The sequence below is a fragment of the Nioella sp. genome, assembly GCF_964229645.1.
Taxonomy (GTDB): domain Bacteria; phylum Pseudomonadota; class Alphaproteobacteria; order Rhodobacterales; family Rhodobacteraceae; genus Nioella.
This window is the reverse complement of sequence record NZ_CAXREX010000026.1, coordinates 1-42,844: the sequence shown is the minus strand read 5'-3', so window position 1 is coordinate 42,844 and position 42,844 is coordinate 1. Positions and strand designations below refer to the sequence as shown.

Sequence of the window (42,844 nt, the reverse complement as noted above, 5' to 3'; positions counted from 1 at the left end):
CGCGAATATGGCGGCGCTGACGCCATTCTGGGCATTCCGCAGTGGAACTTCACGAAAGTCGGGGAAACCTGACCTAACGGAGACTTGGCGGGGCAAGTCAAACCGGGTAAGTCTTGCTCAACAGGCAGGACGGGCCTTTTCATGAGCGCAGACCACAGGTTCCTGATCGAGCAGATCGCGCAGGGCGACAAGCAAGCCTTGGCGGCGCTTTACCGTGCGCTCGAACGACCCGTCTACAAATTTATCGTCTCCAGATTGAACGATCCCCACGAGGCAGGCGACATACTCCATGACGTGTTCATGGAAGTCTGGCGTTCCGCCGGCCGCTTTGAAGGGAGATCGAAAGTGCAGACGTGGATTTTCGGCATAGCCTACAGAAAGAGCATCGACTCGATGCGCAAACGCGGCCGCATGGACCTGACCGATGAAACACCGGACATGGCAGATGACGGCCCCGATCAGGAGACCTGCCTTGCAGCCGGCCAGGAGGCCGAGCATGTGAGGCACTGCCTGGAGACGCTGAAGGACGATCACCGCTCGGCGATCACCCTGGCGTTCTACCAGGACATGACCTACGGCGAGATCGCCGAGGTCGCGGGGGTGCCCGAGGGCACGGTCAAGACCCGCATCTTCCATGCCAAGAAACTGTTGATGCGCTGCCTGTCGGGCCGCGTGGAAAGGGGCATGGCATGACCAACGAGCATATTCACGAACTCCTGGCTTTCCGGGCCAATGGCACCCTCGAAGGCGAGGACCTGGCCACGGTCGAGGCCGCGCTGGACGCGGATGCCGACCTGCGCGCCGAACTGGCCGCGCTGACGGCCATCCGCTCCACGATGCAGGCCGAAGAGGTGCAAAGCCCCGGCGATTTCGGGCTGGCCCGGCTGATGCGCGATGTCGAGGCCGAGCGCAGCGCCGCCCCGGCCCCCGCCGCCGCCAATGACAACGTGGTGCCGCTGATGCGCCTGCGCATCTGGCAGGTCGCCGCCGCCGTGGTGCTGGCCGTGGGGATCGGGTTCAACCTGCCCCAGTTCGGCCCCGCCACCGCGCCGATGGACAGCGCCGAAGCGCCGATGGCCGCGCCCACCGGCTTCACGCTGGCCAGCGGCGATACGGCCCAGGCCGATTTCACCGTCTCCTTCGCCCCTGACGCCACCGAGGCCGAGATCCGCGGCCTGCTGCTGGATGCGGGGCTTGAAATCGTGTCCGGTCCCTCGGCGCTTGGCCTCTACGGCCTTGCCGCGATGGATGACGCGGCAACCGATGCCGCATTTGAAATGCTGTCCGGTTCGGCTATTGTCGAGGACGTTCAATAAAGTCGATTACCGAAGGCCACTTGCCATGCTCCGCGCCCTGCAGATTGTTGTCGCCCTTGTCGTTGTGCTGATGCAGGCGCCCGCTGCCGTGGCGCAGATCACGGATCCGAGCGATCCGAACTACCCGGGCACGATTTGCAGCATCCAGTGCGACTTTGCCAATGGCTACGATCCGCATCACGACGACGGGCCGAACATGGAGGAACCGAACCGCAACCCGGGGCCACGCTTCGTGACGCGTGGCTTTTTCGGGCGTCCGGAACTGATCATTTCCGGCCCGGTGTCGGAATTCCCGGCGGCACGTGCTGCGCTCGAAGCAATCGGTGCGCAGCTGCTGCGCTACCGCAATCTGCCGATCCTTGGCGTGCGCTTCGCCGTGTTCGACCTGCGCGGGGCCGACCACCTGGCCCGCGCAGAGCTGGCACTGCTGGATGCGGCCCCCAATACCGTCATCGGCCTGCATCACATCTACGATCTCGCGCAGGCCCGCCCGCGCATCTACGCCGCCGAGATGATCGGCGATGCCGCCCCGGGCGCCTGCCCGCTGGGGCGCAACCTTGCTATCGGGTTGATTGATGGGCCGGTCGACGCCAGTCACCCGGCGCTAGCCGGTGCAACGGTGGTGTCGCGCGATTTCCTGCAGGATGGGGAACGCCCGCCCTCCGGCACGCATGGAACCGCCGTGGCGGCCCTGCTGGTGGGCCAGGACCCCGAAGGCGCGCTGGGCGGCTTTGCCCCCGGTGCCCGGCTCTATGCGGCCTCGGCCTTCACCAATGGCAGCGGTGATCCCGGCGCGGATGTCGAGCGGATTGCCACCGCCATTGAATGGCTGCTGCAACAGGATGTGCGGCTGATCAACATGTCCTTCGCGGGGCCGGCCAACCCGGTTCTGGAGGCAGTGCTGAGCAGCGCCGAGGATCGCGGGGCGATCATGGTGGCCGCTGCCGGCAATGACGGGCGCGAACGGGCGGTCTATCCGGCAGCCCATGCAGACGTAATTGCCGTGACCGCCGTCGATGCCGCCTTCCGCCGCTACCGGGCGGCCAATTTCGGCACCCATATTGAATTTGCCGCCCCCGGCGTGGATCTCTACGTCGCCACGCGCCGTGGCGGCAACTATGCCTCGGGCACGTCCTACGCGGCCCCGATCGTGACCGCGCTGGCGGCCCGGCTGGGTGCGGGCGGAGGGCTCTCGGTCGAAAGGGTGCGAGAGCTTCTGCGCGGCTCTGCCGTCGATCTCGGCCCCGATGGGTTCGATGCCGAGTTCGGCTGGGGCCTGGTGCGCGGCGGCTGCTGAACGCTCATTTGCCCCCAATTTCCCTTGAAAGCCCCGGCGCTGACATCCTGCCGGGGCTTTTTTCGCCCCGCCTATAGGTCAACCCCCTGACGGGGCGAAAAAAAGTTTGAACCGGGCCCTTGCGCCGCACGACTGACATTCGTGGGGGTTCTGATAATCAAGGAACCATTATGTTCAGCAAGCTTTCTTCCGCGGCAATTCTGGCCGCTTCCGTTTTCGCCATGACCCAATCCGCCGCAGCCAGCGGCGCCGTCGAAGCCCGCCTTGCCTGCCAGGCCCAGATGCAGAGCTCGTGCCAGGCGGCCTCGTCCTATCCCGATGCCTGCACCGTTGCAGGTTTCGACGCCTGCGGCGCGGTCAACAGCCAGGCCGATCTCGATGCCCTGTTGCAGAACGGCCGCCTTGTGCTGGTGCGCGGGAGTAATGGCGCCGAGCCGCGCTACCGGTTCGAAATGGCTGGAATGGGCCCCCAGTCCCATGGCTCCAGCGCCGATGACAATGACGACCGCCCCGTGGCGGACCGGCCCTCCTTCACCCCGCCCGAAGGTTTCGGGCGTGGCTTCGACCTGCTCGATCCGTCGGATTTCGGCATTCGTCCCTGAGCCGCAGTCGACGGTTCCACACAGAAACCGGTCCCCCTGGGGCCGGTTTTTTCCTGCGTGCGGGATTTCTTTGAACCGTCGCGGGGGCCGGAACGACCCATGATTACCAAGGCGGATTTGCCGCCCAACGCCATAGCCCCGAGGACACCTGCCATGACCCGCTTCTTCTTCGCTACCGCCCCGGCTGCCACCACCGCCCCGAAAGGCAGCCATCATGCCCGCGTGCGCAGCACGGTCGCGGCGGCCCGAAGCGACGTGATGTGCGACGTGGCCCGTTCCGCCCCCACCCGCGCCCGGCTGACCAATTTCCGCCGCGCGGTCCTCGCCTGACCCGATCGGCGCCCGCGGCCGCCGTGACCCGCCGCTCTTGTCTCCCTGTCCACCGGTCGACCTCGTCCCACGTCACCGGCCCCTCATCCGGCCCCTCGCGGGCCGGTTTTTTTGTCCGCTTCAGGGTCAGGATCGGCAGCGGCGACGCGGGCAGCAAAAAGATGAAAAAACTTTGAACCCCGGCGAGCGCCCACGCGACCCATTCTCGTACCGCGTCGTTAGACGCTGAAAGGTGAGGAGCACAGATCGACATGTCCCGTTTGATCCGGTCCACGTTGGCGTTCGCGACGTTCAGCCTGACCAATGCCTCCTCTTCGTTTGCCTTGGATTTCTGGCAACCTCAGTCCGTCTGTTATGGCCAGACGGTCGGTGGCGATGACGAAACACTTTTTCATTACGACAGCCGCTCTTTTTCCGTCCAACAGGCTGTTTAAACGGTTCCGGCCCCGTCCCCCCTATCCCGTCCAGGGGTCTGAACCTCGATGCCCGGTCCTGGCCAAGGTCCGGGCATCAACCATTTCAGGGGCCCGTCAAGCGCTCTCGCTGGCCGTTGCGCAGCGCGCAACGCGCGTCGCGGGCCCTTTGCGCCCGTGCATCACAGACGTAACACTCGGGCCATGAAACCCGTCCTGCCTCCTGATCCGGCCACGGTCCTGAGCACCCTCGCGCTTGGCGCGGCGGGGGCGGGCGTGGCCTATGGGTTGGGGGTGCCTGCGCCCTTCCTGACCGGTCCGGCGGCGCTGGTGTCGGCGGCCAGCGTGACGGGGCTGGTGACGCGGGTGCCGCTGGCCCTGCGAGACGGTTGCTTCCTCGTTATTGGCCTGTCGATGGGCACCGGCATCAACCCCGAGGTCCTGGCCGCCGCCGCAAGCTGGCCGGCGAGCCTGGTGGCGCTGGCACTGGCGCTGCTGGTGATCTTCCTTGGCGGGGCTGGTGCGCTGCGCCGCTGGATCGGCTTCGACCTTGTGACCGCGCGGCTGGCCGCCGCACCGGGGCATCTGAGTTACGTGCTGTCGCTTTCGACCGAGACCCGCGCCGATATCGCGACCGTGTCGGTGGTGCAGACGCTGCGGGTGCTGACGCTGACGCTTCTGGTGCCGCTGGTGGTGGCGCTCATGACCGACGCGGACCTGACCATGACTGCGCGGCCGGGCGCGCCGATGGCGCTGTGGCACCTGGTGGGGCTGACCCTTCTGGCCGCCGGGACCGGGGCAGTTCTGAAACGGCGCAACGTGCCTGCGGCCTTCCTCCTGGGGGGCATGCTGGTGTCTTCGGTCAGCCACGGAACCGGCGTCACGCCTGGCATCGTGCCGGACTGGGCGGCGATCCCCAGCTTCACCATCATGGGCACGCTGATCGGCACGCGGTTTTCCGGCGTGACGGCGGGGATGATCGCACGCGCCCTGGGCGCCGCCCTGATCCTGAGCGCGCTGGCTTTGCTGGCCACCGTCGCGGCGGCGCTGGCGATGCATGCGGTTCTGATCCTGCCGATGACCACGCTGCTCATCGCCTATGCCCCCGGCGGGCTGGAAACGATGGCAGCGATTTCGGTGATGCTGGAGGCCGATCCGGCCTTCGTGGCCTTCCACCACGCCTTTCGGCTGTTCCTGCTGACCTTCCTTGTTCCCGCCTTCCTGCCCAGAACGGAGCCCGAGACATGACCGCCCCCAAGCCCCTTGCCGGTATCCGTGTGCTGGACCTGACCAATGTACTGGCCGGCCCCTTCGCCTGTCACCAACTGGCCCACCTGGGGGCCGAGGTGATCAAGGTCGAGGCATCGGGGCGGGGCGACCTCGCGCGGCAACTGGGGGCCGATCCGGACCTGAACCGGGCCAATATGGGCGTGTCCTTCCTGGCGCAGAACGCGGGCAAGAAATCGGTCACGCTGAACCTCAAGCACCCGCGCGGCAAGGAGATCCTGAAGGCGCTGGTGAAGACGGCGGATGTGCTGGTGGAAAATTTCCGCCCCGGCGTGATGGACCGGCTAGAACTGGGGCCCGAGGTGTTGCGCGCCGAAAATCCCCGGCTGATCTATTGCGCGATCTCGGGCTTCGGGCAGGACGGGCCATGGGTCGACCGGCCCGCCTATGACCAGATCGTGCAGGGCGTGTCTGGGGTAATGTCGATCACCGGCGACGCGGCCAGCGCCCCCCTGCGGGTGGGCTATCCGATTGCCGACACGATCGGCGGGCTGACGGCGGCGATGGCCATTGCCTCGGCGCTGAATGCGCCCGAGCGCGGCTGCGTCATCGACGTGTCGATGCTGGAAGCGGTGCTGGCCACGATGGGATGGGCGGTGTCGAATTACCTGATCGCGGGGGTGGCGCCGGGCGCCCATGGCAACGAGAACACCACCTCGGCCCCCTCGGGCGCGTTCCGCTGCAAGGGGGGGCTCGTGAACATCGCCGCCAACAAGGACGAGCAGTGGGACGCGCTCGCGCGCCACCTGGGGCTGGAGGCGCTGCTGGGCGATCCCGATTACGCCACGCGCGAGGACCGCAAGCGCAACCGCTACGCGCTGCGCGCGCTGATCGAGGCGCGGCTGGAGGGCAAACCGGCGCGGGACTGGGCGCGGGAACTCAATGCGCTTGGCGTGCCCGCAGGCGCGGTCATGAGCGTGCCCGAAGCGCTGGCCCATCCCCAGGTGGCGGATCGCGGCCTGTTGGCGGAGTTCGAGGAGGTGCCGGGGGTGGATCGCCCGGTCAAGGTGCTGCGCCCCGGGGTGAAACTGGACGGGGCGGCCCCGGCGGTGGCGGACCCGCCACCCGTGCTCGGGGCCGATGCCGCAGAAATCTATGGTGCGGTCGGACTGGATGACACCGCGATCGCGCGGCTGAGAGAGGAAGGCGTGATATGAGCGACGTTTCAGACTGGTGGCGCACGGCGATCATCGACATGGAGCCGGGACGCATCGCGATCCGGGGGCACGAGATCCAGGACCTGATCGGGCAGGTGAGCTTCCCGCAGATGATCTGGCTGATGCTGCGGGGCGATCTGCCCACTGAAGGACAAGCGCGATTGCTGGAGGCGGCGCTTGTTTCGGCCGTGGACCACGGTCCGCAGGCGCCCTCGATTGCCGCCGGGCGCATGGCGGTCACCTGCGGGCTGCCCCTCAACGGGGCGCTGGCCAGTGCCGTCAACATGCTGGATGACGTGCATGGCGGCGCAGGCGAACAGGCGGTGGAGCTTTACACTCGCATCGACGCGGCGGGGCTCGCGGCCTTGCCCGATGTCGTGGCGGCCTGGCGCGCGGAACGGGGGAAATACGTGCCGGGCTTTGGCCACCGCTTTCACAACCCCGTGGACCCACGTGCGCCCGCGCTGATGGGCGAGGTGGCCAAGGCCGCAGGGTCGGGCGTCTGCGACGGGCGCTTTGCCGCGATCGGACAGGCGGTGGAGGCGCATCTGGGCGCGTTGCGCGGCGGGGCGGTGCCGATGACCATCGATGGGGCCACGGCGGTCATCTACGCCGAACTGGGTTTCGCGCCACCGCTCGCGCGGGGGCTATTCCTGCTGTCACGCTCGGTGGGCATTCTCGCCCATGCCTGGGAGCAGATGGGCCAGGGTGGCCGCAACAAGGGGCCGACGCCGCCGCAGTACCGCTGGACCTACACCGGGGGCTGAGTGGCGGGGGAGCGGCCCTCCTCAGACCCCCTTCGGGAGCCTTCGTCGGTCCGCGTTGCCACGGACAGGCGGAGCCGGCGTCGCATCACGTCGTGGGTTGTGCGGGTTGCCCGGGCGGGATGCCTCCGGCGGGGGTATTTGGGACAAAGAAGAAGTGGCAGGCCGCGTCAGCCGGCCTCTGTGTCGATCCAGATCGTGACGGGCCCGTCATTGACGAGCGAGACCTTCATGTCTGCCCCGAAGCGCCCGGTTTCGGTTGCGATGCCCAGGGCGGCCAGTTCCCTGGCGAAATGGGTGTAGAGGCGCTCGCCCTCGGCCGGGGGCGCGGCAGTGGAGAAGCCGGGTCGGTTGCCGCGCGACGTGTCGGCGGCGAGCGTAAACTGGCTGACCACGAGGGCGGAGCCGCCGATGTCGAGGATCGACCGGTTCATCTTGCCTGCGTCGTCCTGGAAGATGCGCAGCCTGGAAATCTTGCCCGCCAGCGCGTCGGCCTGGGCCTCGGCATCGCCCTGCATGGCGCAGACCAGGACCAGAAGCCCGGGGCCGGTCTGGCCGATGACCTGGCCATCGACGCGGACCGCAGCCTCGCTGACACGTTGGATGAGGGCACGCATGGGGGATCTCCTTTCGTTGACAGGCGCGACAGTGCGGAAATCTTGACGCAAATCAAGGCGAATCCGGGCGCGTGGACAGAAGATGAGGCCCCTGTCGGGGGGATGCCCCCGAGGGCTGAGAAAGGAGAAGCGCAATGGTTGAGACAACGCATACATCGGGCGGATGGCCGTCGGTCTTCGAGCCTTTCCGCACCATGGGCCGACAGGTTGCCGACTGGTTTGCCCCGGCTTCCGAGGCATCGGTCGATGCGGCAAGCTACCGGGTGGTGCTGGAGCTTCCCGGCGTCGAGGACAAGGATATCGAGGTAAGCGTGCATGACGGCGTGCTGACCGTGAAGGGTGAGAAGACATCCAGCCGCGAGAAAACGGGCGAGACCTGGTATTTCAGCGAGCGGCAATACGGGGCCTTCTCGCGCAGCTTCCGCCTGCCGCCCGATGCGGATGCGGGCAAGGTGGGGGCGGACCTGAAGGATGGGGTCCTGACGATCACGGTGGCCAAGAGCGCGCCGGAGGCCCCCGCGGCGCGCAAGATCGCCGTGAAGAAGGGATAGGGCCGGGCGCGGGGCCCGGGATCCGGCGCGGATCCCGTCAAAATTCCGTGTGGGAATTTTGGCTGCGCCCTAGCCCTGCCAACGCAGGACCTCACCCATCTCTGCGCGCTCGGTGCGGAAGCTGTTGGCGGGATGCGCCTCATCGGCGCGTCCCAAGCTGACGACGCAGACGACCGTGCGTTCCTGGGGCAACTCGAAGAAGCGGTGCAGGAAGGGCGCGTGGCTGGCCAGTGCGGCCTGCGGGATCGTGGCGACCCCGCGCGCGGCGGCGGCCAGCGTCAGCGCGCTGAGGAAGCCGCCGCAATCGACGAGACCATAGGGGCCAAGCTCGGCCGCGCTGGTCAGGACCGCCACATGCGGAGCCCCGAAAAAGCGGAAATTCTCCATCATCTGCCGGTGCGAGCCGTCGCGGTCGCCCTTTTCAACCCCAACCGCATCGTAGAGCTGCCAGCCGCAGGTCGACCGGCGCGCCTTGTAGATGCCGCTATAGCGCTCGGGGAAGGGGATGTCGGGGGTGTGGCTGGCGCGGGTCATTTCCTGGGCCAGTTCGCTGCGCAGGCGATCGGTCTCGGGCGCGCTCGTCACCACCAGCTGCCAGGGCTGGGCGTTGCACCAGCTTGGCACTTTCCGGGCCTCGGCCACGATCTCTTCGATGAGGGCCATGGGCAGCGGGTCGGGTCGGAAGGCGCGGCAGGAATAGCGCGCCGCAAGGATCCGCGAGAGGGCCTCGGCGTCGCTCATTTCTGGGCCATCGAGTAGAGATAGGCCGCGCCTGCCGCCAGCGCGAGACCGATGATGACGGCGATGGCGATCTTGACCGCCGACCAGGGCCGTTCGCCCTGCACCCGGCCGGTCTGGCCGTTCACGACGAAGCGATAGCTCTTGCCCTTGTAGCGATAGGCCGCCATCCACACCGGCAGCAGAACATGCTTGAAAGTGATCTCGGACACGTTGGTGTTGACATGGCTGATGCGCTGGCGGTCGCCGCCGATATCGGCATTGATGTCGCGGCGGATCTGCGCGTCCATCACCTCGCGCGCCTCGTCAAAACCTTCCTCGACATCGACGGTGTAGCCCTCAGCCCGGAACCCCGCCAGGTAATGCGGCTGGTAGGGTTGCAGCGCGCCCAGGTCCCAGGGCGCCAGCCCGTCGGTGTAACGCTTGGGCAAAGAGCGCGAGCCCAGGATCAGGATGTCGTCGAAGAAGCGGGCCACGCGGCCCGAGACATTGGTCCAGCGGATGCGCTGTTCGCGCACGGTGGTAGGCTTGCCGTCGCGGGTCACGGTGCGGGTGACGTAATAGACCGTGCCGCGCTGGCCCTGGTAGGTCGAGCGCGTCTGCGCGTCATAGGTCCAGTAGGGCACGTAAATCCCGTCGAGCCGGCGGCCCTGGCGGGCGTATTCCTTAAGACCGCTCGGCGCGAACCACAGCCGCCCCAGCCAGTCGGTCATCGCCTTGTGCGCGGCGCGTTCTTCCAGCTGGAAGGGCAATACGCCCTTGGGCTTGATATGGCGATGCGTGCCGGTGTCGGTCACCACGGGCGTGGCGCAGAAGGGGCATTCGGTGGAATGGATATCGGAACTGACTTCGACTTGCGCGCCGCAATTGGGGCAGGCCGTGACGCGCGTTTCTTCCATCTCGGCGGCATCGAGCCCCGAGCGCAGCGCCGCTTCGAAATCCATCTCGCGGATCTCGGGCAGGTCGACGTCCTCGTAATCCTTCTCGTTGCCGCAATGGTCGCAGATGAGCTTGCCCGCCTCGGGGTCGAAGCGGAAATCGGCGCCGCACTGGTCGCAGGGGAAACGGTGCTCCTCGCTGGCGGCGGGGGGCGGTGTTTCGGGCCGGTCCGGGTCGGGGCTGGACCCGGATCCGGGCGGGGCAGGGGGCAAATCGCTCATGTTGGTCTGAAATCGCTTGGGAATCCTTGCCCCATCTTCCGACGCGGCAAGGCGGTTTTCAAGCGCAATGGGCGGCCCGGGGCGATCAGGCCCCCGGGCGCGTCATCCGCGTCATGGTTCCATCCTTCAGCAGCAGCTGGTGAACAATGGCCACGACCGCGTGCCCAAGGGCCACGATCATCAGCGCATTGCCCAGAAGCTCATGCCCTTCGCCAAGCGCCTCGATCCCGCCGAACCAGGTGACCGCCCCTCCGATCGGGGTCAGCACCATCAGTGCGTAGAGCAGCCGGTGCCCCCAATGCGCGGCGGCGGCGGCAAGGGGAGAGGACCCGGGCACCGGGCCCGGTGCGCCTTGGCGATGGCGCACCACGATGCGGATCAGGACCAGGACAAAGACCGCAAGGCCAAGGATGGCATGCGGGTTGGGTGAAAGGATTCCGGTTTCCAGGCGGGTTTCGAAGGCTTGCTCCATCGCGTCATGGGTGACCCAGGCGGCGACGATCAGCAGGGCGATGAGCCAGTGAAGAGCGATCTGGAGGCGGGAATAACCGGAGCTTTGTGACATGAGATGTCCCTCTGAAATGAAAACGTCCGGCCCTTTCACGGGGCCGGACGGGAATTCCGTCGCGCCTTACACGCCCGGGGGCGGTGGCGGCGGCATGACGGTAAAGAGCTGTGCCAGTTCGGCCACGTCCTCGGCCTTCTTCCAGCCGTCCTGCCCCTGGGTCCAGACATAGGTTTCGCGCTTCAGCTCGCCCGCCGAGGCCATGCGGCCGAGGTCAGCCTTGGAGAAGGGGCCCTTGGTCTGGCCGTTTTCGGCGGTGTGCCAGACATGTTCCACCGGCGGCGGCGGCGGAACGGCGGCCGCTTGCGGTTGCGCCTGCGCGGCGCCCCAGGGACCGGGGTTCATCGCGTTGGCCATCTGGTTGGCCATGGCCATGCCCATGCCGAGCCCCATGCCAGCGGCGGCTTCTCCCCCACCGGGGTTCGAAGCGGCGGCGGTCATCGCTTCGGCCGCCGAGAACTGGGTATACTTGTTCAGATCGCCCACGACGCCCATCGAGGTGCGCTTGTCGAGCGCGGCTTCCACTGCGGGCGGCAGGCTGATGTTCTCGATGTAAAGCTCGGGCAGCTCCAGCCCATACTGGTCGATGGTGGCCGAAATGCGCTCGGCCATGATCTGGCCCAGGTCGTGGGTATTGCCCGCCATGTCCAGCACCGGGATGCCCGAGCCGCCGATCACGCGGGAAAACTCCTGCACGATGATGTTGCGGATCTGCGAGGTGACCTCGTCGGTGGTGAATTCGCCATCGGTGCCCACGATCTCGGTCATGAAGCGGCCTGCGTCCTTCACCTTGACGGTATAGGTGCCATAGGCGCGGATGCGGGTCGGCCCGAATTCCGGGTCGCGCAGCATGATCGGGTTCTTGGTGCCCCACTTGAGGTCGGTGAAGCGGTTGGTCGAGACGAAGTAGATTTCGGACTTGAAGGGCGACTGGAAGCCGTGGGACCAGTGCTGAAGGCTGGTCATGATCGGCATGTTGTTGGTTTCGAGCATGTAGAGGCCGGGGGTGAACACGTCGGCCAGCTGGCCCTCGTGGATGAACACCGCGGTCTGGCCCTCACGCACCGTCAGCTTGGCGCCGTACTTGATCTCGTGGCCATGGCGTTCGAAGCGCCAGACCATCGTGTCGCGGGTGTCGTCGGTCCAGTGGATGACATCAATGAACTGGCCGGAGAGGAAATCGAAAATGGACATGTGGTCCTCCTTTGAAAATCAGACCGCTGCGGTCAGCTTGGCCCACCGAGCAGCCCGTCTGCAAGCACTTGCAGCGTCGGACGGGCCTCGTCGGGGGTCATGCCGGGGCGGAGCCGGGAATCGTAGAGCATGCGCAGCAGCATCTCGTCATGGGTGGTCAGCAGGGCGAACTCTTCGTCGTCGTTGAAGATCGAGGGGCGCGCCACCGGGCTGTCATTGGGCAGGCCAAGCCCCTGGGCCACTTCCTCGTGCACGCAGGAGCGGCGCAGAAGGTCGGGATGCTCGGTGCGCACGAAGGCGATGGCCGAGACATAGACATTCGGGGCGTCGGCATTGGAAATCGAGTAGACCGCGCAGAACTCGTGCCGGGGCAGGCTGGTGATCTCGCGGATCGTGCCCTCGGAAATATTGGGCATGATCCGGCGCAGCAGGGGGCCTGCGGCGCGCTGCTCGTCCCGGTTGAGATAGAGCACGTGGAAATTGCCACCCGAGCCCACGGCGCGGATGGAATGCCCGGTCGCGCCCGACAGCCGGTCGGCATAGCGCGCCAGTTCCGCCCGATCCCTGTCCCGCGTGTCCTCTGGCACCGACGCGCCGAAATGCGCTTGCAAGCGCACGGGGCGTTCCCACCGGCGCAGCGTCGCGGGCGTCTGCTGCGCCACGAAGCGCCCGCCCGACAGGGTGTATTCGTTGTAAAGCGCGATGCGCTCGAAATTGGCCACCAGGTTGCGCGCGATGATCGGCGTGTCGGGCCCGCCGCCATCGGTGCGCAGGAGCCCCTGGGTCAAAAGCCGCTGCTGCACGCCTGCGTAGTAGCGCGCATAGGCCAGGCTCTCGGCAGATGGCTCGACCGAAGGCGGCGCCACGACAGGCCCGCCGCCGCCCGTGGACGGGGGCGGAGAAACCTGTTCGCAGGCCGACAGGGCCGCCAGGGCGGCCACTGCCAGGGATGCGATGTGGGCCTTGCGCATGGGCGCGCGTGCCTCCTGTCCTGTCAGCCTTGCGGCGGCACCGCGGTGCCCACGTTGTCGCCAACCCCGTCGCGGCGCGCCGTGGCCGAAGCCAGCGTGTCGCGCAGCTCGTGTTCCATCTTGATCATCTCCGCCTCGGCCTCGGCGCGGCGGCGCTTGCCTTCGTCGGCGATCGCAAGGCTTTCCTCGATGGTGGCGATGAGATCGGCATTGGCCTGCTTTACGGCTTCGATGTCGAAGACACCACGTTCCATTTCCTCGCGCACCATCTTGTTGGATTCGCGCAGGTTTGCGGCATTCGACTTGAGCAGTTCATTGGTCAGGTCATTGGCCTCGCGCACCGCCTGCGCGGCCTGCGTCGAGCGCTGGATGGTCAGCGCCTGCGCCAGTTGGGTTTCCCACAGTGGCACGGTGTTGACGAGGGTGGAGTTGATCTTGGTGACCAGCGACTTGTCGTTTTCCTGCACCAGCCGGATCGAGGGCAGTGACTGCATCGTCACCTGCCGGGTGAGCTTGAGGTCATGGACCCGGCGTTCCAGGTCGTCGCGCGCAGCGCGCAGGTCGCGCAGTTCCTGCGCCTTCATCACCTGCTCGTTTTCCGGCGCAGCGGCCACCTCGGCCTCTTTCGCCGGGATGGTTTCCTCGTCCAGCTCCTTCAGCTTCTCTTCGCCTGCCGCGATGTAAAGCGCCAGTTCGTCGTAGAAGTTCAGGGTCTTGTCATACAGCTGATCGAGCGACTTGATGTCCTTCATCAGCGTGTGTTCATGAGCCAGCAGTTCGTCGGTAATCCGGTCGATCTGGCCCTGCACATCCTCGTAGCGCGCGATGAAGTCATGCACCGGCTTGGCTTTGCGGAAGAGCCGCTCCCACCAGCTGCGCTTGCGGCCCGGATCAAGCTCGTCGACGGAAAAGCCCCGGATCGTGCCCACGATTTCGCGCAAGGAGTTGCCCGCCGGGCCCACATCCTTGTTCTTCACACCATCGAGCATGGCCTGGCTGATCGTCTGCAATTCGGCCTGTGCGTTCGAGCCGAAGGTGACGATGGAATTGGTGTCGGTCATGTCGAGTTCGGCCATCCGGGTGCGGATTTCCTCGGCCGTGGGGGCCGAAGCCTCGGCCAGCGGCACAAGCTCGGTCGACGGCTCGGGCAGCACGACGGCATTGATTTCATCGACCAGCTGCGCGGCGGCTTCGGCCTGTTGACGGATCGTATCGCTCATGGGTGATGGTCCTTATGTCTCAATATGCAGATTATCACGGTTCAGCCGGTCGCGAAGCACCTCGATCTCGACATCGAGATCGCTGCGGTCTGTCACCAGAAGGCGCTTGGTGCGAGCGGCGAAATTGGTTTCAAGGTCGTCCAGAAGGGCGACGTAATCGGTGCGCACGGCCGGGTCGCGGTCGCGCGCGTAAAGATCGGCGAACTTGACCGTCGCGTCGCGGGCTCCCTTGAGATAGACGGTCAGGTACTTGCGGGCCTGGGTCAGGTCGCGCGGGTCTTCCTCGACGGTGCGGAACATCTCGCGTGCGGTGGCCTGAAAGCTTTCGACGCGGGTTTCCAGCTGCCGGTCGCCCGCCCTCAGGATGGCATCCGACATTGCCGACAGCATGGCCTCGGCCTCTTCGATCTTGCGCGCCACGCGGTCGGTCTGGAAATGGTCGACACCCTCCAGCCCCTTGTCGCGCAAAGGGTCGATCCCGAAGGCGAAGGCGTGAAGCGCTGCCGCCAGCACGCCCACGAGGCTCGCGTTCAACACCGTCCACTGGCCGCCGAAGATCAGCAGGCCCACGCCTACCCCGGTCAGCACCGAGGAAAAGATCTTGCGCGGGATCGCCGGGCGGCGGGCCACCTTGCGTTCGTTATATGCGTCCTCGGCCCGAACCCCGTCGCGCAGAAGCCACGCCGCCAGCAACAGAACGGCCCCCCCCGCGATATCGGTGATCATCTCGGTGACAGGCTGGAAAAAGACCGTGGCCATCACCAGCAGCGGCAGGATGAAAAGGATGTTGATGCGCGCGCCGTAGCGCGCGGGCGCGCGGCCCCGAAAGCTGGCCTCGACCGTGGGGGCCTCGGGGGCTGTCACCTCGGTGCTGGCCGGGTCCGGGCTGAACTTTCCGCCATATCTCTTGCCCATCTCAGACCGCCCCGAAACCACCGAAGATGGCCATCACGATAATGACCACGAGCGCAACGAAGGCGACTCCCTGCAAACCATTGGAACTCATGCACAACCCCTTTCGACAGCAAGAGGATAAGCACGCCGGGGCGCAAAAACCAGATGTCAGTGACGGGAATCGTGCACCGGGACGGTTTCCGCCTGCGCGCCGCGCGCGCGCTCGGCGTCCAGCTTGCGCTTGTAGCCGGTTTGCAGGAATTCCACGGCAAAGAGCACGACGACCGCGAAGTAGAAAGTGGTCTTGGACATCGGGATCAGCGCGTAGCCGAAGATGTGGATGGCCATGGCCGGATCGTGGGTGGCATGTTCGGCAGCCACACCCGCCTCGCCAAGCAGCACGACGCCCACGATCAGCAGGATGAAGAGACCCAGAACCTCGTACATCCGGTTCTTTTCGATGAAGGCGGTCACGCCGTCTGCCAGCAACAGCATCGCCCCACCCGAAATCAGGATCGCGGCGGCGAGAACCGGGAACACATCGGTGATGGCCAGTGCAGACAGGACCGAGTCGAAGCTGAAGATCAGGTTCATCAGTACGATCAGCGTCACCACCTGAACGGCGGATTTTCCGGACTTTTCAGCCCCTTCATGGTCGAAATCATGCATCGACAGAAGGTGTCCGATTTCCTTGACGGCCGTGTACATGATGAAGACGCCCCCGAAGACGAACACGCAGGTCGCGAAGTTCACCCCGCCTTCCAGCACCCCGGTCCAGTCGAAGACGAAGAAGGGTTCGGACAGCCGCTCGATCAGCTGGATCATGGTAAAGAGCAGCACGACCCGCAGCGCCACGGCGATGATGATGCCCCAGAAACGCACCGATTTCTGTTGGGCCGCGGGTGCGCGCTGGCTCTCGATCGAGATGGAGAGAAGGTTGTCGAAGCCCAGGACCGCCTGCAAAAAGCACAGCATGACGAGGTTGCCGAGGTTCTCGATGGTAAAAAGGTCTGCCATGTGAAATCGCCTTGATCTGTCATCCTTGACCGGGCCTCAGCCCGGATCGTCGGGGATGTGCATAATCGGTCCGGGTCGGGCTTGTCACGCCTTTCGCAACGCCACCTGCGCCGGCCCGGCGATGTCGAAAGCCCTTGCCAGCCGGGCCGGGCTGGCGTATCGGGTGCCCATCGTGGCGATTTGTTCACCGGATTGCGGGCCACGTTAAACAAGCCGCTAAAGAGGTCGAGCAGCGCCAGTATCGGCTCTTGCCCCCGACCGTTGACCGGTTCGGGGTTTTTTCTTGCCCCGGGCCACCAGGAGACGAGAGAGACAGAATGAGTTTGGGCCCCAAACAGCTTCCCGCCGACGCCAAGCCCCGCACCCGCGCCGTTCATGGCGGCACCCGCCGCAGCCAGTACGGAGAGGTGAGCGAGGCGATCTTCCTCACCCAGGGCTTCGTCTACGAGACCGCCGAGCAGGCCGAGGCGCGGTTCATCGAATCCGGCGATGACGAGTTCATCTATGCCCGCTACGGCAACCCCACCGTGCGCATGTTCGAGGAACGCATCGCGGCGCTGGAGGGCACAGAAGACGCCTTCGCCACCGCCAGCGGCATGGCCGCCGTGAATGGCGCGCTGACCTCCATGCTGCGCGCGGGCGATCACGTCGTCTCGGCACGCGCGCTCTTCGGGTCCTGCCTCTACATCCTCGAAGAGGTGCTGACCCGCTACGGAGTCGAGGTCACCTTCGTCGATGGGACCGATCTGGACCAGTGGCGCGCGGCGATCCGGCCCGACACCAAGGCCGTCTTCTTCGAGTCGATGTCGACCCCGACGCTGGAAGTGATCGACATCCGCGCGGTCAGCGATCTCGCCCATGCCGTGGGCGCGCTTGTCGTGGTCGATAACGTCTTTGCCACGCCGGTTCTGCAACGCTCGGGCGATCTGGGTGCCGATGTCATCGTCTATTCCGCAACCAAGCATATCGACGGGCAGGGGCGCTGCCTGGGCGGCGTCATCTGCGGCACCCGCCAGTTCATCCGCAAGGTGGTGGAGCCTTACATGAAGCACACCGGCGGATCGCTTTCGCCCTTCAATGCCTGGGTCATGCTGAAGTCGCTGGAAACGATGGACCTGCGCGTGCGCGCCCAGGCCCACAGCGCGCTGAAGGTGGCCACCGCGCTGCAAGGCCAGCCCGGGCTGGCCCGCGTCATCCACCCGTTCCTGTCCGATCACCCGCAACACGGGCTGGCCCGTGCCCAGATGGAGGCCGGCGGCACGATGGTCGCGCTGGAGCTTGAAGGCGGCAAGGCCGCCGCGTTCAAGCTGCTCAATGCCCTTCGGATCATCGTGATTTCCAACAATCTCGGCGATGCCAAGTCGATCATCACCCATCCTGCAACCACGACGCACCAACGCCTGACGCCGGAGCAGCGCGCAGGCCTTGGCATCTCCGACGGTCTCTTGCGGCTGTCCATCGGGCTGGAAGATGCAGATGATCTCATCGCGGACCTGGGCCAGGCGCTGGCCGCTGCGCGATGAGCGAGATCACGATCCGCCGCTTCCGGGCAGGCGAGGGCGATCTGCTGGGGCAGGTCCTCCACCGTGCGGTGCACGAGGGCACGGTTGGGGCCTATGATGAAGCGCAACGTGTGGCCTGGAGCCCTGCGCCCCTGCGGGGGCCGGACTGGGACGCGCGGCTGACCAGGACCGTGACGCTGGTGGCCTGGGCGGGCAGGGACCCCGCCGGGTTCATGACGCTACTGCCCGGAACAGGCTATCTCGACCTCGCCTATGTTTCGCCCGACTGGCAGGGGCAGGGGGTCGCGGCGATGCTCTGTGGCCTTTTGGAACGCTGCGCCCTGCGGCAGGGGCTCGACCGGCTCAGCACCGATGCCAGTGTGCTTGCCCGCCGGTTCTTCCTGAAACAGGGCTGGCAGGACGGTCCAAGGCAGGACGTCACGCGCCACGGCGTGACCTTGCACAATTACCGCATGGCGAAGGACCTGAAACCTGCGTTAGAACGGGCAGCATGAAACCCTTTCTGATCCTGCAACTGCGCCCCGAGGACGAGGCCGCCGACGAGGAATTCAACAGCTTCCTCGCCAAGGGCGGGCTGTCGCCGGACGAGGTGCATCGCATCCGGCTCGACCAGCGTGACCTTCCCGGCGGTCTGGTGCTGGCTGATTATTCGGGCGTCATCGTTGGGGGCGGGCCCGGCTGCGTGTCGGACGCGCCCGAGGACAAGACCCCGCAGGAAGCCAAGATCGAGGCGGAAATCCTCGGCCTGATGCCACGCATCACCGAGGGCGACGTGCCCTTCATGGGCTGCTGTTACGGGCTTGGCATCCTGGCCCATCACCTGGGCGGCGAGGTCAGCAAGGCGCGCTATGGCGAGGCCATCGGCGGGGTGGATTGCACCTTGTCTGACGAAGGCGCTGCCGATCCGCTGTTCGACGGGTTGCCCCGGACCTTCCGCGCCCTGGTGGGCCACAAGGAGGCTGTGCAGGCCCTGCCCCCCGGCGCGGTGCATCTTGCGGCGGCCGAAAGCTGCCCCTTCCAGATGATCCGCTACGGGCAGAACGTCTACGCCACCCAGTTCCACCCCGAGGCGGACGGGCAAAGCTTTGCCACCCGGATCCGCATTTACAGCGGCAAGGGCTATTTCCACCCCGACGAGGCCGACAGCCTGACCGCCGCCTGCCTTGCCGAAGAGATCACCGTGCCCGAACGGGTGCTGCGCAACTTCGTCAGCCGCTACCGCGCGGGCTGAGCGGGGGGCAAATCCCGTGGACGGGATTTGTCAATTTTCTTTGCAAGAAAATTGCAACCGCCCGTGAGGGCCGCCCGGAAAGACGCAGCCGGGCGCAATCGTGCCGTTTTGAAATGATCCGTCTGACGCCCGCCTGCGTATCTGATATGTTGGAACAACTTGGAAAGCGGGTGGGGCTGGCCCATATTGGCAGTCTCGACCCCCGGGGAAGGCAGCGACATGAACCTGCGCATCAAGGATAACGGCATCGCGCCGGACAGCGAGGAAGCGGCACAGGCGCTCAAGGTGCTGAAGGCCTGGGCGCGCTCGGCCTCCGAAGCGGAGCTTGCCGCGCTCGACCCCGAGGCCCGCCGCCTGCTGCGCAATACGCCAGATTACCCGGTCTTTCGCCGCGACTACCCGCATGATTTCACCGCCGATGCCGATTACAAGGCGGGCCTGCCCGACCTTCAGAACGGCCCCGCGTCGCTGATCAAGGGGCAAAAGCGGGTGATCCAGCACGTTGGCATTTCCAATTTCCGTCTGCCCATCCGCTACCACACCCGCGACAATGGCGACCTCACGCTCGAAACCTCGGTCACCGGCACGGTGAGCCTGGAGGCCGAGAAGAAGGGCATCAACATGTCGCGCATCATGCGCAGCTTCTACCAGCATGCCGAACGCACCTTCAGCTTCGAGGTGATGGAGGCCGCGCTCGATGCCTACAAGTCCGACCTCGAAAGCTTCGACGCGCGCATCCAGATGCGTTTTTCCTTCCCCATGAAGATCGAAAGCCTGCGCTCGGGCCTGTCGGGCTACCAGTATTACGACATCGCGCTTGAATTGATCGAGCAGGGTGGCACCCGCCGCAAGATCATGCATCTCGACTATGTCTACAGTTCGACCTGCCCCTGTTCGCTGGAGCTGAGCGAGCACGCCCGCGAAACGCGGGGCCAGCTGGCCACGCCGCATTCGCAGCGCTCGGTCGCGCGCATCTCGGTCGAACTGGCCGAAGGCGGTGCCTGCCTGTGGTTCGAGGACCTGGTGGAACTGGCCCGCAAGGCGGTGCCCACGGAGACCCAGGTGATGGTCAAGCGCGAGGACGAGCAGGCCTTTGCAGAACTCAACGCCGCCAACCCGATCTTCGTGGAAGACGCCGCGCGGCTCTTTGCGCAGGCCCTGCATGACGAGCCACGAGTGGGTGATTTCCGCGTCGTGGCCAGCCACCAGGAAAGCCTGCACAGCCACGATGCCGTCAGCGTGCTGACCGAGGGCGAGACCTTCGCGGCGCAGAGCCTTGATCCCAAGCTCTTCCAGACGCTCTTCCACGTGGGCTGAGCCCTGCGCCCCGTGCAAGGCGGGGCTTCCAGATCGGCATTTGGCTTATAGGTCAGCAGGGTCTACCTTTTTCGGCAAGGGAGGAAGCCAACCTTCTACCGAAAGGACAGCACATGGCTTCTGTTGAGTTTTCGCACGCACCTGCCGGCCTCTTTTCCGGCCTCTTTTCCGCCCTGCGCGCCGGTCTGGCCCGGATCGGATCCAGCTTTGCTCGTGGCATGACCGCCTATACCGTGGCCCGGTCGCGCATGGGCGAGATCGAGCGCCTGGAGGCGAAATCCGATGCCGAACTGGCCGAGATGGGGCTGATGCGCGACGATATCTATCGCCACGTCTTCCGCGACATCCTCTATATCTGAGACCGGCTTGACCGGGTGCGCCGCCCGGCGCATCCGTCCTGCCGCCCGCATTATGGGCGGTTGACAGGGGCAGCGGTGCAGGCCAACGGTTCGCCCCATGTATGACATCAGGCCCGTCGGATATGTGACCGGACTCCTCGTCCTCGTGCTTGGGCTGACCATGCTGGTGCCCATGGCGGTCGATATCTATTACGACAACGGTCATTGGCCCGCCTTCTTCGAAAGCGCGATCATCACCGCGCTGACCGGAGGCCTCGTGGCGCTGGCCTGCGCCAACGGGGTGGGTCAGAGGCTCAGCATCCAGCAGACCTTTCTTCTGACCACCGGCGTGTGGACGGCGCTGCCGCTGTTCGGCGCGCTGCCCTTCATGTTCGGCGAAGGGGGCGAGCTTTTCGTCGATGCGCTGTTCGAGGCGATGTCGGGCATGACAACCACGGGCTCGACCGTGCTGACCGGGCTCGACACGCGGCCCGAGGGCATCCTGATGTGGCGCGGCATGCTGCAATGGTTCGGCGGCGTCGGGATCATTGTCGTGGCGATGGTCTTCCTGCCCGAACTGCGCGTGGGCGGCATGCAGATCTTCAAATCGGAAGCCTTCGACACGATGGGCAAGATCCTGCCCCGGGCAGGTGAGATCGCGCAGCAGATTTCGGTGATCTACCTGGGCCTGACGGTGATCTGCGCCATTACCTACGCCGCGCTTGGCATGTCGGCCTTCGAGGCCATCGTGCATTCCATGACCACCGTGTCGACCGGCGGGTTTTCGACGACCGACCAGTCCTTCGGCGCGTTCCAGGGGCCGATGGAATACGCGGCTTCGATCTTCATGATCCTGGCCAGCCTGCCCTTCGTGCGTTTCGTGCAGCTTCTGGCGGGCAGCGCGCGGCCGATCTTCGTCGATACCCAGGTGCGCGCCTATCTCGCGACGATCCTGACCCTTGTCGTGTTCTTCTCGATCTATCGCCTGGTGGTCAATGGCGACCACCTCGAACACGGGTTCCGAGAGGCGATCTTCAACGTCACCTCGATCATCTCGGGCACCGGCTATGCCAGTGTCGATTACCAGGAATGGGGGGCCATCGCGGTGGTGGTCTTCTTCTTCATCGGCCTCATCGGCGGCTGCGCGGGCTCGACCGCCTGCTCCATCAAGGTCTTCCGCTACCAGTTGCTGCTAGCGTCGATCTCGACGCAGTTGCGCAGGCTTTACGCCCCGCACGGCGTGTTCGAACCGCGCTACGAGGGCCGCAAGGTCAGCGAGGAAGTGTTGTCCTCGGTCATGGCCTTCTTCGTGATGTTCTTCGTCAGCTTCGGCGTTGTCTCGATCCTGCTGGCGCTGACCGGGCTCGATTTCGTGACCTCGGTGTCGGGGGCAGCGACGGCGCTGGCCAATATCGGCCCGGGCCTCGGGCCCGAGATCGGGCCTGCGGGGACCTTCACCAATCTCAACGATACCGCCAAGTGGATCCTGACCGTGTCGATGCTAATCGGCCGGCTGGAGTTGATGGCGGTCTTCGTGCTCTTCACCACCCAGTTCTGGCGCGGCTGACCCCGGCAGTCCCGGCGCATGAAAAAGGGCGGCCCGAAACCGGACCGCCCCCTGTTCAGCTATGGCCCCGGCTCAGTTCCAGCAGGTCACCAGAACCGCCAGGTCGCTGCCGTAGCGGGCCAGCGCGTTGCGCGTCAGTGGCTCGGCGGTCACCGGGGCGCTGGTCAGCCCCACGCCCGCCTGGCCCAGGAACTCGGCCATGCGGTCGCCGCGCAGGGCGAAGGTCACGCCGTCGGGCAGGGCGCGGCCCATGTCGGGTTCGGGCAGGATCATGCCCACGACGGCACCGGTGGCATCCAGCACGGGCGCACCCGCCTCGGACGGCTCCACATCCAGTTCCAGCCGCGCCAGCGTATCCTCGCCGTTCAGCCCCTGAAGATCGGCGAGCGTGCCGAAGTTCAGAGAAGCCGCGCCAAGCGTCCCGTCATAGGGGAAGCCTGCCACGGCAACGCCGGTGCGCAGACGGGCCGGGGTCGACAGGAAGCCCGCATAGGTCGACGGCGCAAGCGCCTGCGTCGGGCGCAGCACGGCGAGGCCAAGGGCCGCGTCGGAATGGATCACTTCCATCTCGTAACGGTCATTGACCAGAACCCGCGTGCAGGCCTGGACCGCCTCGGCGGTGGTCAGCACCGCGCCGGTTCCGTCGATGTAGAACCCGGTGCGCGCCCGGTCGGGCTGGCGCACCTCAAGACCGGCCATCAGGTTCACGCCCTGCTCCATGCCGGGGTCGACCGCGCCAGGGTCCAACGTGCCGCCATAGGTCGAGAAGCTGTCTTCCATCATCTCCAGCACCCGGGCCATCTGCGCGTCACGCTCGGGCGTCCAGACCAGGGTGAAGCCCTTGATCTGGCCGTCCTCCAGCCGCGCCACGGTGTGACTGCGCAGGCTGTCGGACTGTCCCGTCAGAACGAAGCTGGAGGACCGGCGGTTGCGCTCGCCTTCCAGCGGCACGATTTCGAGCGTCTGCATGATCTCGTAAAGCCCGCCAAGCGTGGCTTCGCTGCCTTCCTGGCTGATCAGCAGCACCTGCACCCCGGACCCGTCAACGGGGTCGAACTGGGCGAAGGGGAACTCGTAGCGGGCGAATTCGACCATCGCCAGCGGCAGGTCGATCTCGATGCCCGCCCGCTCGTCGCGCACGGTCCGCATGCCAAGCGCGTCAAGCTCGCCCTGGTAGCTGTCCATCAGCAGCGCCCGCTGCCGGGTGGTCAGAACCCCGGTTTCCTCGAAACCCCGTGCCGCCTGCCAGGCCGACATTGCGCCACGGGTGCCGGGGCCGAACGCCCCGTCGATGCCGGAGTTGTAGAAGCCGAACCATTGCAGCGCGATTTGCAGCGCCTCGCGGCCCGGGCGGTCAAGCTGTGCCTCGCTGGCGCGCGCCTCGGCTACGGTTTCCTCGGGGATCGCGGGGGCGGCCGGTTCCGCGGTCTCGGTGATGGCGGGGGCCTGCGGCACCGTCACCTCCAGCGAGTTCGAGCCGATGGGGAAGAACTGCTGCTGGTAGATTTCGGCTTCGGCCAGGTAGCTGTCACCCGGGATCGCGCCCTGCGCGCGCAGCTGGTTGAGGAACCTTTCCCCGTCAGCGGGGTTATACGGCCCAAGCGCGATGGCATACCAGCCCGTGCGCAGGCGATACCCGTTCACCCCGTCGAGGATTTGCGCATAGGCGCGCACGCGGCCCTCAGCGGTGGCCAGATCGGGATGCGCCTCCATCTGGATCCAGACCCGGTCCTGCGCCTGTGCAGCGGTGCCCGTAAACAGGGCCAGACCAAGTACGAGGAAAAGTGACAAAAAAATTCGGCTTGCGGCCAATTGCATTCCTTCAACCCCATGTTTCCTGCGGGCTTCGCCCGTTCCTTATCGGCGGCAAACTATCAGACAGAACAGCCGATGCACCATAAATATCCGCCTTCGGCCAATTGACCATCACCGGGGGGGCTACTATTGAACCCCTGCCTTGCATGACCCGGGGAAGAACCATGGCCCAGACCAGCACGCAACCGCGCAGTTTTCAGGAGATCATCCTGCGGCTCCAGGCCTATTGGGCTGGCAAGGGCTGTGCGATCATGCAGCCCTATGACATGGAAGTGGGCGCAGGCACCTTCCACCCGGCCACGACGCTGCGCAGCCTCGGCTCTCAGCCCTGGGCCGCAGCCTATGTGCAGCCCTCGCGCCGCCCCACGGACGGGCGCTACGGCGAGAACCCGAACCGGCTGCAGCACTATTACCAGTACCAGGTGTTGATCAAGCCGAGCCCGCCCGATCTTCAGGCGCTTTATCTCGGCTCGCTCGAAGCGATCGGGATCGACATGGCCCTGCACGACATCCGCTTCGTCGAGGATGACTGGGAAAGCCCCACACTCGGCGCCTGGGGCCTGGGCTGGGAGGTCTGGTGCGACGGCATGGAAGTCAGCCAGTTCACCTATTTCCAGCAGGTGGGTGGCCATGACTGCCGGCCGGTCTCGGGCGAGCTGACCTACGGGCTGGAACGGCTGGCGATGTATGTGCTGGGCGTCGATCACGTGATGGACATGCCCTTCAACGACCCCGACGCGCCCATTGCGCTGACCTATGGCGACGTGTTCCGCCAGACCGAGGAAGAATACAGCCGTTTCAACTTCGACACCGCCGAGACGGATATCCTTCTGCGCCACTTCGAGGATGCCGAAGCCGAATGCGAAGCGATCCTGGCCCATCCGCACGAAGACCCCAAGACCGGCAAGCGCATCATCATGGCGCACCCGGCCTATGACCAGTGCATCAAGGCCAGCCACCTCTTCAACCTGCTGGACGCGCGCGGCGTGATCTCGGTCACCGAGCGCCAGGCCTATATCGGTCGCGTCCGGGCGCTGGCCAAGAAATGTGCCGATGCCTTCGTGCAGACCGGGGCTGGGGGCTTTGCCCCGGAAAACGGCGGCGCGTCATGAACAAGGGCAAGATCGTGGCTTCTCTCATCGTTCTGTCGGGCGTTGTTGCCGGCGGTCTGCTGTGGTGGACCGAGAACTATGCCTATTACGAACCCGTCTCGGCCGGGGCGCTGACGATCCGCGCCACCACCTTCGATGGCGTGGCCGATCCGCTGCCGGTCGCGGACCTTCAGGCCATCGACGCCGACACCTCGCCCCTGCGCTTTCGCGCCTGTTTCACCACGCCGCTCAGCCTCGCGATGATGAGCGAGACCTACGAGCCCTATGAGGGGGCGACCCCGCTCAACACCCCGGGCTGGTTCGACTGCTACGACGCGGGCGCGCTGACGCAGGCGATGGAGGACGGCCGCGCGATGGCCTTCCTTGGCGAAGAAAACTTCGTCTTTGGCTTCGACCGCATCGTGCTGGTCACCGAGGATGGCCGGGGCTTTGCCTGGCACCAGATCAACCATTGCGGGGAAGCGGTCTATGACGGCGACCCTGCCCCGGCAGGCTGCCCGCCCGCGCCCGAGAGGAACTGATATGCCCGATCTTCTGCTGGAACTGTTCAGTGAGGAAATCCCCGCGCGGATGCAGGCCCGCGCTGCCGAGGACCTGAAGAAACTGGTCACCGACGGGCTGGTCGAGGCGGGCCTGACATATGCAGGTGCCGGTGCCTTTTCCACGCCGCGCCGCCTGGTGCTGGCGCTGGAAGGCCTGTCGGCTGAAAGCCCCACGCTCAGCGAAGAACGCAAGGGGCCGCGCGCCGATGCGCCGGAAAAAGCACTGGAAGGCTTCCTGCGCGCGACCGGCCTGACCAAGGACCAGCTGGAGCTTCGCGACGACAAGAAGGGCCAGACCTATTTCGCCACCATCGTGAAGCCGGGCCGGCCCGCCGAAGACATCCTGGCCGAGGTCATTCCCGCCACGATCCGCAACTTCCCCTGGCCCAAGTCCATGCGCTGGGGGGCAGGGCCGCTGCGCTGGGTGCGCCCGCTGCACTCGATCCTGTGCATCCTGTCGGATGAGGCCGGCGCGCGCATGGTGCCCTTCGACGTCGATGGCCTTGCCACCGGCGACACCACCGAAGGTCACCGCTTCATGGCACCGGGCCGCTTTTCCGTGTCCGGCTTCGACGACTACGCCGCCAAGCTCAAGAAGGCCCATGTTGTGCTTTCAGCAGAAGAACGGGCCGATCATATCTGGCACGACGCCACCAACATGGCTTTTGCCGCCGGGCTGGAAGTGGTCGAGGACAAGGGCCTTCTGGCCGAGGTCGCGGGGCTGGTCGAATGGCCCGTGGTGCTGATGGGCGAGATCGGGGCCGATTTCCTCGCCCTGCCGCCCGAGGTGCTGCAGACCTCGATGCGCGAGCACCAGAAGTTCTTCTCGGTCCGCAATCCCGCGACGGGGCGCATCGAGCGTTTCATCACGGTGGCCAACCGCGAAACCGCCGATCACGGCGCCACGATCCTTGCGGGCAATGGCAAGGTTCTGGCCGCCCGCCTGTCAGATGCCAAGTTCTTCTGGGAAAACGACCTGCGCGTGGCCAGGGCCGATATCGCGCAATGGACGCGGAGCCTTGAAAACGTGACCTTCCACAACCGGCTTGGCACCCAGGCCGCCCGGATTGACCGCATCGCGGCCCTGGCCCGCGACCTGGCGCCCGCCCTGGGGGCCGATCCCGACCAGGCCGAAACCGCCGCCAGGATCGCCAAGGCCGATCTCAGCTCGGAGATGGTTTACGAATTCCCCGAGCTTCAGGGCCTGATGGGCCGCTACTATGCCTCTGCCGCGGGCTATCCCGCCGAAGTGGCCGCCGCCGCGCAGGACCATTACTCGCCGCTCGGGCCCTCGGACGATGTGCCGACCGCGCCCCTGTCGGTCGCCGTGGCCCTTGCCGACAAGCTCGACACGTTGGCGGGCTTCTGGGCCATTGACGAAAAGCCCACCGGTTCCAAGGACCCTTATGCGCTCCGCCGCGCGGCCCTTGGCGTCATCCGCCTGGTGCTTACGAACGGGCTGAGCTTGCCGCTCGACCGCTTCATCGACGCGCAGCTCGTGCGTATCGAGGCGGCGGTGAACGCGGCACTGGATGAGGACACGCTCGAAGCGCTCCTGGGCGAAATCGCGGAACATGGCGTCTTCGGCGGGGCCTTCCATGCGTTGAAGGATCGTCTCGATGACCTGCACGAAGACGTGCTGGCGCTGGAAAACAAGGTGCCCGACGCCTCAGACGACCTGCTGCGCTTCATCCATGACCGGCTCAAGGTGCATCTCAAGGGCGAAGGCATCCGCCACGACGTGATCGACGCCTGCCTGGCCCTGCCCGGCGCCGATGACCTCGCACGCCTCGTGCGCCGGGCCGAGGCGCTGTCGGCCTTCCTGGGGTCCGAAGATGGCGCGAACCTGCTGCAAGGCTACAAGCGCGCGGCCAATATCCTTGCCCAGGCCGAAGCCAAGGACGGGGTCGAGTACCGCTTCGGCGCGGACGTGAAATTCGCCGAGACGACCGAGGAGAAAGCGCTTTTCGCTGCCCTGTCCGAGGCAGGTCAGGCTATCGCCCCCGCACTGGAATCCGATGATTTCCCGGCCGCTATGGCGGTGATGGCGGGCCTGCGCGCTCCGATCGACGCATTCTTCGAGGCGGTGCAGGTCAATGACGAGAACGAGATCCTGCGCCGCAATCGCCTCAACCTGCTGCACGAGATCACCGCAAGCTGCGCCCGGATCGCCGACCTCTCGCGGATCGAAGGCTGACCCCGCCCTCATTGTTCCAAAAATATCCCGGGGGTCCGGGGGCAGCGCCCCCGGGCATTTTCCGCCGCGGAAAATGACCCGCGATCCGGCACGGATCGCGCGGGTCGCCGCGGGCGACAGCACGCGGCGAAAGAGGGCTGACCCTCATACTGCACTGGACCCGCGCAAATTCCGCTGTATGGTCCCCGCATCCGTTTTTCTGCGAGCGCGAAAAGATGCCCCAGCACCCCGATATCGTCCAGATCACGCCCACAGCGCCGATCACGAAGGACATGCACGGCAATCGCGCCAAGTGCCTGCAGCGACTTGTGCGGCTCGACCTGCCGGTGCCGCTCTCGGTTGCGCTTTCCTTCGACACCGTGCGCGGACTGGCCCAGGGGCGCGTGCCCGATGTCCAGAAACTCACCCACATTTTCGCCGACGGCGACCTGCTCTCGGTGCGCTCTTCCAGCCAGGCGGCCGACTGGGGCGGGCCCGGCACGATCCTCAATATCGGCATGAATGACGCGGTGGCCGCCCGTATCGCCTCCGAGCATGGGCAATCCGCCGCCGACCAGCTTTACCTGTCCTTCATCCGCTCCTACGCGGTCGACGTGCTGCGCCTCGACGAGGATCTCTTTTCCGACCCGATCACGCCGCGCATTGCGCTGGCGCATTTCGAGGACGAGATGGATGAACCCTTCCCGCAGGACGTGGGCACGCAGCTGACCGAGGTGCTGCGCTCCATGGCGCGGGCCTGGGAAGGCACGTCTGCCCGGCTTCTGCGCCAGGCGCAAGGCGCGCCCGCCGATGCGGGGCTTGGCCTGATCGTGCAGCGCATGGCGCTTTCTATCGGCAAGGAAGAAACCGGGGCGGGGGTCGTGCAATTCGTGTCCTCGGAAACCGGGCTGGCGCAGATCACCGGGCGCTACCTGCCGCAAAGCCAGGGGCGCGCGGCGCTCAGTGAAGCGGATGCCCAGTTCATCGAGACCGACAGCCGCGGCACCGCGCTCGAAGATCGCTGCCCCGATCAGGTGGCCGAACTGCGCGCGGCGGGGCATCTCATCCGCACCCGCCTGCGTGAGGAAATGCAGATCGAGTTCACCCTGATGGAGGGCCGGCTGGCCATTCTCGATGCGGTCAAGGTGCCCCGCACGGCTCGCGCCGAAGTGCAGATCGCCGTCGATCTGGCCGAAGAGGGCGTGATCCCGCGCGAAGAGGCGCTGATGCGGATCGCCCCCTTCACGCTCAACCAGCTGATGCACCGGCAGGTGAACCCCTCCGCCGCGCGCGACGTGCTGACCCGCGGCATCGCCGCCGCGCCCGGTGCGGCCACCGGCAAGATCGTCTTCACCGCGGCCGCCGCCCAGGCCGCTGCCGCCCAGAACGAGCCCTGCATCCTGGTGCGCCGGGAAACCAGCCCCGAGGACATCCGCGGCATGCACGCCGCCGAAGGCATCCTGACTGAACGCGGCGGCATGACCAGCCACGCCGCCGTGATTGCCCGGGGCCTGGGTGTGCCTTGCGTGTCGGGGGCCACCGATCTGCAACTCGATCACCGCAAGAAGACGCTCACCGTTCCGGGCCGCAAGGTCTTTCACGAGGGCGACATCATCACCATCGACGGCAGTTCGGGCGAAGTGCTGGTGGGCGCGGCCCGGATGATCGAACCGGCCATGGGCGGGGCCTTCGCCACGCTGCTGGAATGGGCCGATACCGCGCGAGACATCGGCATTCGCGCCAATGCCGACACACCCGAGGATGCGCGCCTTGCGCAGCGCTTCGGCGTGGACGGGATCGGGCTGTGCCGCACCGAGCACATGTTCTTCGACCCGATCCGCCTGACGGTGATGCGAGAGATGATCTTCGCCGAGGATGCCGAGGACCGGCGCGCGGCGCTGGAACGGCTCCTGCCCATGCAGCGCGGCGACTTCATCGAGCTGTTCAAGCTGATGGAAGGTCATCCCGTCTGCATCCGCCTGTTCGACCCGCCACTGCACGAATTCCTGCCCGGCGACCGCGATGGTATCCGCGCGCTGGCAGAGGCGCTGGACCTGCCCGTCAGCCGCGTGGCCGCGCGCATCGAGAACCTTCAGGAATTCAACCCGATGCTGGGGATGCGCGGGGTGCGGCTCGGCATCACCGTGCCGGGCATCTACGAGATGCAGGCCCGCGCCATCTTCGAAGCCACGGTCGCAGCTTCCGAGGGCAAGGAACCGGTGGTGCCCGAGATCATGATCCCGCTGGTCAGCGCCAAGCGCGAGGTGGAACTGATCAAGGATCGCGTCGATGCGGTCGCGGCTGCCGTGCGCAACGAGACCGGGGTGAACTTCACCTATCGGCTCGGGGTCATGGTGGAAACGCCGCGCGCGGCGCTGCGCGCGGGCGAGATTGCCGAGCACGCCGCCTTCCTGTCCTTCGGCACCAACGACCTGACGCAGATGACCTATGGGCTCAGCCGCGACGATGCGGGTCGTTTCATGTCGGCCTATGTCAACCAGGGTGTCTACGTGGAAGACCCGTTCCAGCGCATGGACCGAGACGGCGTGGGCGAGCTTCTGCTGCTTGGGGCCGAGCGCGGACGGGCACAGCGCCCGGGCGTGACCCTGTCGATTTGCGGCGAACATGGTGGCGACCCCGATTCGATTGCCTTCAGCCGCGCGGCCGGATTCGACTACGTGTCCTGCTCTCCGTTCCGGGTGCCCGTTGCCAAACTTGCAGCCGCACAATTGACGATTGCAGACACATAAACGTCGGGATTCCAGGTTATTACACCCCGAAGTTAAACGATTCTCAGCAAGGCCCCGACTAGCTGTTGGGGTCCTGTTAAGACGGAATCACTAGATTCGGGGTGGATTTTGCCGATCATGGCTCGGTCCGCTATGTACGAAAGGTCGAAGCAGTGCCGGAGCAACCGGCCAATTGGGGATGTCCAGAATGGGACAGTTGAACATCATGCGCGCCCTCAGGGCCGCGCTGGCTGCCATGATTTTGATGCCGGGTCTCGCGCAGGCCGATGTCGTGGCGTCCACCTCCACCGATCCGACCCATTCTCTCGGTTCGCTCTTCACCTCTGTCATGGGCCAGGAACATAGCGCCATGCGCTCGGTCAGTCCGCTGCGCCTGTCGGCGCTTGGCTCGCCCTATACCGGGCAGGGCCTGCAAGGGGGCGAAGCACCCTATACCGCGGCTGAGCTTGACGCCATGGGGCGCGCCCGCGGGGGCCGCCAGTGGCAATGCCTGACCGAAGCCCTCTATTTCGAAGCGCGCGGTGAAAGCGTGGCAGGCCAGTTCGCCGTGGCGGAAGTCATTCTCAACCGCGTCGATCACGCCAATTACCCCGACACGATCTGCGGCGTCGTCAACCAGGGCACGGGCCGGCGCTTTGCCTGCCAGTTCACCTATACCTGTGACGGGCGTCCCGAAAACGTCACCGATCACGCGATCCACGAGCGCCTTGGTCGCATCGCCCGCATCATGATCGACGGTGGCCCGCGCAACCTGACCGGCGGGGCAACCCACTATCACGCGAACTGGGTCAACCCGTCCTGGGCACGCGAATTCCCGCAAACGGCGGAAATCGGCGTGCATCTCTTCTATCTCGGGCGCTGAGCCTGTCGCATTCCGTCGCCATGCTGCCGCATGACCCGGGTGCATCCCGCGCGCCTGCCTGCTAGAAGGGCGCGACAGCTATCGACCGGCCCCGGGAGGCCAAGCCCCATGTCCGACGAAACCCGTCTTGCCTTTGCGCATCCCTCCGAGCGGGCCAAGGCCACCGCCGGTGACGATCCGCTGGACCGGATCAGCCTGTCGGATCACGAACGCTCGGTCGAGATCGGCGCGTTCCAGCAGGAACGCGGCAAGATGCAGAGGGTGCGTTTCAACGTGGTGGTCGAGGTGCGCTCTGCCGCCGATCCCGATGCCGATGATGTCGATCGTATCCTGTCCTACGACACCATCGTCGAAGCCATCGACCACGAATTGCAGGCCGAGCGGCTGAACCTCCTGGAAACGCTTGCCGCCCGTATCGCCGAACGCATCCTGGCCCACCCGCTGGCGGCCCGTTGCTTCGTGCGCATCGAGAAGCTCGACCGAGGTCCCTTCGCGCTCGGGGTGGAAATCGTGCGCACCGCGCCCGAACGCCCGCACCTGTCGCTGCTCAAGGACGGTGCACCGCACCCGCTGGTGGTCTACCTGTCGAACGCCGCCATCGCGCGCGACGATTTCTCGGCGCTGCTTGACCGCCTGGAAACCCAGGGTGCGCCCGTGATCCTGTGCGTGGGCCGCCCAGATGGCCCGGTGCCCGAGGCCCGGCATGCCATGCCGCAGCGCCGGATCGACCTTCTGGCGATCGAACAGAACGCCTGGATCCTGGCCAGCCGGGACGACCGTTGCGTGGTGGTCGACAGCCGCACCGAACTGGACTGGGCGATGAAGCATGGCCGCATTTCGGTCTGGGCTCCCTCCAAGCTGGTGCTCGACAGCGTCGATGGTCCGCAGACCTCGGCCCGGTCGGGCGAGGCGCTGGCGCTGTGGCTTGCGGAAAGCTTCGAGGCGCAGGGGATGCTGTTCCTGGGCGGCGATGCGCCCAAGGCCGATATCGCGCTGACCCTTCTGCCGCCCGAGGCGATGCCCGCGCTCTGAGCCTTGCCCGGCCCGGCCCGGCCCGCTATCGGGGTGCGCCAAGACCAAGAGACCCAGATGACGCTTTACTACCGACCCATTGCCCAGACCGACCCCGCACGCCCCGACGGGGCGTTGACGCTTGCGGGCACCTGGGCCTGGTTCACCCATGTCGAGGAACTGGCCCGGGGACGCGCCCCGCGCGTCATCCCGGCCGATGCCGTTCCTTCCGACGCCCTGGCGCGCCTGACGGCGCCACGTGCGCCCATTGCCGGGCTGACGCTGGACCAGCCGCGGATCATGGGCATTCTCAACCTTACGCCCGACAGCTTTTCCGACGGGGGCCGCTTCAACAACCCCGAGGCGGCGATGGCCCAGGTCACACGCATGCTCGACGAGGGCGCGCATATCCTCGACCTGGGGGGCGAGAGCACCCGCCCCGGAGCCGCCGAGGTGCCGGTGGACGAGGAAATCGCCCGCACGGCCCCCGTCATCGAGGCGATCCGCGCGGCGGGCATCGCAACGCCCATCTCCATCGACACCCGCAAGGCGGCCGTGGCGCGGGCCGCGCTTGCCGCCGGGGCAGAGCTGATCAACGATGTGTCGGCCTTCGCCTTCGACCCTGCCATGCGGGACGTGGCCGCCGAAACCGGGGCGCCGGTCTGCCTGATGCATGCGCAGGGCCTGCCCGAGACCATGCAGGACAACCCCGATTACGCTGACGTTCTGCTCGACGTGTATGACAGCCTTGAAACATCCGTTCGCGCGGCGGAAGCGGCGGGTATCCCGCATGACAGGATCCTCGTCGATCCCGGCATCGGCTTTGGCAAGCGCGAGGGCCATAACCTTGCACTTATCGGGCGGATTTCGCTCTTTCACGCGCTAGGCTGCCCGGTGCTTCTGGGGGTATCGCGCAAGGCCACGATCGGGCGCATCGGCAATATCCCCGACGCTCACGCGCGCGGGGCCGCATCGGCGGCAATCGGCCTATGGGCGCTCGGGCAGGGGGTCCAGATGCTGCGCGTCCATGATACAGAGGTCCACAGGCAGATGATCGCGCTCTGGCGCGCGGCAGAAAAGGGACAGGCATGACACGCAAACTGTTCGGGACAGACGGCGTTCGGGGCCGGGCCAACACCTACCCGATGACGGCGGAACTGGCGCTCAGACTGGGGGCGGCGGCCGGGCGCTATTTCCGGCGCGATGCCAGCCCCGGCCACCGGGTGGTGATCGGCAAGGATACGCGCCTGTCGGGCTACATGATCGAGACCGCGCTGACCGCGGGGCTGACCTCGACGGGGATGAACGTGCTGCTTCTGGGTCCGGTGCCGACACCGGCCGTGGGCCTCCTGACCACCTCGATGCGGGCCGACCTGGGTGTCATGATTTCGGCAAGCCACAACCCCGCCCATGACAATGGCATCAAGTTCTTCGGCCCCGACGGCTTCAAACTGTCGGACGAGGCCGAGAAAGAGATCGAAGCGCTGGTCTTTTCCGAGATCCAGCCTGCCCAGGCCGAGAATATCGGCCGCGCCAAGCGGATCGACGACGGGCGTTTCCGCTACGTGGAGCGGGTCAAGGGCACCTTCCCCCAGGGGCTGACGCTGGAGGGGTTGAGGGTGGTGGTCGACTGCGCCAACGGGGCCGCCTACAAGGCCGCGCCCGAGGTGCTGTGGGAACTGGGCGCCGAGGTGATCCCCCTGGGTGTCACCCCCAACGGGCACAACATCAACGATGGCGTCGGCTCGACCAAGCCACAGGCCGCGCAGGCGCTGATCCGTGAAAGAGGGGCCGATGTGGGGATCTGCCTCGATGGCGATGCCGATCGGGTGGCGATCCTCGATGAAACCGGGGCAATTGCCGATGGCGACCAGATCATGGCGCTCTTCGCTAACCGGTGGGCCGAGGAAGGTCGACTGATGGGCCGGACCCTGGCCGCGACCGTGATGTCCAATCTCGGGCTCGAACGCTTCCTGTCCGAACGCGATATCGGGCTGCACCGCACGCCCGTGGGCGACCGTTACGTGGTCGAGGCAATGCGCCGCTACGGGATGAACCTCGGGGGCGAGCAGTCGGGCCATATCGTGATGACCGACTATGCCACCACCGGCGACGGGCTGATCGCGGGCTTGCAGTTCCTGGCCGAGATGGTGCGCACGGGCCGGCGTGCAAGCGAATTGGCCCATAGTTTCGAGCGGGTGCCGCAGCTTTTGCAGAACGTGCGCTTTTCTGCCGGGCAGACGCCGCTGGAGGTCTCTGACGTGAAGGCGGCCATTGCCGAGGCCGAAGCGCGCCTGGCGGGGTCGGGGCGGCTTCTTATCCGAAAGTCAGGCACCGAACCGCTGATCCGGGTCATGGCCGAATGCGAGGACGAGGCTCTTTTGAAACGTGTCGTGGGTGACGTGGTCTCCGCGGTTGAAGCCGCCGTCTGAGAGAGGTCCGGGTCGCGTCGCATCCGCGGCGCGCCCCCCCCGTTTTCCGTCGCGGAAAACGGACGAAATCCGCGTCGGATTTCGCCCCGCGCCCGGGGCAAGGGTTCAGCGCCAGAAGAGCCGTCGCAACGCCCCCCACTGGCTCAGGAACACACCGGCGAGGATCAGCGCCAGCGCCCAGAGCAGCGACGGCGGTAGCGGTTCCGACAGGATCCAGGCCCCCAGCACAACCGACCAGACCGGCACGATGTAGTTGGTCAGGCTCATGAAGGTGGGGCCTGCCGTGCGGATCACCACCACCCGCAGGATATTGGCCCCCGCCGTGGGCACCAGCCCAAGCAGCGCCAGCACTGCCAGCGTCTGCCCGTCCACGCTTGGCGGCGGCCCCTCCACGATCCAGGCCGCCGGCAACACCATCACCGCCCCGATGATCAGCAGAACGGTCGCAAGCCCGATCGGGTCCACCGGCGGCAGGCGGCGCATCTGCACGGAGCTCACGGCATAACAGCCTGCCGCTGCAAGGCAGGCGGCGCGCCCGAAGGGCTCCAGCGCCGCCCCGGTCGAGGAAAAGGCCTGCCCGCCGATCAGCACCACGACGCCCACGAATCCGATTGCGAAGCCCGCCGTTCGGCGCAGCGTCATCCGCTCGCCCGGCACCAGGACATGGGCCAGCGGCAGGACCATCAGCGCGACGGCGGCCATCGAGACGCCAGCGAAGCCCGAGGTCACGTATTGCTGGCCCCAGCTGAGCAGCATGAAGGGAACGGCAGAGCTCAGCGCCCCGACAACGATCATGTCCCCCCACCGGCGCTCCGCACCAAGGAAGAGCCGCCCGCCACGGGCCAGCCACACCGCCGTCATCAGCGCCGCCGCGAAACCGATCCGCGCGGCAGCCAGCCAGAAAGGCGTGATGCCGCGCAGCGCGATCTCGATGACCATGAAGGTCGCGCCCCAGGTCAGCCCGAGGGCGAGGATCATGAGCCAGCTGGCACGGGTGATATTGGGGGTCATGGCGGCTCCTGCGCAATCCGCGCACATGACCCCGGCGCAGCGGTGGCGTCAAGGTCGGGCGGCGCACCGACGCGCTGCCCGACCTGATGGTCAGACGAAATCCACGAAGCGGTTGAAGGGCATCTCGCGCAGGCGCTGGCCCGTGGCGGCGAAGATCGCATTGGCCAGCGCCGGGGCAGCCGGGGGCACGGGCGGCTCCCCGATGCCGCGCACCTGCCCGCCCAGTTCCACGCCCCGGACCGTGATGCGCGGGGCCTGCCAGATGCGCATGCCGTCGTGCCAGTCGAAATTCGACTGCTCCGCCATGCCGTCCGCGAAGGTGATCTCGCAGTTGATCGCGTGGCCAAGGCCCCAGATCACGCCGCCCTGCACCTGGTTTTCAAAGGCCACGGGATCGACGACCGTGCCGACCTCTGCCGCGACCCAGACGTCGTGGATACGGATGCCGCCCGCGGTGTCTTCGACCTCGATCACCTCGGCCACCGGCACGCCGAAGCTTTCCACCATGGCCACGCCGAGCCCCCGGTTCGCGCCCAGGGATCGGCCCCATCCAGACATCTCGCCCACGGCCTCCAGCACCGCCACGGCGCGCGGGTCACTGGCCAGCCGCAAGCGTTCAGAAAGCGGGTCGGCCCCTGCCGCGTGGATCAACTCATCAAGGAAGCTTTCCCCGAAGAACCCGCCCGAGGACGCGCCCACAGATCGCCAGCTGGAGCTCGGCGCGAGTTCGGGCACCGCGTAGGCGCGCACCCGGTAGGACGGGATCGCGTAAGGCGCGTTCCACACGCCTGCCGGGATCTGGCTGTCAGGGCCGGGCACGCTCTGCCCGATCCGGCCCATCTGACTGCGCGAGGAGGACACGGTCGCGATCTGGATATCCGCGGCCTCCACCCGGCCGCCCGCCACTGCCCCGCGTCCGCGCGCCATGCCGATCTGGCGCGGGAAATCCTGCGCGAAATCCTCTTCGCGCTGCAGGGTCAGCTTGACCGGCACGCCGGGCATCTGCATCGCGATTTCGGCTGCAAGGGTGACATGCTGGAATTCCAGCCGGTGACCGAAACTGCCGCCCGAAAACTGGTTGTGGAAGGTGACCTGTTCCGCCTCGTGCCCGGTCACGCCCGCCACCATCTGTTGCAGGAAACGGGGCATCTGGTGGCCGGTCCAGACCTCCACACCGGTTTGGGTGACGCGCACGATGGCGTTGAGGGGTTCGAGCGGCTGATGCGCAACATAGGGCGCGCGGTATTCGGCCTCGATGACATCGCCGGTCAGCGCGGCCTCCACGTCGCCGTCATGGCGCCACTCCCGGTCCAGCCGGTCCTCGGTGAAGCTTGCCGCCACCTCGGCCCAATGCCCGTCCTGCTCGGCGGGGTAGGGGGCAGGGCCCCAGTCGCAGTCCACCGCGTTCACCGCCTGAAAGGCGCGCCACGTGTTATCGGCCACCACGGCCACGCCATTGGTGACCTCAACCACCGCCTGCACCCCGCGCATGGCCTGCGCGGTGCTGGCGTCATAGCCGTTCAGCCCCCCGCGTCGCGGGTTCAGGCGCACGGCGGCATGGACCATGCCCGGCAGCGACAGGTCGATGCCATAGGCCTGCTGCCCGGTGGACTTTGCCACGATGTCGAGCCGCTCGGTCTCCTGCCCGATGAGCCGCCATTCGGCTCGCGGGGTCAGCGGCGCGTCCTCGACCGGGGCGATCGTCGCGGCCTGGCTGGCCAGTTCCGTGTAGGGAATGCGGGTACCGTCGGGCAGCACGACCGCGCCGGACTCGCAGCTGAGCTGATCCATGGGGATCGAGCTTCGGATCTCGCCCGCCCGGCGCAGCGTTTCGCGCGCCATCGCGCCCGCCTGCCTGAGCTTGTCGAAACTGTCGGGCGTCGAGGAGGACCCGCCGGTCACCTGCATCCCCAGAAGCTTGAGCGCCGCGCCCATCACGGTTCGGGTCGTGCGTGCGGCCAGCCCCTGGTCGGAGGACAGGAAGGGGGCGGCTTCGCCCGCCATCGCGGTGTTCCAGTAGGCAGGCGACGGATCCCCGAAGCTGATTTCGAACTGTCCCGGCTCCAGCCGCATTTCCTCGGCCAGAAGCAGCGCCTGCATATGCGCCACGCCCTGTCCCACATCCGCATGCGGGGTGATCAGCGTGATCCGTTCGGGTCCCACCAGGACCCAGGGGTTGAAGGTCACTTCGCCCTCGGCAAGCCCCGCTTCCAGCGGGTTGTCATGCGGGCGGCGCACCATGTAGGCGCCGAAGGCCACCCCGCCCGCGAGGGCGGCCGAGCCGATCAGGAAAGAGCGGCGTGCAATCGTGCGAAGTCGTCCCATGGCTCAGCCATCCCTCAGCCGCGTGGCCGCGTCATGGATCGCGGCGCGGATGCGCGGATAGGTGCCGCAGCGGCACAGGTTGCCGCCCATGAAGGCGTCGATGTCCTCGTTCGTTGGCTCGGGCACGGCGGCCAGAAGGTCTGCGGCCTGCATGATCTGGCCTGCCTGGCAATATCCGCATTGCGCCACCTGGTGCGCGATCCAGGCCGCCTGCACCGCGTGCAGCGCCCCGTTCGTGCCAAGCCCCTCGATGGTGGTGATCTGGGCCCCCTCCAGTTCAGAGGCGGGCACTTGGCAGGATCGCACCGCCGTGCCGTCGAGATGCACCGTGCAGGCCCCGCATTGCGAGATGCCGCAACCGTATTTCGGCCCCGTGATCCCCAACTCGTCCCTCAGCACCCACAGCAGGGGCATGTCATCCTCGACATCCACCTCGTGGAGCACACCATTAACCGTGAACCGCATGTTACTTCTCCGCTGCCGGGTCGTGACCAAGAAATAGGCCGGCACCCCCTTGTTGAAAACTGGCAGATCGCGCCATTCTGGTGGCATATCGCGCCAATCGACGTGATATCCATGGTGCCCGCGCGGCAGGGCGGGGCAGAATGAGACACCCCACAACGCGAGGACGTGATGCCAGCCCGTTGCCCGATCGGAGATTACCTGACCCTCTGCGCCGAGGCGCTGAACCTGTCCCCCGACCGGGTGCTGCGACGCGCGGGCCTGTCGGGCGAGGTTCTGTCCGAGGCAGATGTGCATGTGCCCCCGCAGACCTATTTCGCGCTGTGGCAGGCCATGCTGGACGAGGCCGACCGCCCCGACGCGGAACTGACCCTCGCGCTGTCGGCCACCCGTGGCCCGGTTCCGCCACCGGTCTTTGCCTTCTCCTGCGCCGATACGCTGGCACTTGGCCTTGTTCGTCTTGGCATGTTCAAGTCGCTGCTTGGGCCGCTGACGCTGATGGTGCGCCAGGCATCCGAGGGGGTGGAAATCTGCCCCGCCAGCGCCGATCGTTTGGTGCCGCTGCCGGCACGTCTGGGGCTCTTTGAACTGCTCTACATCACCGACTGCGCGCGCCGCTTTACCGGGACCCATGTCGTGCCCGCAGAGGTCACCTTGCCCGCTGACCTGCCCGTCGTGGAAGGCGTGGCTGATTTCCTCGGGTGTGCCCCCAGGGCGGGGCCAGAGGTGGCGCTGGTCTTCTCGGCAGAAGATGCCGCGCGCCCGCTGATCTCGCGCAGCCCGGCGCTGTGGCAATCGCTGGAACCCACGCTGGCCGCGCAACTGGTTCAGGCACAGCCGCCCGAAACCGTGGCAGACCAGGTGCGCGCGGCCCTGCGGGACAGCCTCGCGGGTGGGGCGAGCTCGGTCGAAGCCATCGCGCGGCGGCTGGCCCTGTCCAAGCGCAGCCTGCAACGGCGCCTGGCCGAGGAAGGCACCAGCTTTCAAGGTCTGCTCGCCGAAACCCGCCAGCAGCTTGCCGGGCATTACCTGCGTCAGCCCGATCTCAGCTTGCCTGAAATCGCCTATCTCCTTGGGTTCGGGGACAGCTCTTCGTTCTTCCGGGCCTTCCAGGGCTGGACCGGGCAGACCCCCGGCAGCATCCGGTCGCAAAGCGCCAAGCGGGCCAGCTGACGACGGGCGCGCGCACAAGCGCTGTGCATCCCCTGTCGTTGCGCCCCGATCTCAGGGCGCTAGGCTGGAAGCCGCGACAGGGAGGACTATCATGGGCCTGATGATCGACGGCATCTACCACGCCGAGGACCCCGCCCCCGACACAACCCAGGACGGGCGGTTCCAGCGACAGAAGGCGACCATCCGGAACTGGATCACCCGAGAGGGCCCTTTCACCCCCGATCCGGGGCGCTATCACCTCTATGCCGCGTGGAATTGCCCCTGGGCACATCGCGCCCTTCTGATCCGGGTCCTGAAGGGACTGGAGGACACGATCACCGTGGCCTATGCCCGCCCCCGCCGCACAGCCGATGGCTGGGTCTATGATGCCGAGGGCGCGTTTGCGGATCCGGAACTTGGCGTCACCGCCCTGCATCAGGTCTATGCCAAAGCGCCTGCGCCCTTCACGGGCCGCATCACCGTGCCGCTCCTGTGGGACCGGCACACGCGCCAGCCGGTGTCCAACGAAAGCGCCGACATCGTTCGGATGTTGAACGACGCCTTCCCCGGCCCGGATTTCGCGCCGGGGCCGCTGCGCGAAAGTATCGACGCCTGGAATGCGCGCATCTACCGCGACGTGAACAACGGCGTCTACCGGGCAGGCTTTGCCCGCACGCAGGCCGCCTATGACGTTGCGGTGGCCGAGCTCTTTGACGCGCTGGACGAGATCGAGGCGCATCTGGCGGACAACCGCTACCTGGTGGGAGATGTTTTTACCGAGGCCGATATCCGCCTCTTTCCCACGCTCGCCCGCTTTGACGTGGCCTATCACTACGCCTTCAAATGCAATATCCGGCGTCTGGTCGATTATCCCAATCTCTGGGCCTATGCGCGCGAGATCCACGCCATGCCGGGCGTGGCCGAAACCGTGCGTTTCGACATCTACAAGCAGGGCTACTTTTCGCCGTCAGAGCTGCGAAACCCGCTCGGCATCGTGCCGGCGGGCCCCCTGATCGACTGGAGCGCGCCACATGGGCGGGGTCAGAGCGCCGCCTGAAACGCCGCGCGCAGGGTGTCGGTGTAGTAGATCATCGTGGGGCGGCTGTCGGCAGCGGCTTGTGTCAGGACGCCGGGCAACGCGTCCGGATCGGCCACCTGGGCCACGGCCCACCCGCTGGCCGCCGCCTGCGCCCTGAGGTCGGGGGTGTAGAGGTCGACGCCCACGGTCCCTATCTGCTTGGCGATCATGTAATTCTTGATCTCGCCATAGCCGGAATTGTCGTAGAGCATCACGATCACGGGGGTCTGGGCCTCGACCGCGCTGGCCATCTCGGGCGAGGAGAACTGGAACCCGCCATCGCCCGCCAGCACCACCACGGGCCCGCCCGAGGCAAGCTGTGCCCCGATCCCGGCAGGCAGGCCATAGCCAAGCGTGCCGAACCCGGTGGTGGAGCTGTGGTAATGGCCCGGACGGGCGCTGGCAAAGCCGAGATTGCCCGCATAGGTCGCCTGGCTGCTGTCGCCCACGAAGGTGACGCCGGGCAGGGTGTCCCGGATCATGTCGAGCATCGCGAGATCGCCCCGCATGGCCGGATCAAGTGCCTCGCGCCCGGCATTGGCCGCGCCAGCCCGTGCCGCGCCCTGCCGGTCCGTGCCGGGCTTGGCCAGGGCCAGCAGGGCCGCCGTCGTGGCGGCGGCATCGGCAACGATCCCGATCTCGGGCGCGGCGCTGCGCGCCATCTGCACCGGGTCCAGATCGACGCGGATCATGCGCCCGCCGACCTGGAATCCGCCATCTTCATACATGTCGTAATCGGTGCGCCCCATCTCGGTGCCAAGCGCCAGCACGATGTCCGCCCCGGCCACAAGGGCCCGCGTTTCAGGCTGCGAGGCCGACAGAGAGACACCAAGCGGGTGATCCGGGGCAAGCAGACCGCGCGCGTTCGCGGTCATCACCACGGGCGCGTCCAGCGCCTCGGCCAGCGCGCGCAGCGCCACTGCATTCCGCGCGCCGCCCCCTGCCAGAATGACCGGCGCTTCGGCCCTGTTCAGTAGCTCCGCCGCCTCGGCCAGTGCGCCCGCATCCGGGGCCGCCCGCGCAACGCGCATGGGCGCTTTCGGCAGGGCCAGGTGGTCGGCCGCTGCGGTCATGATGTTGATGGGAATTTCCAGGTGCACGGGCCGGGGCCGCGCGCCCTCGAACACCGTGAAGGCCTGCGCCAGCGCCGGGGCCAGTTCCTCGACCGTGTGGATCGTGCGGCTGAAGGCCGACACGCCCGAGATCAGCGCCTGCTGGTTGGGAAGCTCGTGCAGCCAGCCCTCGCCTGACCCCATGCGGCCGTGGGAGTTGACCGCCGAAATGACCAGCATCGGGATGGAATCGCCATAGGCCTGGCCCATTGCTGTGGCGATATTGGTCATACCGGGGCCGGAGATGATGAAGCACACGCCCGGCTTGCCGCTGACGCGCGCATAGCCATCGGCCATGAAGCCCGCCCCCTGCTCGTGGCGCGGTGTGACATGGCGGATGCCCGAGCCGGGCAGGCCCCGGTAAAGTTCGACCGTGTGCACGCCGGGGATGCCGAAGACGGTATCGACCCCGTAAAGCGCCAGCAGCCGTGTCAGGTACATGCCTGCGGTCAGTCCGGTCACATCGGTCATGGGGCGCTCCTTCTTGTCGTTGCGGCGACTGTTCCAGAGCCTGCGGCCGGGCACAAGGGGATCGCGCCCCGCAGGGGCGCCCCTCCGGGGCGCGATCCTTCAGGCCCGCAGCCGGTGATGCAGGAGGATGGGGATCACCAGATCCTCTTCATCGCTCAGGTGCCGGTGCAGGAACCCGTTCAGCCGCTCGGCCAGGTCGCGCACCGGCCCCGCGTCGCCTGCCATCTGCGCAGGCTCCAGCGTGGCCAGCTGCACCACCCGGTTCGCCCCTCGCGTGAAGTGCTCCAGAAGGCCGTCGAGCTCCACATGGTCGCCTTCCAGCATCTCCAGGCCATCCGCAAAGCGCGGGTCGGCGGCCTGAAGCTCGGGGAAGTAGGTCCGGTCTTCCCATGTGTGGTGGCCGTGCAGGTTGCGCACCAAGAGGTTGCCGTAATGCGCCAGCCGCCCGGCATAGCGGTCGGCCT

The 42,844-nt window shown here is 66.6% G+C and carries 41 protein-coding genes and 1 riboswitch; of the genes, 26 read left to right on the top strand and 15 right to left on the bottom strand.

The features are described 5' to 3' along the window. Positions 1 to 141: 141 nt before the first annotated feature. The 9 genes from ACEQXV_RS01770 to ACEQXV_RS01730 all read left to right on the top strand — a co-directional run bounded on the left by ACEQXV_RS01770 (position 142) and on the right by ACEQXV_RS01730 (position 7,169). Positions 142 to 693, top strand: a complete 552-nt coding sequence (locus tag ACEQXV_RS01770) for an RNA polymerase sigma factor (protein ID WP_370252862.1) — start codon at positions 142 to 144, stop codon at positions 691 to 693. Then, positions 690 to 1,316 (top strand): hypothetical protein, encoded by a 627-nt coding sequence (locus tag ACEQXV_RS01765; RefSeq protein WP_370267606.1) that lies wholly within the window; start codon positions 690 to 692, stop codon positions 1,314 to 1,316. The genes ACEQXV_RS01770 and ACEQXV_RS01765 overlap by 4 nt, the downstream gene beginning before the upstream one ends. 25 nt (positions 1,317 to 1,341) lie before the next feature. Next, the gene (locus ACEQXV_RS01760) at positions 1,342 to 2,613 is read left to right on the top strand and encodes a S8 family serine peptidase (protein WP_370267605.1); all 1,272 of its coding nucleotides are present in this window, start codon (positions 1,342 to 1,344) and stop codon (positions 2,611 to 2,613) included. A gap of 170 nt (positions 2,614 to 2,783) precedes the next feature. After that, positions 2,784 to 3,215 carry a hypothetical protein gene (locus tag ACEQXV_RS01755; RefSeq protein WP_370267604.1) on the top strand — a complete coding sequence of 144 codons (432 nt, stop codon included), beginning with the start codon at positions 2,784 to 2,786 and terminating at the stop codon, positions 3,213 to 3,215. A gap of 153 nt (positions 3,216 to 3,368) precedes the next feature. Further along, on the top strand, positions 3,369 to 3,545 hold the full coding sequence (locus ACEQXV_RS01750) for a hypothetical protein (protein WP_370267603.1): 177 nt from the start codon (positions 3,369 to 3,371) through the stop codon (positions 3,543 to 3,545). Between the two features lie 251 nt (positions 3,546 to 3,796). Continuing rightward, positions 3,797 to 3,979: a hypothetical protein gene (locus tag ACEQXV_RS01745; RefSeq protein ID WP_370252872.1), complete on the top strand. Its 183-nt coding sequence runs from the start codon at positions 3,797 to 3,799 to the stop codon at positions 3,977 to 3,979. A 183-nt stretch (positions 3,980 to 4,162) separates the two neighbouring features. Further along, positions 4,163 to 5,206 carry an AbrB family transcriptional regulator gene (locus tag ACEQXV_RS01740; RefSeq protein WP_370252874.1) on the top strand — a complete coding sequence of 348 codons (1,044 nt, stop codon included), beginning with the start codon at positions 4,163 to 4,165 and terminating at the stop codon, positions 5,204 to 5,206. Further along, positions 5,203 to 6,402, top strand: coding sequence for a CaiB/BaiF CoA transferase family protein (locus tag ACEQXV_RS01735; protein WP_370267601.1), 1,200 nt, complete (start codon positions 5,203 to 5,205; stop codon positions 6,400 to 6,402). Before ACEQXV_RS01740 ends, ACEQXV_RS01735 begins: the two co-directional genes overlap by 4 nt. After that, entirely contained in the window at positions 6,399 to 7,169 is a 771-nt protein-coding gene (locus tag ACEQXV_RS01730) for a citryl-CoA lyase (RefSeq protein WP_370267600.1), read from the top strand. The genes ACEQXV_RS01735 and ACEQXV_RS01730 overlap by 4 nt, the downstream gene beginning before the upstream one ends. A gap of 167 nt (positions 7,170 to 7,336) precedes the next feature. Here ACEQXV_RS01730 and dtd read toward each other — a convergent pair whose 3' ends face one another. Continuing rightward, the gene (gene dtd, locus ACEQXV_RS01725) at positions 7,337 to 7,783 is read right to left on the bottom strand and encodes a D-aminoacyl-tRNA deacylase (RefSeq protein ID WP_370252880.1); all 447 of its coding nucleotides are present in this window, start codon (positions 7,781 to 7,783) and stop codon (positions 7,337 to 7,339) included. Positions 7,784 to 7,917: 134 nt separating this feature from the next. Here dtd and ACEQXV_RS01720 point away from each other — a divergent pair, with 134 nt between their 5' ends. Beyond that, positions 7,918 to 8,334, top strand: coding sequence for an Hsp20/alpha crystallin family protein (locus ACEQXV_RS01720; RefSeq protein WP_370267599.1), 417 nt, complete (start codon positions 7,918 to 7,920; stop codon positions 8,332 to 8,334). A gap of 69 nt (positions 8,335 to 8,403) precedes the next feature. Here ACEQXV_RS01720 and ACEQXV_RS01715 read toward each other — a convergent pair whose 3' ends face one another. From ACEQXV_RS01715 to ACEQXV_RS01680, 8 genes are all read right to left on the bottom strand, one after another. Further along, entirely contained in the window at positions 8,404 to 9,075 is a 672-nt protein-coding gene (locus ACEQXV_RS01715; RefSeq protein WP_370267598.1) for a nitroreductase family protein, read from the bottom strand. Beyond that, entirely contained in the window at positions 9,072 to 10,232 is a 1,161-nt protein-coding gene (locus ACEQXV_RS01710; RefSeq protein ID WP_370252886.1) for a TFIIB-type zinc finger domain-containing protein, read from the bottom strand. The genes ACEQXV_RS01715 and ACEQXV_RS01710 overlap by 4 nt, the downstream gene beginning before the upstream one ends. An 85-nt stretch (positions 10,233 to 10,317) precedes the next feature. Next, on the bottom strand, positions 10,318 to 10,797 hold the full coding sequence (locus ACEQXV_RS01705; RefSeq protein WP_370252887.1) for a cytochrome b: 480 nt from the start codon (positions 10,795 to 10,797) through the stop codon (positions 10,318 to 10,320). Positions 10,798 to 10,863: 66 nt separating this feature from the next. Beyond that, a complete protein-coding gene (locus ACEQXV_RS01700) occupies positions 10,864 to 11,991 on the bottom strand; it encodes an SPFH domain-containing protein (RefSeq protein ID WP_370267596.1) in 1,128 nt (375 codons plus the stop codon). Between the two features lie 32 nt (positions 11,992 to 12,023). After that, complete coding sequence (locus ACEQXV_RS01695; RefSeq protein ID WP_370267595.1) at positions 12,024 to 12,962, bottom strand: DUF2927 domain-containing protein; 939 nt, start codon at positions 12,960 to 12,962, stop codon at positions 12,024 to 12,026. Positions 12,963 to 12,985: 23 nt separating this feature from the next. Beyond that, positions 12,986 to 14,182, bottom strand: a complete 1,197-nt coding sequence (locus tag ACEQXV_RS01690; RefSeq protein ID WP_370267594.1) for a toxic anion resistance protein — start codon at positions 14,180 to 14,182, stop codon at positions 12,986 to 12,988. 12 nt (positions 14,183 to 14,194) lie between these two features. Next, complete coding sequence (locus ACEQXV_RS01685) at positions 14,195 to 15,097, bottom strand: 5-bromo-4-chloroindolyl phosphate hydrolysis family protein (RefSeq protein ID WP_370267592.1); 903 nt, start codon at positions 15,095 to 15,097, stop codon at positions 14,195 to 14,197. 147 nt (positions 15,098 to 15,244) lie between these two features. Further along, positions 15,245 to 16,093 carry a TerC family protein gene (locus tag ACEQXV_RS01680; RefSeq protein ID WP_370267591.1) on the bottom strand — a complete coding sequence of 283 codons (849 nt, stop codon included), beginning with the start codon at positions 16,091 to 16,093 and terminating at the stop codon, positions 15,245 to 15,247. A 162-nt stretch (positions 16,094 to 16,255) separates the two neighbouring features. Then, positions 16,256 to 16,334: riboswitch (SAM riboswitch) on the top strand. A 76-nt stretch (positions 16,335 to 16,410) separates the two neighbouring features. Between ACEQXV_RS01680 and metZ the strand changes: the two genes are divergently transcribed. The 6 genes from metZ (at position 16,411) to ACEQXV_RS01650 (ending at position 22,069) form a co-directional block, all read left to right on the top strand. After that, positions 16,411 to 17,616: an O-succinylhomoserine sulfhydrylase gene (gene metZ / locus ACEQXV_RS01675; RefSeq protein ID WP_370267590.1), complete on the top strand. Its 1,206-nt coding sequence runs from the start codon at positions 16,411 to 16,413 to the stop codon at positions 17,614 to 17,616. Continuing rightward, on the top strand, positions 17,613 to 18,110 hold the full coding sequence (locus ACEQXV_RS01670) for a GNAT family N-acetyltransferase (RefSeq protein WP_370267588.1): 498 nt from the start codon (positions 17,613 to 17,615) through the stop codon (positions 18,108 to 18,110). Before metZ ends, ACEQXV_RS01670 begins: the two co-directional genes overlap by 4 nt. After that, entirely contained in the window at positions 18,107 to 18,847 is a 741-nt protein-coding gene (locus ACEQXV_RS01665) for a glutamine amidotransferase (protein WP_370252362.1), read from the top strand. Before ACEQXV_RS01670 ends, ACEQXV_RS01665 begins: the two co-directional genes overlap by 4 nt. Before the next feature lie 219 nt (positions 18,848 to 19,066). Beyond that, positions 19,067 to 20,164, top strand: coding sequence for a GTP cyclohydrolase FolE2 (gene folE2 / locus ACEQXV_RS01660; RefSeq protein WP_370252361.1), 1,098 nt, complete (start codon positions 19,067 to 19,069; stop codon positions 20,162 to 20,164). 113 nt (positions 20,165 to 20,277) lie between these two features. Then, complete coding sequence (locus tag ACEQXV_RS01655) at positions 20,278 to 20,523, top strand: hypothetical protein (RefSeq protein WP_370252359.1); 246 nt, start codon at positions 20,278 to 20,280, stop codon at positions 20,521 to 20,523. 97 nt (positions 20,524 to 20,620) lie between these two features. Continuing rightward, the gene (locus ACEQXV_RS01650; protein ID WP_370267586.1) at positions 20,621 to 22,069 is read left to right on the top strand and encodes a TrkH family potassium uptake protein; all 1,449 of its coding nucleotides are present in this window, start codon (positions 20,621 to 20,623) and stop codon (positions 22,067 to 22,069) included. Positions 22,070 to 22,141: 72 nt separating this feature from the next. Here ACEQXV_RS01650 and ACEQXV_RS01645 read toward each other — a convergent pair whose 3' ends face one another. Further along, positions 22,142 to 23,860 (bottom strand): serine protease, encoded by a 1,719-nt coding sequence (locus tag ACEQXV_RS01645; RefSeq protein WP_370267584.1) that lies wholly within the window; start codon positions 23,858 to 23,860, stop codon positions 22,142 to 22,144. A 188-nt stretch (positions 23,861 to 24,048) separates the two neighbouring features. Between ACEQXV_RS01645 and ACEQXV_RS01640 the strand changes: the two genes are divergently transcribed. The 8 genes from ACEQXV_RS01640 to glmM all read left to right on the top strand — a co-directional run bounded on the left by ACEQXV_RS01640 (position 24,049) and on the right by glmM (position 34,769). Further along, complete coding sequence (locus tag ACEQXV_RS01640; RefSeq protein ID WP_370252356.1) at positions 24,049 to 24,996, top strand: glycine--tRNA ligase subunit alpha; 948 nt, start codon at positions 24,049 to 24,051, stop codon at positions 24,994 to 24,996. Then, the gene (locus tag ACEQXV_RS01635) at positions 24,993 to 25,517 is read left to right on the top strand and encodes a DUF6446 family protein (RefSeq protein WP_370267582.1); all 525 of its coding nucleotides are present in this window, start codon (positions 24,993 to 24,995) and stop codon (positions 25,515 to 25,517) included. Before ACEQXV_RS01640 ends, ACEQXV_RS01635 begins: the two co-directional genes overlap by 4 nt. 1 nt (position 25,518) lies before the next feature. Further along, on the top strand, positions 25,519 to 27,735 hold the full coding sequence (gene glyS / locus ACEQXV_RS01630; protein ID WP_370267580.1) for a glycine--tRNA ligase subunit beta: 2,217 nt from the start codon (positions 25,519 to 25,521) through the stop codon (positions 27,733 to 27,735). A 215-nt stretch (positions 27,736 to 27,950) separates the two neighbouring features. After that, positions 27,951 to 30,464: a putative PEP-binding protein gene (locus ACEQXV_RS01625; RefSeq protein WP_370267578.1), complete on the top strand. Its 2,514-nt coding sequence runs from the start codon at positions 27,951 to 27,953 to the stop codon at positions 30,462 to 30,464. A 187-nt stretch (positions 30,465 to 30,651) separates the two neighbouring features. Beyond that, complete coding sequence (locus ACEQXV_RS01620) at positions 30,652 to 31,326, top strand: cell wall hydrolase (protein WP_370252351.1); 675 nt, start codon at positions 30,652 to 30,654, stop codon at positions 31,324 to 31,326. Between the two features lie 108 nt (positions 31,327 to 31,434). Beyond that, positions 31,435 to 32,358 carry a dihydroneopterin aldolase gene (locus tag ACEQXV_RS01615; protein ID WP_370252349.1) on the top strand — a complete coding sequence of 308 codons (924 nt, stop codon included), beginning with the start codon at positions 31,435 to 31,437 and terminating at the stop codon, positions 32,356 to 32,358. 57 nt (positions 32,359 to 32,415) lie between these two features. Then, a complete protein-coding gene (gene folP / locus ACEQXV_RS01610; RefSeq protein WP_370252348.1) occupies positions 32,416 to 33,429 on the top strand; it encodes a dihydropteroate synthase in 1,014 nt (337 codons plus the stop codon). Continuing rightward, a complete protein-coding gene (gene glmM, locus ACEQXV_RS01605) occupies positions 33,426 to 34,769 on the top strand; it encodes a phosphoglucosamine mutase (protein WP_370267577.1) in 1,344 nt (447 codons plus the stop codon). The genes folP and glmM overlap by 4 nt, the downstream gene beginning before the upstream one ends. Before the next feature lie 105 nt (positions 34,770 to 34,874). Here glmM and ACEQXV_RS01600 read toward each other — a convergent pair whose 3' ends face one another. The 3 genes from ACEQXV_RS01600 to ACEQXV_RS01590 all read right to left on the bottom strand — a co-directional run bounded on the left by ACEQXV_RS01600 (position 34,875) and on the right by ACEQXV_RS01590 (position 38,570). Next, positions 34,875 to 35,780, bottom strand: a complete 906-nt coding sequence (locus tag ACEQXV_RS01600) for a DMT family transporter (protein WP_370267575.1) — start codon at positions 35,778 to 35,780, stop codon at positions 34,875 to 34,877. Positions 35,781 to 35,870: 90 nt separating this feature from the next. Continuing rightward, positions 35,871 to 38,105 carry a molybdopterin cofactor-binding domain-containing protein gene (locus ACEQXV_RS01595; RefSeq protein ID WP_370267574.1) on the bottom strand — a complete coding sequence of 745 codons (2,235 nt, stop codon included), beginning with the start codon at positions 38,103 to 38,105 and terminating at the stop codon, positions 35,871 to 35,873. A gap of 3 nt (positions 38,106 to 38,108) precedes the next feature. Continuing rightward, the gene (locus ACEQXV_RS01590) at positions 38,109 to 38,570 is read right to left on the bottom strand and encodes a (2Fe-2S)-binding protein (RefSeq protein ID WP_370267573.1); all 462 of its coding nucleotides are present in this window, start codon (positions 38,568 to 38,570) and stop codon (positions 38,109 to 38,111) included. 168 nt (positions 38,571 to 38,738) lie between these two features. Between ACEQXV_RS01590 and ACEQXV_RS01585 the strand changes: the two genes are divergently transcribed. Both ACEQXV_RS01585 and ACEQXV_RS01580 read left to right on the top strand, forming a co-directional pair. Further along, positions 38,739 to 39,740: a helix-turn-helix domain-containing protein gene (locus ACEQXV_RS01585; RefSeq protein ID WP_370267571.1), complete on the top strand. Its 1,002-nt coding sequence runs from the start codon at positions 38,739 to 38,741 to the stop codon at positions 39,738 to 39,740. 91 nt (positions 39,741 to 39,831) lie between these two features. After that, positions 39,832 to 40,776, top strand: a complete 945-nt coding sequence (locus ACEQXV_RS01580; protein ID WP_370267570.1) for a glutathione S-transferase family protein — start codon at positions 39,832 to 39,834, stop codon at positions 40,774 to 40,776. Here the strand turns inward: ACEQXV_RS01580 and ACEQXV_RS01575 are convergent. Then, positions 40,761 to 42,380, bottom strand: coding sequence for a 5-guanidino-2-oxopentanoate decarboxylase (locus ACEQXV_RS01575; protein WP_370267568.1), 1,620 nt, complete (start codon positions 42,378 to 42,380; stop codon positions 40,761 to 40,763). The genes ACEQXV_RS01580 and ACEQXV_RS01575 overlap by 16 nt on opposite strands. A 99-nt stretch (positions 42,381 to 42,479) precedes the next feature. Further along, positions 42,480 to 42,844 (bottom strand): hemerythrin domain-containing protein (locus tag ACEQXV_RS01570; protein WP_370267567.1); only part of this gene is annotated, 365 nt, incomplete at its 5' end.

Bases quoted from the DNA above. Each gene is read 5' to 3' on its own strand.
- ACEQXV_RS01730 (WP_370267600.1), top strand. From the start codon at position 6,399: ATGAGCGACGTTTCAGACTGGTGGCGCACGGCGATCATCGACATGGAG.
- ACEQXV_RS01735 (WP_370267601.1), top strand. From the start codon at position 5,203: ATGACCGCCCCCAAGCCCCTTGCCGGTATCCGTGTGCTGGACCTGACC.
- folP (WP_370252348.1), top strand. From the start codon at position 32,416: ATGACGCTTTACTACCGACCCATTGCCCAGACCGACCCCGCACGCCCC.
- ACEQXV_RS01690 (WP_370267594.1), bottom strand. From the start codon at position 14,182: ATGAGCGATACGATCCGTCAACAGGCCGAAGCCGCCGCGCAGCTGGTC.
- ACEQXV_RS01760 (WP_370267605.1), top strand. From the start codon at position 1,342: ATGCTCCGCGCCCTGCAGATTGTTGTCGCCCTTGTCGTTGTGCTGATG.
- ACEQXV_RS01705 (WP_370252887.1), bottom strand. From the start codon at position 10,797: ATGTCACAAAGCTCCGGTTATTCCCGCCTCCAGATCGCTCTTCACTGG.
- dtd (WP_370252880.1), bottom strand. From the start codon at position 7,783: ATGCGTGCCCTCATCCAACGTGTCAGCGAGGCTGCGGTCCGCGTCGAT.
- folE2 (WP_370252361.1), top strand. From the start codon at position 19,067: ATGAACCTGCGCATCAAGGATAACGGCATCGCGCCGGACAGCGAGGAA.
- ACEQXV_RS01635 (WP_370267582.1), top strand. From the start codon at position 24,993: ATGAACAAGGGCAAGATCGTGGCTTCTCTCATCGTTCTGTCGGGCGTT.
- ACEQXV_RS01640 (WP_370252356.1), top strand. From the start codon at position 24,049: ATGGCCCAGACCAGCACGCAACCGCGCAGTTTTCAGGAGATCATCCTG.
- ACEQXV_RS01700 (WP_370267596.1), bottom strand. From the start codon at position 11,991: ATGTCCATTTTCGATTTCCTCTCCGGCCAGTTCATTGATGTCATCCAC.
- ACEQXV_RS01755 (WP_370267604.1), top strand. From the start codon at position 2,784: ATGTTCAGCAAGCTTTCTTCCGCGGCAATTCTGGCCGCTTCCGTTTTC.
- ACEQXV_RS01615 (WP_370252349.1), top strand. From the start codon at position 31,435: ATGTCCGACGAAACCCGTCTTGCCTTTGCGCATCCCTCCGAGCGGGCC.
- ACEQXV_RS01650 (WP_370267586.1), top strand. From the start codon at position 20,621: ATGTATGACATCAGGCCCGTCGGATATGTGACCGGACTCCTCGTCCTC.
- ACEQXV_RS01745 (WP_370252872.1), top strand. From the start codon at position 3,797: ATGTCCCGTTTGATCCGGTCCACGTTGGCGTTCGCGACGTTCAGCCTG.
- metZ (WP_370267590.1), top strand. From the start codon at position 16,411: ATGAGTTTGGGCCCCAAACAGCTTCCCGCCGACGCCAAGCCCCGCACC.
- ACEQXV_RS01600 (WP_370267575.1), bottom strand. From the start codon at position 35,780: ATGACCCCCAATATCACCCGTGCCAGCTGGCTCATGATCCTCGCCCTC.
- ACEQXV_RS01685 (WP_370267592.1), bottom strand. From the start codon at position 15,097: ATGGGCAAGAGATATGGCGGAAAGTTCAGCCCGGACCCGGCCAGCACC.
- ACEQXV_RS01710 (WP_370252886.1), bottom strand. From the start codon at position 10,232: ATGAGCGATTTGCCCCCTGCCCCGCCCGGATCCGGGTCCAGCCCCGAC.
- ACEQXV_RS01590 (WP_370267573.1), bottom strand. From the start codon at position 38,570: ATGCGGTTCACGGTTAATGGTGTGCTCCACGAGGTGGATGTCGAGGAT.
- ACEQXV_RS01670 (WP_370267588.1), top strand. From the start codon at position 17,613: ATGAGCGAGATCACGATCCGCCGCTTCCGGGCAGGCGAGGGCGATCTG.
- ACEQXV_RS01765 (WP_370267606.1), top strand. From the start codon at position 690: ATGACCAACGAGCATATTCACGAACTCCTGGCTTTCCGGGCCAATGGC.
- ACEQXV_RS01695 (WP_370267595.1), bottom strand. From the start codon at position 12,962: ATGCGCAAGGCCCACATCGCATCCCTGGCAGTGGCCGCCCTGGCGGCC.
- ACEQXV_RS01625 (WP_370267578.1), top strand. From the start codon at position 27,951: ATGCCCCAGCACCCCGATATCGTCCAGATCACGCCCACAGCGCCGATC.
- glyS (WP_370267580.1), top strand. From the start codon at position 25,519: ATGCCCGATCTTCTGCTGGAACTGTTCAGTGAGGAAATCCCCGCGCGG.
- ACEQXV_RS01680 (WP_370267591.1), bottom strand. From the start codon at position 16,093: ATGGCAGACCTTTTTACCATCGAGAACCTCGGCAACCTCGTCATGCTG.
- ACEQXV_RS01595 (WP_370267574.1), bottom strand. From the start codon at position 38,105: ATGGGACGACTTCGCACGATTGCACGCCGCTCTTTCCTGATCGGCTCG.
- ACEQXV_RS01715 (WP_370267598.1), bottom strand. From the start codon at position 9,075: ATGAGCGACGCCGAGGCCCTCTCGCGGATCCTTGCGGCGCGCTATTCC.
- ACEQXV_RS01580 (WP_370267570.1), top strand. From the start codon at position 39,832: ATGGGCCTGATGATCGACGGCATCTACCACGCCGAGGACCCCGCCCCC.
- ACEQXV_RS01770 (WP_370252862.1), top strand. From the start codon at position 142: ATGAGCGCAGACCACAGGTTCCTGATCGAGCAGATCGCGCAGGGCGAC.
- ACEQXV_RS01620 (WP_370252351.1), top strand. From the start codon at position 30,652: ATGGGACAGTTGAACATCATGCGCGCCCTCAGGGCCGCGCTGGCTGCC.
- ACEQXV_RS01720 (WP_370267599.1), top strand. From the start codon at position 7,918: ATGGTTGAGACAACGCATACATCGGGCGGATGGCCGTCGGTCTTCGAG.
- ACEQXV_RS01575 (WP_370267568.1), bottom strand. From the start codon at position 42,380: ATGACCGATGTGACCGGACTGACCGCAGGCATGTACCTGACACGGCTG.
- ACEQXV_RS01655 (WP_370252359.1), top strand. From the start codon at position 20,278: ATGGCTTCTGTTGAGTTTTCGCACGCACCTGCCGGCCTCTTTTCCGGC.
- glmM (WP_370267577.1), top strand. From the start codon at position 33,426: ATGACACGCAAACTGTTCGGGACAGACGGCGTTCGGGGCCGGGCCAAC.
- ACEQXV_RS01585 (WP_370267571.1), top strand. From the start codon at position 38,739: ATGCCAGCCCGTTGCCCGATCGGAGATTACCTGACCCTCTGCGCCGAG.
- ACEQXV_RS01740 (WP_370252874.1), top strand. From the start codon at position 4,163: ATGAAACCCGTCCTGCCTCCTGATCCGGCCACGGTCCTGAGCACCCTC.
- ACEQXV_RS01750 (WP_370267603.1), top strand. From the start codon at position 3,369: ATGACCCGCTTCTTCTTCGCTACCGCCCCGGCTGCCACCACCGCCCCG.
- ACEQXV_RS01665 (WP_370252362.1), top strand. From the start codon at position 18,107: ATGAAACCCTTTCTGATCCTGCAACTGCGCCCCGAGGACGAGGCCGCC.